Source organism: Myxococcus sp. CA033 (assembly GCF_013336625.1).
GTDB classification, from domain to species: Bacteria; Myxococcota; Myxococcia; order Myxococcales; family Myxococcaceae; genus Myxococcus; species Myxococcus llanfairpwllgwyngyllgogerychwyrndrobwllllantysiliogogogochensis.
Window position 1 is genome coordinate 115344 of sequence record NZ_JABUMU010000019.1, and the last position, 57671, is coordinate 173014.

The 57671-nt window shown below is 68.9% G+C and carries 45 protein-coding genes (1 of these 45 only partly in view); 26 read left to right on the forward strand and 19 right to left on the reverse strand.

Going from position 1 to position 57671, the window contains the following annotated elements:
* Nucleotides 1-818, forward strand: partial view of an acetamidase/formamidase family protein gene (locus tag HUA78_RS33000; RefSeq protein WP_254624023.1) — the 3' portion only. The gene continues 505 nt to the left of window position 1, outside the view; only the last 818 of its 1323 coding nucleotides appear in the window; its start codon lies beyond the left edge, outside the window; its stop codon occupies nt 816-818.
* Nucleotides 819-1043: 225 nt separating this feature from the next.
* Here HUA78_RS33000 and HUA78_RS33005 read toward each other — a convergent pair whose 3' ends face one another.
* The 4 genes from HUA78_RS33005 to HUA78_RS33020 all read right to left on the reverse strand — a co-directional run bounded on the left by HUA78_RS33005 (nt 1044) and on the right by HUA78_RS33020 (nt 6023).
* A complete protein-coding gene (locus tag HUA78_RS33005) occupies nt 1044-3095 on the reverse strand; it encodes a glycoside hydrolase family 71 protein (RefSeq protein WP_174477957.1) in 2052 nt (683 codons plus the stop codon).
* An 83-nt stretch (nt 3096-3178) separates the two neighbouring features.
* Nucleotides 3179-3829 (reverse strand): carbonic anhydrase, encoded by a 651-nt coding sequence (locus tag HUA78_RS33010; protein WP_141642538.1) that lies wholly within the window; start codon nt 3827-3829, stop codon nt 3179-3181.
* 74 nt (nt 3830-3903) lie between these two features.
* Nucleotides 3904-5508 carry a hypothetical protein gene (locus HUA78_RS33015; protein WP_371745709.1) on the reverse strand — a complete coding sequence of 535 codons (1605 nt, stop codon included), beginning with the start codon at nt 5506-5508 and terminating at the stop codon, nt 3904-3906.
* Nucleotides 5505-6023, reverse strand: a complete 519-nt coding sequence (locus tag HUA78_RS33020; protein WP_174457778.1) for an FAD-dependent monooxygenase — start codon at nt 6021-6023, stop codon at nt 5505-5507. The genes HUA78_RS33015 and HUA78_RS33020 overlap by 4 nt, the downstream gene beginning before the upstream one ends.
* Nucleotides 6024-6028: 5 nt before the next feature.
* Between HUA78_RS33020 and HUA78_RS33025 the strand changes: the two genes are divergently transcribed.
* Complete coding sequence (locus HUA78_RS33025) at nt 6029-6283, forward strand: hypothetical protein (RefSeq protein WP_174457777.1); 255 nt, start codon at nt 6029-6031, stop codon at nt 6281-6283.
* A 207-nt stretch (nt 6284-6490) separates the two neighbouring features.
* Complete coding sequence (locus HUA78_RS33030) at nt 6491-8161, forward strand: condensation domain-containing protein (RefSeq protein WP_174477958.1); 1671 nt, start codon at nt 6491-6493, stop codon at nt 8159-8161.
* A 1-nt stretch (nt 8162) separates the two neighbouring features.
* On the opposite strand, the gene HUA78_RS33035 is transcribed toward HUA78_RS33030, so the two are convergent.
* Both HUA78_RS33035 and HUA78_RS33040 read right to left on the reverse strand, forming a co-directional pair.
* Complete coding sequence (locus tag HUA78_RS33035) at nt 8163-10664, reverse strand: ATP-binding protein (RefSeq protein WP_174477959.1); 2502 nt, start codon at nt 10662-10664, stop codon at nt 8163-8165.
* Entirely contained in the window at nt 10661-11464 is an 804-nt protein-coding gene (locus HUA78_RS33040; RefSeq protein ID WP_174468084.1) for an alpha/beta fold hydrolase, read from the reverse strand. The genes HUA78_RS33035 and HUA78_RS33040 overlap by 4 nt, the downstream gene beginning before the upstream one ends.
* Before the next feature lie 325 nt (nt 11465-11789).
* Here HUA78_RS33040 and HUA78_RS33045 point away from each other — a divergent pair, with 325 nt between their 5' ends.
* The gene (locus HUA78_RS33045) at nt 11790-14519 is read left to right on the forward strand and encodes a N,N-dimethylformamidase beta subunit family domain-containing protein (protein ID WP_174477960.1); all 2730 of its coding nucleotides are present in this window, start codon (nt 11790-11792) and stop codon (nt 14517-14519) included.
* A 15-nt stretch (nt 14520-14534) separates the two neighbouring features.
* On the opposite strand, the gene HUA78_RS33050 is transcribed toward HUA78_RS33045, so the two are convergent.
* Nucleotides 14535-15356 (reverse strand): alpha/beta fold hydrolase, encoded by an 822-nt coding sequence (locus HUA78_RS33050; RefSeq protein WP_174457772.1) that lies wholly within the window; start codon nt 15354-15356, stop codon nt 14535-14537.
* 317 nt (nt 15357-15673) lie between these two features.
* Between HUA78_RS33050 and HUA78_RS33055 the strand changes: the two genes are divergently transcribed.
* Genes HUA78_RS33055 through HUA78_RS33090 form a run of 8 tightly spaced genes read left to right on the forward strand, consistent with a single transcriptional unit; the run spans nt 15674 to nt 22655 of the window.
* Nucleotides 15674-16156, forward strand: a complete 483-nt coding sequence (locus HUA78_RS33055; protein WP_174468082.1) for a Na+/H+ antiporter subunit E — start codon at nt 15674-15676, stop codon at nt 16154-16156.
* A complete protein-coding gene (locus HUA78_RS33060) occupies nt 16149-16439 on the forward strand; it encodes a monovalent cation/H+ antiporter complex subunit F (RefSeq protein ID WP_141642529.1) in 291 nt (96 codons plus the stop codon). The genes HUA78_RS33055 and HUA78_RS33060 overlap by 8 nt, the downstream gene beginning before the upstream one ends.
* Nucleotides 16436-16750 (forward strand): monovalent cation/H(+) antiporter subunit G, encoded by a 315-nt coding sequence (gene mnhG, locus HUA78_RS33065; RefSeq protein WP_141642528.1) that lies wholly within the window; start codon nt 16436-16438, stop codon nt 16748-16750. Before HUA78_RS33060 ends, mnhG begins: the two co-directional genes overlap by 4 nt.
* Nucleotides 16747-17679 (forward strand): hydrogen gas-evolving membrane-bound hydrogenase subunit E, encoded by a 933-nt coding sequence (mbhE, locus tag HUA78_RS33070; RefSeq protein ID WP_174457770.1) that lies wholly within the window; start codon nt 16747-16749, stop codon nt 17677-17679. The genes mnhG and mbhE overlap by 4 nt, the downstream gene beginning before the upstream one ends.
* Nucleotides 17676-18005 (forward strand): NADH-quinone oxidoreductase subunit K, encoded by a 330-nt coding sequence (locus HUA78_RS33075; protein WP_174457769.1) that lies wholly within the window; start codon nt 17676-17678, stop codon nt 18003-18005. Before mbhE ends, HUA78_RS33075 begins: the two co-directional genes overlap by 4 nt.
* Nucleotides 18002-19429, forward strand: a complete 1428-nt coding sequence (locus tag HUA78_RS33080; protein ID WP_174477961.1) for a complex I subunit 5 family protein — start codon at nt 18002-18004, stop codon at nt 19427-19429. Before HUA78_RS33075 ends, HUA78_RS33080 begins: the two co-directional genes overlap by 4 nt.
* Nucleotides 19426-20910 (forward strand): monovalent cation/H+ antiporter subunit D family protein, encoded by a 1485-nt coding sequence (locus HUA78_RS33085; protein WP_217440875.1) that lies wholly within the window; start codon nt 19426-19428, stop codon nt 20908-20910. The genes HUA78_RS33080 and HUA78_RS33085 overlap by 4 nt, the downstream gene beginning before the upstream one ends.
* Nucleotides 20907-22655 carry a complex I subunit 5 family protein gene (locus HUA78_RS33090; RefSeq protein ID WP_174477962.1) on the forward strand — a complete coding sequence of 583 codons (1749 nt, stop codon included), beginning with the start codon at nt 20907-20909 and terminating at the stop codon, nt 22653-22655. Before HUA78_RS33085 ends, HUA78_RS33090 begins: the two co-directional genes overlap by 4 nt.
* A 77-nt stretch (nt 22656-22732) precedes the next feature.
* Here HUA78_RS33090 and ileS read toward each other — a convergent pair whose 3' ends face one another.
* From ileS to HUA78_RS33105, 3 genes are all read right to left on the reverse strand, one after another.
* A complete protein-coding gene (ileS, locus tag HUA78_RS33095; RefSeq protein ID WP_174477963.1) occupies nt 22733-26479 on the reverse strand; it encodes an isoleucine--tRNA ligase in 3747 nt (1248 codons plus the stop codon).
* A 60-nt stretch (nt 26480-26539) separates the two neighbouring features.
* Nucleotides 26540-27082, reverse strand: coding sequence for a hypothetical protein (locus tag HUA78_RS33100; protein ID WP_174477964.1), 543 nt, complete (start codon nt 27080-27082; stop codon nt 26540-26542).
* A 140-nt stretch (nt 27083-27222) separates the two neighbouring features.
* The gene (locus HUA78_RS33105) at nt 27223-27825 is read right to left on the reverse strand and encodes a TetR/AcrR family transcriptional regulator (RefSeq protein ID WP_141642521.1); all 603 of its coding nucleotides are present in this window, start codon (nt 27823-27825) and stop codon (nt 27223-27225) included.
* A 61-nt stretch (nt 27826-27886) separates the two neighbouring features.
* Here HUA78_RS33105 and HUA78_RS33110 point away from each other — a divergent pair, with 61 nt between their 5' ends.
* From HUA78_RS33110 to cqsA, 4 genes are all read left to right on the forward strand, one after another.
* Nucleotides 27887-28318: a DUF4345 domain-containing protein gene (locus tag HUA78_RS33110; RefSeq protein ID WP_174463974.1), complete on the forward strand. Its 432-nt coding sequence runs from the start codon at nt 27887-27889 to the stop codon at nt 28316-28318.
* 208 nt (nt 28319-28526) lie between these two features.
* A complete protein-coding gene (locus HUA78_RS33115) occupies nt 28527-29882 on the forward strand; it encodes an AHH domain-containing protein (RefSeq protein WP_174457763.1) in 1356 nt (451 codons plus the stop codon).
* 16 nt (nt 29883-29898) lie between these two features.
* Nucleotides 29899-30465, forward strand: a complete 567-nt coding sequence (locus HUA78_RS33120; protein WP_174457762.1) for an imm11 family protein — start codon at nt 29899-29901, stop codon at nt 30463-30465.
* A 141-nt stretch (nt 30466-30606) separates the two neighbouring features.
* The gene (gene cqsA, locus HUA78_RS33125) at nt 30607-31860 is read left to right on the forward strand and encodes an alpha-hydroxyketone-type quorum-sensing autoinducer synthase (protein ID WP_174457761.1); all 1254 of its coding nucleotides are present in this window, start codon (nt 30607-30609) and stop codon (nt 31858-31860) included.
* Here the strand turns inward: cqsA and HUA78_RS33130 are convergent, their stop codons facing one another.
* The 3 genes from HUA78_RS33130 to HUA78_RS33140 all read right to left on the reverse strand — a co-directional run bounded on the left by HUA78_RS33130 (nt 31861) and on the right by HUA78_RS33140 (nt 34772).
* On the reverse strand, nt 31861-32217 hold the full coding sequence (locus HUA78_RS33130; protein ID WP_174457760.1) for a hypothetical protein: 357 nt from the start codon (nt 32215-32217) through the stop codon (nt 31861-31863).
* 91 nt (nt 32218-32308) lie between these two features.
* Nucleotides 32309-33403: a BamA/TamA family outer membrane protein gene (locus HUA78_RS33135; RefSeq protein WP_174477965.1), complete on the reverse strand. Its 1095-nt coding sequence runs from the start codon at nt 33401-33403 to the stop codon at nt 32309-32311.
* Between the two features lie 7 nt (nt 33404-33410).
* On the reverse strand, nt 33411-34772 hold the full coding sequence (locus HUA78_RS33140) for a S9 family peptidase (protein WP_174463979.1): 1362 nt from the start codon (nt 34770-34772) through the stop codon (nt 33411-33413).
* 107 nt (nt 34773-34879) lie between these two features.
* Here HUA78_RS33140 and HUA78_RS33145 point away from each other — a divergent pair, with 107 nt between their 5' ends.
* The 5 genes from HUA78_RS33145 (at nt 34880) to HUA78_RS33165 (ending at nt 44218) form a co-directional block, all read left to right on the forward strand.
* On the forward strand, nt 34880-35479 hold the full coding sequence (locus tag HUA78_RS33145) for a TetR/AcrR family transcriptional regulator (RefSeq protein ID WP_174463980.1): 600 nt from the start codon (nt 34880-34882) through the stop codon (nt 35477-35479).
* A 253-nt stretch (nt 35480-35732) separates the two neighbouring features.
* Nucleotides 35733-39290: a PepSY domain-containing protein gene (locus HUA78_RS33150; protein WP_174477966.1), complete on the forward strand. Its 3558-nt coding sequence runs from the start codon at nt 35733-35735 to the stop codon at nt 39288-39290.
* A gap of 282 nt (nt 39291-39572) precedes the next feature.
* On the forward strand, nt 39573-40559 hold the full coding sequence (locus HUA78_RS33155) for a methyltransferase (protein WP_174477967.1): 987 nt from the start codon (nt 39573-39575) through the stop codon (nt 40557-40559).
* A 132-nt stretch (nt 40560-40691) separates the two neighbouring features.
* On the forward strand, nt 40692-42374 hold the full coding sequence (locus HUA78_RS33160) for a carbohydrate-binding protein (RefSeq protein WP_174477968.1): 1683 nt from the start codon (nt 40692-40694) through the stop codon (nt 42372-42374).
* A gap of 194 nt (nt 42375-42568) precedes the next feature.
* Complete coding sequence (locus tag HUA78_RS33165) at nt 42569-44218, forward strand: cell wall anchor protein (RefSeq protein WP_254624024.1); 1650 nt, start codon at nt 42569-42571, stop codon at nt 44216-44218.
* 67 nt (nt 44219-44285) lie between these two features.
* Here HUA78_RS33165 and HUA78_RS33170 read toward each other — a convergent pair whose 3' ends face one another.
* From HUA78_RS33170 to HUA78_RS33180, 3 genes are all read right to left on the reverse strand, one after another.
* A complete protein-coding gene (locus tag HUA78_RS33170; RefSeq protein ID WP_254624025.1) occupies nt 44286-45776 on the reverse strand; it encodes a discoidin domain-containing protein in 1491 nt (496 codons plus the stop codon).
* Nucleotides 45777-45921: 145 nt separating this feature from the next.
* Nucleotides 45922-47448: a discoidin domain-containing protein gene (locus HUA78_RS33175; RefSeq protein WP_174463985.1), complete on the reverse strand. Its 1527-nt coding sequence runs from the start codon at nt 47446-47448 to the stop codon at nt 45922-45924.
* A gap of 138 nt (nt 47449-47586) precedes the next feature.
* Entirely contained in the window at nt 47587-48345 is a 759-nt protein-coding gene (locus HUA78_RS33180) for an SDR family NAD(P)-dependent oxidoreductase (protein ID WP_141642507.1), read from the reverse strand.
* A 149-nt stretch (nt 48346-48494) separates the two neighbouring features.
* Here HUA78_RS33180 and HUA78_RS33185 point away from each other — a divergent pair, with 149 nt between their 5' ends.
* A complete protein-coding gene (locus tag HUA78_RS33185; RefSeq protein WP_141642506.1) occupies nt 48495-49433 on the forward strand; it encodes a LysR family transcriptional regulator in 939 nt (312 codons plus the stop codon).
* 150 nt (nt 49434-49583) lie between these two features.
* Here the strand turns inward: HUA78_RS33185 and HUA78_RS33190 are convergent, their stop codons facing one another.
* The gene (locus tag HUA78_RS33190) at nt 49584-50198 is read right to left on the reverse strand and encodes a hypothetical protein (RefSeq protein WP_174477970.1); all 615 of its coding nucleotides are present in this window, start codon (nt 50196-50198) and stop codon (nt 49584-49586) included.
* 109 nt (nt 50199-50307) lie between these two features.
* Between HUA78_RS33190 and HUA78_RS33195 the strand changes: the two genes are divergently transcribed.
* The 3 genes from HUA78_RS33195 (at nt 50308) to HUA78_RS33205 (ending at nt 53620) form a co-directional block, all read left to right on the forward strand.
* A complete protein-coding gene (locus HUA78_RS33195; protein ID WP_174477971.1) occupies nt 50308-51354 on the forward strand; it encodes a serine hydrolase domain-containing protein in 1047 nt (348 codons plus the stop codon).
* 64 nt (nt 51355-51418) lie between these two features.
* Nucleotides 51419-52603: a phage capsid protein gene (locus HUA78_RS33200; RefSeq protein WP_141642503.1), complete on the forward strand. Its 1185-nt coding sequence runs from the start codon at nt 51419-51421 to the stop codon at nt 52601-52603.
* A 120-nt stretch (nt 52604-52723) separates the two neighbouring features.
* Nucleotides 52724-53620, forward strand: coding sequence for a bestrophin family protein (locus HUA78_RS33205; RefSeq protein WP_174477972.1), 897 nt, complete (start codon nt 52724-52726; stop codon nt 53618-53620).
* Nucleotides 53621-53630: 10 nt separating this feature from the next.
* Here the strand turns inward: HUA78_RS33205 and HUA78_RS33210 are convergent, their stop codons facing one another.
* Together HUA78_RS33210 and HUA78_RS33215 are read right to left on the reverse strand one after the other, a co-directional pair.
* On the reverse strand, nt 53631-55412 hold the full coding sequence (locus HUA78_RS33210; RefSeq protein WP_174477973.1) for a DUF6311 domain-containing protein: 1782 nt from the start codon (nt 55410-55412) through the stop codon (nt 53631-53633).
* Between the two features lie 105 nt (nt 55413-55517).
* Nucleotides 55518-56576: a nitronate monooxygenase family protein gene (locus tag HUA78_RS33215; RefSeq protein WP_246137903.1), complete on the reverse strand. Its 1059-nt coding sequence runs from the start codon at nt 56574-56576 to the stop codon at nt 55518-55520.
* A gap of 250 nt (nt 56577-56826) precedes the next feature.
* Between HUA78_RS33215 and HUA78_RS33220 the strand changes: the two genes are divergently transcribed.
* Nucleotides 56827-57381: a GNAT family N-acetyltransferase gene (locus HUA78_RS33220; protein WP_174457847.1), complete on the forward strand. Its 555-nt coding sequence runs from the start codon at nt 56827-56829 to the stop codon at nt 57379-57381.
* Nucleotides 57382-57671 lie beyond the last annotated feature (290 nt).

Genomic DNA, 57671 nt, shown 5'->3' on the forward strand with positions numbered 1-57671 from the left:
GCGTGGATGAGCACGGCGTCACGAAGGCGCTCTTCGGAAATCCCCAGACGGGGCCGTTCTTCATCGGGGATGCGCGGCCTGGGGACACGCTGGTCATCCACCTGAAGCGCGTGCGCTTGAATCGGCGTCACGCGGACAGTCTCGACAGTATCGTCGGAAGGGCGATGACGCCCGCGCTGGCGGCGAAGGCGACGGAGTTGGGCAAGCCCGTGCGCTGGACGCTGGACTGGGAGAAGGGCGTCGCGAGCCCTGAGACGCCGACGGAGCGACTGAAGGACTACACGGTGCCGCTGCGGCCCATGCTGGGAGGACTGGCGGTGGCGCCGGGCTTCGGTCTGCCTGCCTTCTCCACCGGAGACACGGGGCGCTTCGGTGGGAACATGGACTTCAACGAGGTGGTGGAGGGCAACACCGTCTACCTGCCTGTCTTCCAGCCGGGGGCGCTGCTCTATCTGGGTGATGCCCATGCCGCGCAGGGCGACGGTGAGACGTCACAGTACGCGTTGGAGACGTCGATGGAGGTGGAGCTGACCGTGGACGTCGTGCACGGCAAGGCGCCGTCGATGCCCCGGGTGGAGTCTCCCACGCATCTCATGGTGCTCGGGCAGGCGGGCTCGCTGGATGATGCGCTGCGCTCGGCGACCAGCGGCATGACGCAGTGGCTGGAGCAGGACTACGGGCTGTCGTTGTCGGAGAGCGCGCAGGTGTTGGGCACCAGCGTGCAGTACGTCGTCGCAAACCTCGCGGGGCGAAGCGTCGGCGTCGTCGCGAAGCTGGACAAGTCGCGACTGGCGAAGCTCCGCGCCACGGGGAAGTAGCGCGCGGCTCAGAACTTGAAACCGTCGAGCTGCAACTGACACGTGTCCGGGTCGACTCCCGACTGGACCCTGTGCGTGTTCCGCGTCATGGGATTCTCCAGTGCGGTCTGTTTCGCATCGGGCCACTCTCGTGGGTTGTCATGCGAGCGCATCAGGCCGGGCCGGCCGTTGAACATCCACGGCCGACCCTGGTGACGCCGTGACTCACGTCACCCGCGAGCCACGTCAGGGGAAGAAGGGCGAGCGGTCACAGGAGAGGCTTCCTCCCGCGCGGTACAGCATGTCCTGGTAGACGATGGTGTTGTTGATGGGGAAGGCGCTCGTCACGGAGGCCACCGTGGCGCCATTGCGCACCAACCGGAAGCTCGGCGTCCCCTGCTGGAGCGGGACTCGGAGCGACTGGATTCCCGCCGCCACGTTCGTGCGCTGAACGCTGCCCGCCAGCTCGATTTCCAGCGTCGCGGGCGCCGTCAGGAACGCGAGCAGCTCGATTTCGTTCACCGCGGGCGCGCCATTCACCAGCCGGTAGACGGCGCTCTGCTTCGTCAGGTCCGGCGCCGCGCTCGTCGAGTGCCGCCGGTGGAAGTAATACAACCCATCCCGGACGATGGGCGGCTGCACGCCTGTCTTGAACCACGCGGTGTAATACGCCGTCAGGTCGAAGGCGGCCCACTGCGTGCCGGAGGACGGGGAGAACTCCGTCGCCTCCGAATAGTCATTCCACGTGATGAGCTGCACCCAGTCCGCGCCGCCCTGGATGGCCGCGCTCCACAGGGCCCGGAGCGCCTGCGAGTTGTTCGCCTCCGTGTAGACGAGGTCCTTGGGGCGGGAGTCCTGCAAGGCCACCGGTGCCATCCACTGGAGCCCCATGCCGTGCGCCGTGCCGGGGTTGGCCAACTGCCCCGAGGCGCCGGAGAGCGTCCGGCTGCCCCAGGTGGACGTGCCATGCAACGGCACCACCGCCTTGAGTGCGTTCGTCTGCGCCACCCACGGGTTGACGTACACGGGCCACAGCGCCGAGGGGATTCCGCGTGCCTGGAGGGCCTGGACGACGGAGGCCCACCACTGCGGCGTGCGCTTGTCGGCGTAGTACGGCGCGAGCAGCAGGCGCCCATCGTCCAGGTGATACACCGCCGGGTGCGAGGCCACCGATGCGATGGAGTTCACGAACGCCGTCAGCGCCTCCGCGTCGGTGCCCGAGTACGTGGAGGTCAGGTCCGGCATGAGGACGATGCGGAACCCGCTGTCGACGTTGCTCGCGGCCTGCAACAGCTTCAGCAGGCGGTTCCAGTGCGTACCGGTGTGGTTGAGGATGTCGTAGGTGAAGCCGTCCAGGCCCAGCGCCGAGGCGCGGCGCACCTCCAGTTCGAAGTTCGCCAGCTCGTAGTCCACGCCCGCCGCGCGAGGTGCCTGGGGCAGGGGCCGCTGCTTGAGCAGACCGCCGCAGTACGCGAACTTGGAGTTCTCCCCGGTGGGCACCAGGTAGTGGCGCGCGTAGTAGTCAACCGACGGCTCCCGGTTGTCGAGGGAGAGCGGGTAGGGCGAGAAGTAGTGCGCGAAGACCTTCTTCGGTGATGCGCGCAGCGTGCTCAGGGCCGGCAGGTCCAACGGCCAGCACGGCGTGGCGGGCGCGGAGGAGACGTCCGCGGTCAGCTCCAGGTCGAAGCTCAGGTCCGACGAGTTGAGCGTGGACTGGTGCACCTCCACCGCGAGCACGTTGGTGCCCGCGATGAGCGCGGTGACGGGCACGGCGGTGCTGTGCCAGGTCAGCTCGGCGCTGTCGGCGATGACGGTGCTCGCCAGCGTCGACGCCGTCACCGTGCCCGCGGGCAGGTTGCTGCGAAGGACCTCCTGCCCGTTCAGGTAGACGACGGCGCCGTCATCGCGCAGCAGCCGCAGCACCATGTTGCTCACCCGGGAAGGGTCCGCGACGGTGAACGTCCCGCGCAGCCAGGTCGTCACGTAGCGCGACGACGTGCTGGGTCCGTAGGAGACGACCGTCGCCTCGTCGCCGTCGCCATAGCCGAGCTGCGCGGAGCCCTGCTTCCACGCCGTGTCCGTGTAGCCCACCGCCGTCCAGCCCGCGCCCGGGTCCACGCCCGTGTCGCGATATCTCCACACGCTGCCCGGTGCGACGAGCGTGCTGACCTGGAGGCCCGCCTCCGTTGTCGTGGAAGGCGGTGGGGCTTCCTCGGGCCGGGAGGCGGGGCCGCAGGCTCCGAGGAAGGGAAGGAACAACGCAAGGCAGACCGCTCGACGAGGGGGTGTGGAGAGCATGGAGGTGTCGTCTTCCAGGGGGTGTGTAAAAACCGGAAGACTTCCAATCCATTGATAACAAGCAACGCTCTGTCTTGTCCCAGCTAGAAAATCGAGTCCTTGTCGGTGAGGTTGTAGACCTCCTGCACGTCGCGCAGCAGCTTGGGGAAGTCCAGCTCCAGGTCCCTCAACAGGCCGGTGCGCATGTCGAACACCCAGCCGTGCACGGTGGGGAAGCCCTTCTCCACGTAGCTGCGCTGCACGGCGGCCGTCTTGACGATGCTGATGCACTGCTCGGTGACGTTCAGCTCCACGAGCCGCGCGTAGCGGGCCTCGGGGTCCGTGAACGTGTTCAGCTCCGCCTTGTGGAGCCGGTAGACGTCGCGCACGTTGCGCAGCCACGGGTTGAGGATGCCCAAATCCTTGGGCTGCATGGCCGCCTTCACGCCCTGACAGCCGTAGTGGCCGCAGACGATGATGCGCTTCACCGACAGGTGGCGGACCGCGTAGTTGATGACCGACATCACGTTCAGGTCGACGTTGTTGACCAGGTTCGCGACGTTGCGGTGGACGAAGACGTCCCCGGGCTCCACGCCCATGATTTCGTTGGCGGGCACCCGGCTGTCGGAGCAGCCGATGTAGAGGTACTCCGGGTTGTGTTCCGCGGACAGACGCTCGAAGTACTGCGGGTCGTCCTTCGTCTTGTCGGCGGACCAGCGGCGGTTGTTCTCGAAAATCTTTTCGTAGGAGGGCACGGTCCCGGTGCATGCCGCCCCTGCGCCCCCGCGTCAACGGGGACGTGTCATTTCCGGTTCGCGGTGGACACGCCTCAGCGGGCGAGCTGGATGAGCCTGGGCGGTGAAGCCCTCAGCTGGCGCATGTCGACGAGGATGTCGTACGCGCGGGACTCGGGCAGGACGGGACCCGCGGCGAAGCGGTAGAGGCTCCGCGTGTCCTTCTCCTGGGGGAAGCGCTCCCGGACGGCGGTGGCGAGCAGCTCCTTGGCCACCCACTCGGTGTCGACAGACACGGAACCGAACTCGTCCAGATAGCGCTGGGACGCGGCGGAGTCTCCCTGCCGCGCGGTGAGGACGAAGACGCGCGGCTTGCGCGCGGGGACGATGGCGGAGGCCCCCTGCCGCATCAGCGCCAGCTCCCGCTCCTGCGGCACCGCGAACAGCTCCACGGACTGCTGATGCGCGAGCAGGGCGCTCACCGCGACGAACCCGCCCAGCAACGCCACGGCCACGCGAGGTCCCCGCGTGGGAAACCGGTCCCCCAGCTTCACCATCGCGGCGAAGAAGAACACGCTCCACACCCCCGTGAGGGCATAGAGGGTGCGGTACGTGGGCCACCGCTCGCTGGCGAGCAGGCTCGCGCAGTACGCGACGCCCGACAGGCCCACGAGCGCCACCACCCACGTCCCCACGCCGACGCGTCCCGTGCGACGCCCCTCGACGACGAGCCCCAGCGCGAGCACCGTCAGCGTCACGCCCACCATGGGCCAGTACCCCCACGAGGGCGCGGCGTCCGTGTCGTTGAGCGCATTCAGCGCCAGGGCATTGGGCAGCACCTGGGTGACGAACCAGACCGCCTTGGCCACGAAGTGCCGCTCCAGCACCATGCGCGGCGACGGGGTGAACACCCCCAGCGCGAACATCATCCGGGTGACGACATACGCCAGCCCCAGTCCCCCGCCCACGACGAGCACGTGGCTCGCGAGCCAGCGCGCGGACGCGCGCACGTCGTCGAAGCGCCGCGTCACCAGCGCCGCCGCGAGCAGCACCGCGTAGAACGGACCGCTCGCCTGATAGATGAGCGTCGACGCGGCCAGGGCCACTACCCCGCCCACGCACCAGGACACGCTCCGCGCTCCGCCCGTCGAGGTGCCCACGCCTCTTCGCGCCAGGGCGAACGCCCCCACGCTCAAGAGCAGCGCCACCGCCTGGGGCCAGCAGATGCTCCAACTGGCGACCACCTGCGCGGAGGGAATCACGATGAGGAAGGCGGCGAGCAGCGCGGCGGGAGACCTCCGCCACCCCTCGGCCCGGAACAGGAGGTAGAGCGCGAGCGACAGCAGGGCCAGCCCCAGCACGCCCAGGGCCCGCAGGCCGCCCAGCCCATCCACGTCGTCGACTTCACGCGTGGAGCGCTCCAGGAGCCAGCCGTACAGCGGACGGCCCATGGCGCCGCACACCCGCAGAATCTTCCCAGGCTCCTCGCGGGCCTCCCTCAGAATCGCGTAGTCGTCGCGCAGGCCATAGTCCAGGGAGATGGCGCTGCCATAGACGACCCAGGGAAGCAGGAAGAGCAGGGCGGCCGTACCCAGTGCTCGGAAGGCACCTGTCGTGATGCGTGTCTGCAGGGGGAACCTCTGAAGGCTCGCGAGCCTAGCAGAGTCGTATGACGCGTCTCGGTATGCGTGAAGTCTCACGCCAGAGTGAAACGTCCCACAACGACTTCACCGCCCGGCCGCCCAGGCCCATGCGGCGTGTCCCTCTGGACGAAGCAGCAGCCCTTCCAGGCCGTGGAGTGGGGTGGCGTCGTCGGAAATGTCGAGTTCCAGCACCTCCAGCCTCGGTGTCCAGCCTGGCGCGGGCCCCCACCGGGTGGGCGGGTGGGGGCCGCGCTTCGCGTGCAGGGCGGCCCCCGCCCGTCCAACCCGGCAGTGAGGGCAGGGCCCGGTGGGGCGAAGGCACGGGCGCGTCCGGGTAGGCGACATCGAGTCCTCCGAGGTGCTCGGCGAGCGGCGTCACCGGCGAGCAGCACGCGGCCTTGCCGGTACGCCTCCGCCAGCCGCGTCTCGTTGCCGAAGCGCGACAGCCACCGGGGCTCTCGCATCCCGAAGTCGGAGCCCGCCACGCGCGTGAGGCTCGCCCGCAGCTCGTCCAGGGGGGAGCGGCTGCTTGAGGGGCGTGTGCTCGCGCCGGGCGTCCGCGACGATGCCATCCCCCATGGGGACGATGACGGCGTCGCCGTGCGCGTGGGTGAGGGCGAGGCAGGAGGCGGGCCAGGCCACCTTCGCGTTGCTCGATGACGTGCTCGGGTTCACCATCGAGGAGCAGGCCTTCGGTGCTCAGCAGGGCGAGGGCCCTCCAGTGGCCGAGCGGATGCGGGCGCGCGCCACGCCGCGTTTTCCCCAGGTGGCCCGGGCGGTGGACGCGCTGGTGGACTTCCGACTTCGACGCGCGCTTCGCCAGGCACGGTGAGCCGCGCGGGGCCTTCCGCAAGGCATTCGACAGCGACCCTGGACCGTGGAGCACCTGGGCGCGCGTGTATCGGAACGGGAGGGATTGGCAGGTGACGCCCGGTGGCGGGCCGCGTCTGCTCGTGCACGCCTGAATGTCAGACTATTGGAAGCAGTCCTTGACGTCGCCCGGTCACGCACCCACCTCAACTGGAGTGGAAGTGCTTGCGTGAAGAACGAATCCCGGCTGCCTGCTCACAATGTGACCATCGAGGGCTGGGTGGTGGAGTGGCTCGCCCTCTACTGGCAGATGCCCGCGGCCTCCATCGACACGCGGCGTCCCCTGGTGGAGCAGGGGCTCGACTCCATGGGGGCCATCTCCCTGGCGCATGACCTGGAGCAGTGGTTGGGTTTGCCGCTCACCCTGTCCTTCCTCTGGGAGCAGCGCTCCATCGAAGCCCTGGCTCGTGCCCTGGCTTCGCCGGGAGACCTGTTCGCCCAGGCACCTCCGAGCGAGTCCACCGAGTCGACGTGGGCGTCCGGCGGTGCGACTCCCGCGTCCCTGGGCCAGCAGCAGCTCTGGCGACTCAACAAGCTCCAGTCGGGAAGTGCTCGCTTCCATGTCCACCTGGGGCTGCGATTCGACGGTCCGCTGGATGTCGACTCCCTCAGGCTCAGCCTCCAGGAAATCGTGCGACGGCATGAGTCGTTCCGGACGACGTTTCACGAACAGGACGGGCGGCTGACGCAGGTGGTGGCATCACCGTCGCGGCTGGAGATGCCTGTCGTGGACCTGCGCGCGGAGCTGGACGGGGACCTGGGAGGGGCCCTGGGCTCCGCGTCCTTCCGGACACTCCATGAGGCGCAGGGGCGCACGCCCTTCGACCTCCAGGCCGGACCGCTGATTCGCACGGCCCTGGTCGTGCTGGCGGACCAGACCCATGTGTTGTTGGTGACGCAGCATCAGCTCATCACGGATGGGTCCTCGCTCGGCGTGTTCGGTCGGGAACTGGCGTCCCTGTATCGCGTCTTCCATGCGGGGGTGCCGTCGCCGCTGGCCCCACCGTCGCGTCAGGTGGCGGACGTGGCGCGCTGGCAGCATGCGTGGCTCGCCGGAGAGGCAGCGCAGCGGCAGCGTGAGTATTGGCGCGCGCGGCTGGACGGGGTGCCCGCGTTGACGCTCGCGTCGAGGAGCGCCGATGCCGAGGACCCGAGGCTGGGAGGACTGGTCTGTTTCGAGGTTCCCGTGGCCCTGACGTCGGCCTGGAAGGCGCTGGCGAGCAGGGAAGGCGCGACGTTGTTCACCGCCCTCTCGGCCGCCTTCGCCGTGCTGCTGCGCTCGCATGCGGGCCAGGAGGATGTGCTGCTGGGCACCGTGGTGGCGAACCGGGGGCGGCGCGAGCTTCGCGACGTGGTGGGGTATCTCGCCAACACCGTGGCGCTCCGGTGTGACCTGACGGGCAACCCCTCGTTCCGGGAGTTGCTGGCGCGCCACCGCGTCCGCACCACGGAGGACCTGAGTCATCAGGAGCTGCCGTTCGACGAGGTGGTGCGGCACGTCCGCGCTGCCGGGGGCGCGCCGCCGAGGGTGCGGGCCGCATGTGTGTTCGAGAGTCTGGCCACCTTCGAGCTGACCATTCCCGGCCTGTGCTGCACGCTGTTGTCGGACACGCCGGATGCGTCCGTGCCCGGCACGGCCCGCCATGAGCTGACGTTGCTGTTGCGCGAGGACGAGGGAGGCCTGCGGGGCGCCTTCGAGTACGCCGCTGACGTGTTCAAGCCCGTGGAGGTCGAACAGCTCGCGGAGCGCTTCCGCCACCTGCTGGGCCGCGTCGTGGAGACGCCCGATGCGCGGCTCGATGACCTGCTGCCTCCCGGGGTCGCCGCGCCGTTCGGGTGACTCAAGCGCTGGAGTCCGAAGGCGGTGTCCCCACGGGACAGGCCTCGGGCACGGCCTCCATCAAGGCCTGGCGGGCCTCCTCGAAGTCGCGCAGGGCGGAGTCCACTTGCGCGCTCAGGTGCTCCGGCGGCTCCTGCTGTGAGCGGGCCTCCAGCTCCTCGCAGGTCCGCGAGAGGCGCGCCGCGCCGAACAGGGCCGCGCTGGAGCGCAGGCTGTGCGCGTGCCGGGTCAGCGCGGCCGCGTCGTTCTCCTCCAGGGCGAGACGGAACGCTGACAGGTGCTTGTCGGCGTTGCGCAGGAAGTCGCGCACCAGCGTGGCAAGTTCGCTCCGGTCCGGGCCGGTGAGCAGCTCCAGTCGTTGGAAGGCGGCCGGGTCGAACGCGACGGCGGGGGGCGCGGGAGGCGGTGCGAAGCGAGGTGCCTCCGCCGCGTTCTCCAGCGCCGCCACCAGCACCGACGCCTCCACGGGCTTGGTCACGAAGTCGTTCATCCCCGCCTGGAGACACAGCTCCTGGTCTCCCTGGATGACACTCGCCGTCATCGCGATGATGCGAGGGTTTCCATAGCGCCGCGCGTCCGCGCGGATGCGCCGGGTGGCCTCCAGGCCATCCATCTGGGGCATGTGGACGTCCATGAAGACGACGTCATATGGCTCGCGCTCCAGCGCGCCGAGCGACTCCTCGCCATTGCCCGCGACGTCGGCCTCGTAGCCCAGCTTCTTGAACAGGCGCAGGCCGACCTTCTGGTTGATGGGGTTGTCCTCCACCAACAGGATGCGCAGCGGCAGGCGCTTGCCCAGGGTGCCGTCCAGCTCGACGGTGGGTCGCGTGGGGACCACCTGTCCTTCCTTGAGGACGACTTCGAGCGTGAAGATGGAGCCCACGCCCACGGTGCTCTGGACGCGGATGGTGCCGCCCATCATCTCCGCCAGCCGCAGGCTGATGGCGAGCCCCAGGCCCGTGCCGCCGTAGTGGCGGCTCGTCGACGCATCCACCTGGCTGAACGAGCGGAAGAGCCGATTCATTCGCTCGGTGGGGATGCCGATGCCCGTGTCCTGGATGGTGATGCGCAACGGCCAGCTCTTCGCTTCGGCGTCGGGGGGCGCCTCTCCCTTCGAGACGTGGACGGAGACGCCGCCCTCGTGGGTGAACTTGAGCGCGTTGCCCACCAGGTTGACGATGACCTGCCGCAGTCGCGTCTTGTCGCCAAGCAATGCGTCGTGCACGTCCTCGTCCACCGAGTGCCGCAGGTAGAGCCCCCGGGTGGACGCCTGGGGGCTCAGCAGTCCCATGCACTCCTTGAGGCCCTGGCGCAGCGAGAAGGACTGACTGTCGAGTTCGAAGGCGCCGGCTTCAATCTTGGAGAAGTCGAGCAGGTCGTTGATGAGGCGCAGCAGCGCGTCGCCGCTGGTGTGGATGACGTCGACGCACTCCTGCTGCTCCTCGGTGAGCGACGTGTCGCGCAGGAGCTGGGCCATGCCGAGCACGCCATTCATGGGCGTGCGAATCTCGTGGCTCATGTTGGCCAGGAAGCTGGACTTGGCGGCATTGGCCGCGTCGGCCTCCGCGCGCGCCGCGTCCAGGGCCACGTTCTTCTCGCCCATCGCGGAGAGGGCGTCCTGGGCCTCGGTGACGTCGAGGAAGGCCCACAGCCGGCCGCGCGCGGAGCCTCGGCGCGCGGGGACGCAGGAGACGGACAGCGTCTGGTGCGGTGACTCGAAGTGCCAGAGCATGTTGCGCAGCTCCGGCTCGCTGCCGTCGAACATGCGCGCCATCCGCTCCTCGATTCGCGCGCGGTTCGTCGCGCGCTCACGCAGGGTGGCCATGGCGCGGGACATGAGGTGGGCGGCCACCTGTCCCTCCGGAAGGCCGAGCAGCGTGGCACCCGGCTTGTTCACCCACGTCTCCACGCGGTTCTGCTCCAGGAAGACGAGCCCGCAGGGCACCGCGTCGGTGATGGAGTCCACGCGCGCGCGCAGCGTCTCCGTCGCGCCTTCCAAATCGCACTCGCGCGCGGCGGTGAGCAGGAGCCCGGACAAGGCCCGGAGGGCTTGCTGCTCGGTGGACGTGAAGGGCGAGGTGTCCTGGCGAAGCAGGACGAGGCCCCCCTTGCGGTCATCGACGGACTGCCACGGCAGCACGGCCATGGTCCCGCGCAGGGGTGCCGGAAGCGCCAGGTCCGTGGGGCTCGGCTCGAAGAAGCGCCACTCCGCTTCGCCCAGCACCCCTCGGAAGAGCAGCTCTCCCAGGTGGGCCAGCCGGGGGCGCGTGGCGGGGGTGCCCGCCAGCTCGAAGACGGTGACAGCGTCGATGCGGCGCAGGCTGACGGCCACGTCCGCGCGACAGGCCTGGCGCACCACCTCCAGCACCCTCGCGAGCTGACCGCCATCCCGGAGGGACAGGGCCTTCACCGAGGCCACCATCAGCTCCGTCACCGAGGGGTCCACGCTCGGTGGTCCCGGGGGCTCACCCGGGTCGGAGGCATCCTTCCGCGACAGACTCACGAGGCGGCGAGTGCCTTGGCGATGAGCGTGTTGACCTCGTGGGGCGCGGTCAGGTGCGGCAGGTGTCCCTGATTGGGGACGTGGTGAAGCTGCCCCTGGGGCAGGCTCTTCGCCAGGTATTCGCCCACGCTGTTCGGGACGGCGAAGTCGTTGAGCGGCTGGACGACCCAGGCCGGAATGGTGAGTCGGGCGACCTGCTCGCGGAAGTCGGACTCGAAGATGATGCGAATCACGCCGATGGCGATGTCGGGTCGCAGCGCGACGAGGGACTCGGAGAAGGCCCGGACCATCTCGGGTGTCGCGGAGGGGCCCACGGCGGCCTGCGCGAAGCCGCTGGCCCAGGCGTCGAAGTGTTTCTCGATGGTCTCGTACAGCGCGTCGATGTCCGGCCGCTCGAAGCCGCCCAGGTAGTTGGGGGCGTTCATGTAGCGCGGCGACGCGCTGATGAAGAGCATGGAGCGGAAGAGCTCCGGACGGACCAGCCCCGCCAGCAGGCCAATCATCCCGCTCATGGAGTGGCCCACGTAGAAGACATCGCGCGCCTGGACGGCCTCCAGCACCTCAATCAAGTCCAGCGAGTAGCTCTCCAGGCTCGCGTAGCGATGCGGACTGTAGGCCTCCAAATCCGAGCCCAGGGCGCCCACATGGTCGAACAGGACGATGCGGTGCGTATCCTCGAAGGCACGCACCTGGTTGTGCCACGCTTTCTGATTGTTGCCGAAGCCGTGGGCGAGCACGAGCACGTCGTCGCCCCTGCCGACGACCTGCACATTGTTTCGAGTGAGGACCGTCTTGGACATGGCTGGCGCAGTCTAAGCCAGGCACCACGTCAGCGCCGACCAGCCCCGCATGCCCACGGGTCGACCAATCAACGAAGTGTCGCGCTGACCCACCCGACCTCGTGGAAACCCCTGAGCCCGCATTGGGTCGGGAAACGTGGGTGTCATTGACGCCAGGGCAAGCGCGCGCGACGCGAGGCCCGTGCCCGGTCGGCCATGTCAGACATTCGTCCCGTCAGCCCCGGCACAGAGTGAGGCGCCATTGTTGGCGGCCGCCCATTCGAGGGCAGGACGGATTGAGAGGGATTTGGTCGGCGATGACAACGGGCGCGGGAGGGGTGCGCGCATGGGGTTGGCAATCGTCTTGATGATGGTGGGCATGATGTCGGTCACTCCGGAAGGCCCAGAGGCACGTCGTCCCGGCACGACGGAGTGGAGGCTGAGCCAGACCGCCACGGGCGCCCAGTTGGAGGGATACGCCGGAGCGACCAGCGTGCAGCGGGGCGAGTCCATTGACATCCACGTCCGCACGGACGGCGCGCGCCCCGTGAGCTGGGAACTCTTCCGCATGGGCTATTACGGGGGCACCGGCTCCCGGAAGATGGCGTCCGGCGGCCCCATCACCATCGGCTCCCAGCCCACGCCCGTGGCGGACCGGACGACGGGACTGGTCGAGTGCCGCTGGCCCACCAGCTTCACCGTCCCCACGCAGGCGAGCTGGCCCAGCGGCGTCTACCTGCTCAAGCTGCGGCGCGACGACGGGCCCCAGTCCTACGTCATCTTCGTCGTCCGCGCGGACGAGCGGAAGAACACGGGCGTCCTGCAGATTCCGTTCACCACCTTCCAGGCCTACAACGCCTGGGGCGGCGAGAGCCTCTACAGCGACTCACTGGGGCTGTCGGGAGGCCACGCCAAGGTCGTCTCGTTCGACCGGCCCTATGTGGATGGCAATGGCGCGGGTGAGTACTTCTACGCCACGCACAACTTCGTGTTGTGGGCCGAGTCGAAAGGCTACGAGCTGTCCTACGTCACCAATGTCGACGTGGACAGGGACCCCTCCCTGCTGCTGGGGCAGCGGCTGTTCCTTTCGGTGGGGCATGACGAGTACTGGTCCCGCCCGGCCCGGACGGCGGTGGACGCGGCGCTCGCGTCAGGTGTGAACCTGGCGTTCCTCGGCAGTGACACGAGCTGCTGGCTCATCCGCCTGGAGTCCTCGACCGCGGGCGCGTCGCGGCGCAAGCAGGTTTGCTACAAGGACGAGGCCCGCGCGGAGGACCCGCTCGCGGGCACGCCGCTCGTCACCGTCCGCTGGCGCAACGCGCTGCTCGGTGAACCGGAGAACGGGCTCGTGGGGGTGATGTCCGACGCGTGGGGAATCATTCCCCAGCCCTACGTCGTGCGCACGCCCGGAGCCTGGCCCTTCGCGGGTACGGGGCTCGCGCAGGGTGACTCCATCCCCGCCGTCGTCGGCTACGAAATCGACCGCGCGTGGACGAACGGCGCTTCTCCCCCGGGCTTCATCCCGCTGGCGCAGTCCCCGGCCATCAGCAACAAGGGTGAGCCCAACTGGCACACCTCCGGCCTCTACACCGCGCCCTCCGGCGCGTTCGTCTTCTCCAGTGGCGGCATCTCCTGGTCTCAAGGTTTGTCCCATCCCCACTTCGCCGACCTCCGCGTGCAGCGCATCACCGACAACGTGATGCGCAAGGCAGGCCTGGTGCCCACGCTCGACGGGGACACCTTCGGCGCGCAGAACCCCCGGCCCGTGGACCGCACGGGCCAGTCCGCCGGGGTCTCCACGTTCGCCGGGAGCGCGTTCCAGGAAGGCTTCGTGAATGGCCCGGCGTCACAGGCGCGCTTCCGCAGGCCCGTGGGTGTGGCCGTGGATGGAACGGGCACGGTGTTCGTGGCGGACACGGGCAACCACGCGGTGCGACGCATCGCCAATGACGAGGCTCGCACCGTCACCACCATCGCAGGCACGGGGACGTCGGGTGTGGGAGAGGGGCCGGGCGCGACGACGGCGCTGCGCTCGCCGGAGTCCATCGCCATCGCCCCGGATGGCACCCTCTACGTGGCGGACACGGGCAATCACCGCATCGTCCGAATCGCTCGGGATGGACGCTGGACGGTGAGCACCTTCGCGGGCTCGAAGGACGGACGACAGGGCAAGAGCGATGGCGTGGGCACCGCCGCGCGCTTCCAGACGCCTGGCAGCGTGACGTTCGCGGGCGCGGACCTGTACGTGACGGACACCTTCAACCATCGGCTCGCGCGCATCTCTCCGGAAGGGAAGGTCACCACGGTGATTGGCGCCCGGGGCTCGGGCAGCACCAACGGCCCCGCGGCGCAGGCCCGCTTCCATCGGCCGACGGCGGTGGCCTTTGGCGGCGGCGCGCTGTGGGTGGTGGACACGGGCAACCGGCTCATCCGGCGGGTGGCGATGGATGCCAGTTTCACCACCTCCACCGTGGCCGGAGCCGTCACAGGGGGCTTCGCGGATGGCGCGGGAGGCGCGGCGCTGTTCCTGCCCATGCTGGGCGCGGCGTATGTCGACGGGCGATTGCTGCTGACGGACACCGGCAACGAGCGCATCCGCGCGCTCGTCGGTGGACAGGTGCGCACCTATGCGGGGACGGGGGCGCATGGCGCGCGGGACGGCGCCGCCGAGCAGGCGACCTTCAGTCTGCCCACGGGCGTCGCGGGACTGCCGAACGGAGACGTGCTCGTCGTGGACCAGGGCGCGTCGACGATTCGCAAGCTGCTCGCGCCATCGAGCGGCGGAGGCCCGCGTCCGGTGCCACGAATCACCGGAGGTCCCTTCTCCGGCGCCTCCGCGCCGCTGGACGTGTTCCTCGATGCGACGACGAGCACGACGACGGACCCAGGGGGCTGGCTTCAGCGCTTCCGGTGGGACCTGGGCGACGGCACGACGTCCGACGCGGCCTACCTGGAGCACCGTTACACCCAGGTGGGCCGCTACACCGTCACGCTCACCGCGACGGATGGCAGGGGCGTGAGTGCTTCCACCACCCAGGTCATTCGCGTGGGCGTGACCGGGGAGGGCACGCCCTGAGTCGTGGCGAAGACGTCAGGACTTCGCGAAGGCGAGCAGGTCCGAGTGGAACTGCTCCCGGTGCGTCACGGAGAGACCGTGCGGCGCGCCGGCGTAGACCTTCAGCGTGGAGTTCTTGATGAGCTTGGACGACAGGTGCGCCGACGCGCCGATGGGGACGATCTGGTCGTCGTCGCCATGGATGATGAGCGTGGGGACGTCGAACTTCTTGAGGTCCTCGGTGAGGTCCGTCTCGGAGAACGCCTTGATGCAGTCGTAGGCCGGCTTGAGGCCACACTGCATGCCCGCGAGCCAGAACGCGTCCCGCGCGCCCTGGGAGACCTTCGAGCCCGGGCGGTTGGCGCCGTAGAAGGGCGTGGTGAGGTCCTTGAAGAACTGCGAGCGGTCGGCGAGCACTCCGGCGCGGATGCCGTCGAAGGCCTCGATGGGCAGTCCGCCGGGGTTGGCGGCCGACTTCAGCATGAGCGGAGGCACCGCGCCCACGAGCACCGCCTTGGCCACGCGCTTCGTCCCATGCCGTCCGATGTAGCGGGCCACCTCGCCGCCTCCAGTGGAGAAGCCGACGAGGATGGCGTTCTTCACGTCCAGGGTGTCGAGCAGCGCCGCGAGGTCGTCGGCGTAGGTGTCCATGTCGTTGCCATCCCACGTCTGCGTGGAGCGGCCATGGCCACGGCGGTCATGCGCGATGCAGCGAAAGCCATTGGAGCCGAGGAAGTAGAGCTGCTCGTCCCAGCTGTCGGAGCTCAGCGGCCAGCCATGGCTGAAGACGATGGGCTGACCCTTGCCCCAGTCCTTGTAATAGATGCGCGCTCCGTCCTTCGTCGTGATGATGCTCATGGGCGTGACTCCGAGGGGATGACTGCGATGGAGTCACGCTAGCCGTCGACGCCAGGGCTCCCCACCCCCGGGCGGGGCGGAGCGCGGTCCCCCTGTCGGGGGATGGCGGCTTCACAGCGCGACAGTCGTCTCGAAGTCCCTGCGTCCGGTAAGCGTCCGGTGACGAACGCGGAGGCTGACTCGGTCCGACGTGGGCCGTGGGGCTGGCACTAGGGTCCTGACCTGTGGACCCAGGGGATGCAGGCAAGACACGGAGGAACACGGGGGGGCTCCAGAAGGTGGGGTCCTGGTTCCGTGCGGGCGCCTGGAAGAGCGCGGTGGCACGCGTCGTCTTCGTGGGCATGGCGTGGTGGGCCCTATGTGACGGAGACCCGAGCAGCTTCATCTTCGGCGTGCCCGTCGTCGCGACGGTGTCGGTGGTGAGCTTCCTGCTGAGTCCGCCCCGAAGCTACGGGTGGCGACTCACGGAGGTGGTGCGCTTCGCCGGCTACTTCCTCGCGGGCTCCGTCCACGGCGGCTTCGATGTGGCGCGCCGCGCGCTCGCGCCGAGCATGCCCATCTCTCCCGTGTTCGTCCGATATCGGATGAGCCTGCCCGGAGGCGCGCCCCAGATGGTGTTCAGAATCACCCTCAGCCTGATGCCGGGCACGTTGAACGCGGACGTCCTCGGGGACGAGCTGGTGGTGCATTCGCTCGTGGACCGGGGCGAGGGCATCCAGCACGAGTTGAAGAACCTGGAGTGGCGCGTGTCGCGACTCTTCGGACTGGGGCTGCCTCCGCCGGAGCCCGCGCATGCATGAGCTGCGCACGGGCCTGGCCTTCTTCCTGCTCCTGAACATCCTCGCGGGGATGGTGCGAGTCATTCGCGGGCCCACCGTCACCGACCGCTTCATCGTGGCGCAGCTCTTCGGGACGACGGGCGTGGGCGTCCTCATCCTGCTCGCGGCGGATGCGGGCAGGGATGCCTTGCGTGACGTCGCCCTGGTCTTCGCCCTGCTGGCGCCCGTCACCGTCGTGGCCTTCGTACGCTTCGCGGTGGGGAGCGATGCAGCCCCTGGCTCGGACAAGGAGCCGAGGCCATGAGCCCCCTGGACTTCCTCTCCGCGGCGTTCCTCTTCGGCGGCGGCGCCTTCTGTCTGGCGGGCACGGTGGGCGTGCTGCGCTTCCCGGATGTGTATTGCCGGCTGCATGCGCTCACCAAGGTCGACAACCTGGGCCTGGGGCTGGTGGTGGTGGGGCTGGCGCTCCAGTCGGGCTCGTGGGCGACGGCGCTCAAGCTGCTCCTCGTCTGGTTCTTCGTCCTCATCTCCAGCGCCTTCACCTGCCAGCTCATCGCCCGCGCGGCGCTCCGTGGCAGGGGCGCGGCGCCCTGGGGAGGACGGCGGGAGCCATGATGGATGTGCTGCTCGATGGGGTCCTCGCGCTGTGCCTCCCCTTGCTGGCGTGGCTGGTGTTGCGGACCGAGTCGCTGTCCCAGGCGGTGGTGCTCTTCGTCGCGTTCGGACTGCTGTCCGCGTTGGGCTGGGCGAGGCTGGAGGCCCCGGACATCGCGCTGGTGGAGGCCGCGGTGGGCACGGGCCTCACCGGCGCGCTGCTGATGCACACGTTGAGCTGGACGGAGGAGACGCCGCCCGACATTCGCGCGCGGGGCCGGCGCAGGCCCTGGGCCCTGCTGGCGGTCGCCGCGTCCACGCTCATGCTCGGGTGGGCCGTGCTCGCGCTTCCCGCCGACAGCCCGGGGCTGGGGCCGCTGGTGGAGGCGCGGCGGGAGGAAAGCGGGGTGAAGCACCCCGTCACGGCGGTGCTGCTGAACTTCCGGGGCTACGACACGCTGCTGGAAATCGCGGTGTTGCTGGTGGCCGCGCTGGGGGCGCGGGCGGTGAATCCGCGCAGCGAGCGGCCCACCCCGGACGCTGGAGATGACCCGCTCACCGGAGAGTTGTTCCGGATGATGATACCGGCCCTGCTGCTGGTGGCGGGCTACCTGGTGTGGGTGGGGGACCATGGACCAGGAGGGGCGTTCCAGGCGGGCGCCATCCTCGCGGGAGGCGGCGTCGTGGCCCTCCTCACGATGCGGATGGGGCCGCCCCGGATGTCCTCCTGGCAGGTGAGGTGGGCGCTGCTCACCGGGCCCATGCTCTTCATCGGCGTGGCGGTGGCGCCGCTGTTCACCGGGAGGAGTCTGCTGGAACTCCCGAGGCTATACGCGGGCACGCTCATCTTCGTCGTGGAGCTGGCGCTGACGGTCACCATCGCCATGGTGCTGCTGATGTTCTTCCCAGGCACGCGTCCCCCCAGAGCGGGAGCGGAGGGCGAGCCATGAACCCGTGGGCCGTCTACGCGCTGTCGGGCGTGGCGATGTTCAGCGTGGGGCTGGTGGGACTCTTCTCCCATCAGCACGTGGTGAAGCGCATCCTCGCCTCGAACATCGCGGGCTCCGGGGTGTTGATTGTCCTGGTCGCCCTGGCACGGCGCGCGCCGTCGGGCGTGCCGGACCCCGTGCCCCACGCGCTGGTGCTCACGGGCATCGTCGTGTCGGTGAGCTCGACGGCGCTGGGCGTGGCCCTGGCTCGACGCATGGCCCGGCTCCGCGCCCAGGAGGCACGGGCTTCCGAGCGACCGCCAGGCCCCGGCGGAGAAGGTCCATGATGGCGGGCACGGCCTTGATGGCGTGGCCCGTCGCGCTTCCGCTGATGGGTGCGGTGCTGGCGCTGCTGGTGGGGCGCGCGGGGGTGCGCCTGGTCGCGGGCGTGGCCTCCGTGGCCACGCTCATCGCGTCGTCGCTGGTGGCCTGGGAGGTCTCCACGCAGGGAGTGCTTCGCCAGCAATTGGGAGGGTGGGGCGCACCGCTGGGCATCGAGTGGCGCGCGGACGGGCTCGCCGCCCTGATGCTGCTGACCATCGCGGTGGTGGGGCCGCTCATCAGCGTCCACGCCTTGGACCACCTGGGGGACCGAGAGGACCGGGAGTTCCTCCCGCTGTGGCTGTTCATCTGGTGCGCGCTCAACGCGCTGGTGTTGTCGGCGGATGCCTTCAACCTCTACGTCACGCTGGAGCTGACGACGCTGGGCGCGGTGTCTCTCATCGTGGTGCGCAGGGATTTGCCAGGGCTCGACGCGGGCCTGCGCTACCTGCTCTTCGCGATGCCGGGCTCGCTTTGCTACCTGCTGGGCATCGCGCTCCTGTACGGCGCCTATGCGACGCTGGATGTGGGGATGCTCGCCCAGCGCGTGCAGGCGGGGCCGGTGACGTGGGTGGCCGCGGGGTTGGTGACGGTGGGGCTGTGTCTCAAGACGCCCCTGTTTCCGCTCCACATCTGGTTGCCACCGACGTACACGGGCGCGCCCACGCCCGTCACCGCGCTCCTGTCGGCGCTCATCTCGAAGGGCTCCTTCTACGTCCTCTTGCGGCTGTGGCTGGAGGTCTTCGCGCCCGTCCTGGACGCGGAGGTGGGGCAGATGTTGGGCCTGCTCGGAGCGGTGGCGGTGCTGTGGGGCTCGGTCCTGGCGCTGAGCCAGACGCAGCTCAAGCGGGTGGTCTCCTATTCGAGCGTCGCGCAGATTGGCTACATGTTCCTCGTCTTCCCCATGGCGACCAGTGGGGCCCGCGCGGGGGTCATCTATCTGGTCGTCTCCCACGCGGCCGCCAAGGCATCCATGTTCGTGGCGGTGGGCAACATCCATCAGGCGGTGGGCATCACCTCGATGGGGGGCGTCCAGGGCCTGGCCTACCGGATGCCCTTCACGTTCCTGGCGATGGCGTTGGGTGGCATCAGCCTGATTGGCATTCCGCCCAGTGGAGGGTTCATCGCGAAGTGGCTCCTGTTGAATGAGTCCATCGGCACACAGCAGTGGTGGTGGGCGCTGGTGCTGCTGGGAGGCAGTCTGCTGACGGCGGCGTATGTCTTTCGCATCCTCCGGGGCTCGTTCCTGCCGCTGCCTCCGGGGGTCACCGTGCGCTCCATTCCCCTGGGGAACGAGCTGGCGCCGCTCGCGCTCGCGCTCATCGCGCTGGTGCTGGGACTGGTGCCCTGGTTCCCGTTGGACCTGCTGGCCGTCGGTGCGTCGAGATGATGAACACCTGGCTGCCGCTGTCCGTGCTGCTCAGCTCGCTGTTGCCGGGGCTCATCATCTTCCTGCTCGCCGAGGAGCAGCGGCGCACGCGCACGGTGCTCAACCTGCTCGCGGCGGTGACCAAGCTGCTGCTCACCGCGGTCATGGCCTGGGGCGTGTTCCAGGGGCGCCAGTACGAGACGCGGCTGCCCTTCTTTCCCAAGGCGGACCTGGTGCTGAGGGCGGACTCCTTCAGCCTGCTCTTCATCACCCTTTCCGCGGTGCTCTGGTTCGTGACGACCATCTACGCGGTGGGTTACCTGGAGGGGACGGACCACCGCAGCCGGTTCTTCGGCTTCTTCTCGCTGTGTGTCGCGTCGACGATGGGCATCGCGCTCGCGGGCAACCTGCTCACCTTCTTCCTGTTCTACGAGATGCTCACGCTGTCGACGTACCCGCTGGTCATCCACCGGGGAACGCCCGAGGCGCTCCGCGCGGGCAACGTCTACCTGCGCTACACGCTGAGCGGGGCCACGCTGCTGCTTGCGGGCGTGGTGCTGCTCTACTCGCTCACGGGCTCGGTGGAGTTCACCGAGCGAGGCGCGCTGGGCGCCGTCGCGTCACACCGCACCGAGCTGGTGGTGGCCTTCGTGCTGCTGATAGCCGGGCTCGGGGTGAAGACGGCGCTGGTGCCGCTCCATGGTTGGCTGCCGGTGGCGATGGTGGCGCCCGCTCCGGTCAGCGCGCTGCTGCATGCCGTCGCGGTAGTGAAGGCGGGGGCCTTCGGCATCACCCGCATCATCTACGACGTGTATGGCGTCTACCTGGTGCATGACCTGGGGGTGATGCAGCCGCTGGCCATCGTCGCCGCCATCACCATCCTCTACGGCTCGGTGCGGGCGCTCCAGCAGGGGGACTTGAAGAAGCGGCTGGCCTACTCCACGGTGAGCCAGGTCGCGTACATCGTGCTGGGCATCTCCATCTTCGGGACGGCGTCCACCATTGGTGGGCTGGTGCACCTGGTGCATCAGGGGGTGATGAAAATCACCCTGTTCTTCTGCGCGGGGAACTTCGCCGAGGAGCTGCACGTGCACCGGGTGAGTGAGCTGCGCGGGGTAGGGCGGCGGATGCCGCTCACCACGGGGGCCTTCACCATCGCCGCGCTGGGGATGATTGGCATTCCCCCCGTCGCCGGGTTCATCTCGAAGTGGTACCTGGGCATCGGCGCGCTGGAGGCGCATCAGCCCTGGCTGGTGGTGGTGCTGCTGACGAGCAGCCTGCTCAACGCGGGCTACTTCCTACCCATCGTCTACTCCGCGTGGTTCCAGGCCCCGCGCGAGGAATGGAAGCCGAGCACCCGGGGGTGGGAGATTGGGTTGCTCCTGTTGCTGCCCACGGTGGCCACGGCGGTGTTGTCGCTCGCAGCGGGACTCTTCGCCGGAGCGGAGCTCAGCCCGCTGGGTTGGACGCGGCTCATCACCGAGCGGGAGTTCCGTCCGTGAGTGGCCATGACCTCGCCTCGCTCGCCGTCATCGCGGCCCTGTGCGTGCCGTTGGTGCTCACGGTGGCGGTGATGATTCCCGCGCTTCGGGGCGTCGGCATGGCGCTGGCGCCGTGGGCCGCGCTCCCGGCGCTCGGGCTGGGCCTGGGGACGGAGGCGTCCGTCCACTGGAAGCCGGTGCTGCTGGGGATGCGGCTGTATGCGCCGGACGAGGTGACGCGGACGTACCTGCTCTTCACCGGGATTCTGTGGCTCTTCTCCGGCCTCTTCGCGCGAGGGTATCTGCGCGACGACTCGCACCGGGCCTCGTTCTGGGGCTTCTTCCTGGCGACGCTCGCGGGGAACGTGGGCGCGGTGCTCGCGCAGGACGTGGCGAGCTTCTATCTGTTCTTCGCGATGATGACGTTCTGTGCGTACGGACTCGTCGTCCACGAGCGCACCGAGGCGGCGGCGCGGGCGGGCCGCGTCTACATCATCATGGCCCTGCTGGGCGAGGTGTCGCTGCTCGCGGCCTTCTTCCTCACGGTGGGCACGCGCATCAACCTGCCGCTCGCCGAGGTGCCGCGCGTGGTGGCGGAGTCGTCCTCCCGCGAGGTCATCTGCGTGCTGATTCTGGGCGGCTTTGGCGTCAAGGTGGGCGCTCTCCTGCTGCACATGTGGCTGCCCCTGGCGCATCCCGTCGCGCCCGCCCCGGGCAGCGCCGTGCTCAGCGGCACCATCATCAAGGTCGGCGTGCTGGGCTGGCTGCGCTTCCTGCCGCTGGGGCATGCGAGCCTCCCCACGCTGGGCACCGTGTGCGTGGCGGCGGGGCTGACGGCCGCGTTCTACGGTGTCGCGGTGGGCCTCACGCAGCGCGAGGCGAAGACGGTGCTGGCCTACTCCAGCATCAGCCAGATGGGCTTCCTCACGCTGGCGGTGGGGCTCGCGCTGGGGGCCCCGGAGGCGGCTCCCGTGCTCATCGGCGCGGTGCTCGTCTATGCGGTGCATCACTCCCTGGCGAAGGGGTTGTTGTTCCTGGGCACGGGCCTGCTGCCCGCGACGGGCCGCAAGGGCTGGAGGGGTGTGCTGGTGTTGGTGGGGCTGACCTGGTCCGCGCTGGAAATCGCGGGCGCGCCGCTGACGAGCGGGGCCCTGGCGAAGCTCGCGCTGAAGTCCGCGGAGGCCGCCGCGCACGCGTCGGAGGCCCTGCCGACGCTGCTCTCCCTGGCGGCCGTGGGCAGCACGCTCATCATGGCGCGCTTCCTGGAACGCACCGTCCCCAAGGCCCCCGAGCAGGGTTCACCCGGGGCGGGAGGGATGTTGCTCGCGTGGGTCCTGCTGCTCGTCGTCGACACGGCGCTGCTCCTCTGGCCACCCGTGGGGCGCAAGGAGCTGCCGCACCTGCTCGAGTCGAAGAGCCTCGTCTCGGCGGCGTGGCCCGTCGTCGCCGGCGTGCTGTTGACGGGGCTGGTGTGGCGCTCGCGTCGGTGGCGCTCCTGGCGCGTGCCGGAGATTCCGCCCGGCGACGTGCTCTGGCCGGTGGCGCGGGTGCTGCTTCCGGGCTGGCGGCGGCTGACGGCGGGCGCGGACCGCGCGCCGCCCGAGCAGGAACACGTCGGTGAAGGCCCGCCGAGCCGGTTCGCGCGGTTCCGGCGAGCTTCGCTCGACGACTTTGAGAACGCCGAGGAGGGCCTGAGTCAGCTGAGCCATGTGGGCCTCGCGCTGCTGCTGTTCCTGGGCGTGTTCCTGCTGCTGCTGGTCCGGTGAGACGACGCCAGGGATTGCTTCAACCCCTGGCGTCCCTCCTGCTCAGTCGGTGGTCGACCGGGCGGGGATGAGCGACCTCAGGCGCGCTCCACGCGCAGTCGCGCGGGCAGGCCGTTGAGGTTGACCTCTTCTTCCTGTCCCGTGAGGCCCTCGGGCCCCACGTTGATGGAGTCGGCCAGCGTCTCCCGGGCAATCAGCTCGCGGCCTTCTTCCGTGACGCGCTTCACCCGCGCGTCACCGTCCACCCAGAGGCGGATGCGGTCCGTGTAGCCCAGCTCCATGTCCTTGCGAGCGCCCTGCACGCGCGCCAGCAGCTCGCGCACGAGGCCCTCATCGACGAGCGCCTCCGTCAGCTCGGTGTGGAGCACCACCACGCCCGCGCCCGTGCCCGCCGCCGCGAAGCCGGGGTTGGCCTCCACCAGCGTCTCCAGGTCCTCGCCGGAGAACACCAGCGTTTCGCCCGCGAGCTGGATGGCCACCTGCCCCGTCTGGAGCAGCTCCCGGTGCAGCGCGCGGCCGTCTCCGGTGTCGAACGCCTTGCGCACCGGCGCCAGCTTGGCGCCGAGCCGTCCGCCCACCGCGCGCAGGTTGGGGCGCACGCGGAAGCGCACCACGTCCGCGTCCGGGCTGCCCTGCTCCACGAAGCGCACCTCGTGGACGTTCAGCTCCTCGGCGAGCAAGTCTTTGTAGACGGCCAGCCGGTCCGTCATCTCCTTGCGCGCGAGGATGATGTCCGCGCGGGCCAGCGGCTGACGCACCTTGAGCTTGTTGTCCGTGCGGACCTTGAGCCCCGGGGACACCAGCTCGCGCAGGGCGGCCATGTCCACCGCCAGCTCGTCGTCGATGAGGCTGGCGTCGGCGCGCGGGAAGGAGGCCAGGTGCACGCTCTCCGGCTGCGTCTGGGGCCAGGCCTTGCGCACCAGGTTGCCCCACATCTCGTCGGAGAAGAACGGGACGAAGGGCGCGGCCAGGGCGGTGATGGTGGTGAGCGCTTCGTAGAGGGTGAAGTACGCGTCGCGCTTGTCCTGCTCGAAGCCCGGCTTCCAGAAGCGCTCGCGGCTGCGGCGCAGGTACCAGTTGGACAGCGCGTCCACCAGCGCCACCATGCGCTGGGCCGCGTCGTACACCTGATAGGTGTCCAGGCACTTCTCCACGTGGCGCAGCGCCAGCTGGACTTCCGACAGAATCCAGCGGTCCAGCAGCGGCCGGGCCTTCACCTCGCGCCAGCCGTGGCTCTTGCGCACGGCCTCCCACGGAGCCTCTGTCGCGTCCGGGTTGCCTTGCGCCGGATTGAAGCCGTCGATGTTCGCGTAGATGGTGAAGAACGAGTAGACGTTGCGCAGCTTGACCTGGAAGTCCTTCTGCAACAGCCGCACGTTCGCCAGGGAGTGGCGCGTGTTGGACCAGGTGGGGCTCGCCGCGTAGAAGAACCAGCGGAACGCATCCGCGCCGGGAGCCTTGGCGGCGGGGTCCTTCACCGTCACGCGCTCGGAAGGCGCCAGGCGAGGCACCTCCACTGGCATGACGCCCGCGCCCTTCGCGGACGGCGCCACGCCGAGCGCCTGCAGCTCCGAGGGCGCCAGCAGCACCACGCGGCGCTTGAGCTTCTTGTGCGCCTTCACCGTCGCGGAGATGGAGACGTCCGGCCTGTCCGGGCGGAACAACTGCACCTTGGCGCCTTCCTGCAGGTCCAGGCCCTCCAGGTCCTCACGCGCGATGAGCGCCACGCCCGCCTCCGCCGGCGCGCCCGCCTCCGTGGCGGACAGCACCGCGAAGTCCATGCGCACTTCGTCGAGGATGATTTCGGGCGGCGTGTAGTTGCCCTTGGACTTGGACTCCTTGCGGCCCTCCTTGTCGGAGACGTGGCCCAGCACGATGCAGCTCTTGTACGGGTGCGGCCATTCGCGCTGGGGCGTCAATCCCAGACGGGCCTGCGTCTCCTCGTCGAAGACGAGCGTGCTCACCATGAGCAGCGAGTAGAACCAGCCACGCGTCTGGTCGATGGCCTCGGAGATGAAGTCGGCGGGGAAGGCGCGGTTGAACAGCTCGTGCGAGCCGGGCGCGTGAGGAAAGCCCCACTGCGCGAAGGGCATGCAGCCGGAGTCGAACCACACGTCCACGACTTCGGGCACGCGGTTGAAGCGGCCCGGGGAGCCCGGCTTCTCGTACGTCACCTTGTCGATCCACGGCTTGTGGACGATGAGGTGCTTCGCGTTGGCCTCGTGCGGCTTGCCGGCGAGGAACGCCGCCAGCTCCGCCTCCACGGCGGCCAGGTTGCTGCCGGGCTTGTCACGCAGGGCCTGGAGGGAAGGCACGGCCTCCACCTCGCCCGTCTCCGAGTGAATCCAGAGCGGCAGCGCGGTGCCCCAGTAGCGCTCGCGCGACAGGGCCCAGTCCACGTTGTTGGCCAGGAAGTCGCCGAAGCGGCCTTCCTTGATGTGCTCGGGCACCCAGTTGACGGCGCGGTTGTTCTCGATGGCGCGGTCCTTCACCGCGGTGGTTCGGATGTACCAGGCGGGGCGGGCGTACTGGATGAGCGGGTCGTCGTCCGCGCGCCAGCAGAAGGGGTACTCGTGCTTGTACTGCTCGGTGACGAGCAAGAGCCCGCGCTCCTTGAGGTTGCGCTGGATGTCCTTGTCCGCGTCCTTCACGAAGCGCCCGGCGACGAGCGGGACTTCCTCGGAGAAGGTGCCGTCCGGCTTGACGGCGCAGAACAGCTCCATCGCCTCCGGCTGGAGGAATCGCGCGCGGTCCTTGCGGAACGCGTCGTAGTCGTCCTCGCCGAAGGCGGGGGCGATGTGGACGATGCCCGTGCCCGTGTTGAGCGTCACGAAGTCCGCGCCCAGCACGCGCCAGGCGCGGGTGTCGTCTCCGCCGTCGCGCAGCTTCAGGCGCGTGTCACCTTCGCTGGCGAAGTACGTGTCGAAGGGCGGCAGGTAGCGCTGGCCCACCAGCGCGCTGCCCGGCTGGGTGGCGAGGATGGGCAGGTCCTTCTTGAGCTTCTTGGCCAGCTCCTCGCGCAGACCAGCGGCGATGATGAGCTTGCGGTCGCCGGCGTCCACGGTGACGTAGTCCACGCCCGGGTTGACGGCCGCGTACATGTTGGACGGCAGCGTCCACGGGGTGGTCGTCCACACGAGCAGCGAGGTGTCCGGCGCGTCGCGCAGGGGGAAGGTGACGTAGACGCTCGGGTCGTCCACCGTCTTGTAGCCCAGGCCTACCTCGGCGGAGCTGAGCGCGGTGCCGCCCTGGGGCCACCACCACACCACTTTGTGGCCCTGGTAGAGCAGGCCCTTCTTGTGCAGTTCGGCGAGCGCCCACCACACGCTCTCCACGAAGCCCCGGTGGTAGGTGACATAGGCCTGGTTCAGGTCCACCCAGAAGCCGATGCGCTCGGTGAGCCGCTCCCATTCGGAGGTGTAGCGAAAGACGGACTCGATGCAGCGCTCGGTGAAGGGCTCCACGCCGTAGCGCTCGATTTCCGCCTTGCCGTGGATGCGCAGCTCCTTCTCCACCTCCACTTCCACGGGCAGGCCGTGGGTGTCCCAGCCGGCCTTGCGGGGGACGTAGTGGCCGCGCATCGTCTGGTAGCGGGGGAACAGGTCCTTGATGACGCGGGTGAGGACGTGGCCGTTGTGGGGCAGGCCGTTGGCGGTGGGCGGGCCCTCGTAGAAGACGAAGCTCTTGGCGCCTTCGCGTGCCTCGAGCGAGCGCTCGAAGATGCGGCGGTCCTTCCAGAAGGCGAGGATGCGGCGCTCCTCGGCCGGGAAGTCCATCTCCGCGGGCACGGCGTCGAACAGGGGGGCGGGCGCTGTCTCAGGCATGGTGCCGTGCTTGATAGCACCGCGAGCCTGGGAGGGAAGGGCCCCCGAGGGGGGAGGGGCCTAGTCCCAGGGGAACATGGGCTCCAGGGTGCCCTTCGAGGTCCACTTCGCCGGAATCTTGGCTGTCAGGACGAGTCCCACCTCACGGCCGTGCCGGGTGCGTCCGGGCAGGCCGGGGCCGGCGGCGCCTGGCTCGGAGAGGGGGATGCCGAAGCGCACGCCCACCGAGCCGAAGACGAACGTCACGAAGGGCGCGATGTGCAGGCCGGTGGTGGGCAGGTGCTCGCGGGTGCCCGTCTCGTGCATCACCCCGAGCTCGACGCCACCGAAGACCAGGGTGCCCTGGATGCCCGCGCCGAGGCTGGCGTGGCCCTCCGTCATCCACTGGGCCTGGCCGAAGACGCCCAGGGCGGTGATTCCGTCCAGGACGTTGAAGGTGGTCTCCACGCCCAGGCCCAGCTTGGGCTTGCTCGAAAGCGGTGTCGCGCTGAGCAGCGGGCCAATGGTGAACCAGCGCTCGTTGTTGGGGAGGTAGGGATCGGCCCGCGCGGACAAGGGGGCCCCGAGAAACACCAGGACGAGAAGGGAGAGGCGCGTGGACATGGACTCGCGGGATTGCAACCGGTGTACCTCGCGCTCCCCGCCTGCGGACCGTGGGAGGGAGGCGTGCAATGGATTGCACAGCGCGCAGCGGGTGGCGCGGGTGAGCAGCGGGTCGTGGTGCGTGCGGCCCTGGCCGCGGCTCAGGTGGCGGAGCGTGGGGCGCGGACCAGGAGGCGCCGCGCGGTGCGCAGCAGCAGGTCCTTGTAGCGTGGCTGTGCGTAGCCGCGCTCGAGGGTGAGGTGCTCCCAGTTCCGTACCGACAGCAGCGTCCAGAGCAGGTCGGTGGCCTCGCCCGGTGTGAAGTCGGGTGAGAGGGTGCCATCGGCGCGGAGCGCGGCGACGGCGGCGGCGCAGCCTTCGCGCATGTCCTCCATGCGCTTGCGCCACGCCGCGGCGGCCTCTTCGTCGGTGTCGCTCATGGCCATCAGCGCCTTGGCCACGCCGCGAATCTCCGGGATGTAGTCGGCCCAGGCTCCGACATAGGCGTCCAGGCGCTCGACGCCGCTTCGGGCGGTGCGGCTGGGGACAAGGCGCGCCCGCACGTCCTTGAGTTCGTCCAGATAGAGCGTGGTGGCGATCAGCAGGGCCGCCCGCGTGCCGAAATGCAGATAGACGGCCTGCCGGCTGAGCCCGGCCTTCCGAGCGATGTCACTCATCCGGACCGCCTGGCCCTGGCCGGTCTCCAACAGGTGCAGCGCGGCCGCGAGGATGCGGGTCCGCGTCTCGGGTGATTCACTTGACATGATGTAAAGTCGCGAATAATCACTGTCGAGTCAATTGACACGGTGTCAAGCGAGGACGGCGATGCGGAACAGAGTGACGAAGACGGTGCTCCTGGTCGCGGGCGTCAGTGGGAGTCTGATTGGCACGCCCCTGTTGTTCATCCCCAAGGTCTTCCATGGCTGGAGTGGCATCGACCTTGGCGGCCAGGTCAGCTTGCTGAGCGAGGTGCGTGCTCCGGGCGGGGCGTTGCTGGCCTGCGGACTGTTGATCATGGCCGGGGCCCTCTGGCCTCGAATGACCTTCACCTCGCTGGTGGTGTCGACGACGCTCTACTTGTCCTATGGCGTGTCGCGAGTCCTAAGCCTGGTGTTGGATGGCGCGCCCGCGCCCGAGCTGGTGGCGGCGATGGCCGCCGAGCTGTTGATTGGCACTCTTTGCGCGGCGCTGCTGCTGGGACGCGAGCGCGCGAACCCGCGCCCCCTGACGCCTCCGGAAGCGGTTCCGAGCGTCTAGGAAGGACAGGCGCCCTGGAGGGAGCCTGCCGTCGCGAATCGGATGCTCTTGGCGGGTGCAATGGTTTGCACCGCGCGCGCAGCGGGTCGTTGTCGCCCAAGGGGTGGGGTGGACTCCGTTGTCCGCCTTGAGTGCTACGCTTCATCGCCGTTGCCCCCGTGTACTTGTTTGTGTCCGGAGCCCGGGGCCTCTGCGGGGAGCGTGTCAGATGAGGCTGCCTTGCGCTGTCGTGTTGTTGCTCGTGTCGCTGCTGACGGGGTGTGCCACGACGCGTGGTGTGCGCTTGGAGACGGGGAGCGGCGAGGTCATCGCATTCACTCCACGCGCCGCTGACTCCGCGCCTGTCGCGTTGGACGAAGACGAGTTCATGCGGGCCATGGGTCTTGAGGGGCGAGGAGTTCGTCTTCCCGTGAAGGCCCAGGAGGCGGCGCGCCGCCTTTTCGAGATGGGTGCGCGAGGAGGTGAGTACCGATTCGATGCGCGCACCCGTCGCGTGACGCCGCTGGAGTCGGGTGCGCACCTGGAGGTGGAGGCCACCGAGACGGAGCGGGCCATGACGCGCGCCTATCTGGAGTGGTGCGAGCGGACAGGGAGGCGTGGCGACTGTCTCCAGGCGTTGGTGGATGGCACGCGGCTGGAAGGGGATGGCCGCTACGCGCTGGCCATGGCGCTCGCGCATGGGGCGGTGCTCGAAGAGATGTTGGAGGCGTTCCAGGACATGGCCGACCCGAGCGCGATGGTGGCGGCGGCGATGTGGACGGGGACGATGTACCTGATTCTCTGGACGGTGCCGGAGCCAGTGAGCAAGGGGCTGGCGGCGGTGATGACGGCGACGCTCATTGCCTACCTGGGCGTGGACACGTTCTGGAGCCTGACGACGGGCTTCACGCGGTTGATGGAGGAGGCGGACCGGGCTCGGACGTTCGATGAGCTGCGGGTGGTTGGCGAGCGGTACGGCAAGGTGATGGGCCGGGATGCGGCGCGAGCCTTCGCGTTGCTCGCGACGGTGGCCATCGGGAACACAGCGGCGGGCTTCGCGGGGAAGGTGCCGATGCTGCCCGGCTCGGCGCAAGCGTCCGTGCAGGCTGCATCCCAGGCGGGAGTCGTCCTGTCGGCCGTGGGGGAAGTGCGGGCCGTGGCGGTGGTGGGCGAGGTCGTCACCCTGGCGGTTGCCGCCGACGCGGTGTCCGCGACGGCGCAGGGGCTGGGTGGAGCGGTCGTGGGCCCGGTGGATGCGAAGGGGCACGACCACCACATCGCCACGGACAAGTGGTGGGAGGCGACCTACAACGACGGGCCCTGGTCGCCCAAGTTTCAAGAAGTCTTCGACCAGGCGGGGATGTCGCTGAACGACCCCGCCAACATCGTGCGGGTCGCTGGGCACAAGGGCCCTCATCCCGAGGAATACCACCAACGGATTCTTGACCGGCTCCAGGGTGCGATGCGGGGGTGCGGAACGATGCTGCGATGCCGCGATGCCCTGACCGAGGAGCTCAAGAGGCTGGCACGGCAGATCGGCACACCAGGTACTCGCTTGAACGCGCTGGTGACTCGGCGAGAATGACGCAAGGTTCATCACGATGCTCAAGAGATACTTCCGGTTGACCGACGACGTTGCCGTGCCAGGGCGCTGGCATCTCCGGAGTCCCACCGATTCGAGCGGGCAGGAAGTGGACCCCTGGCGCTTCACGAATGGGACACCCATTCCCGCGCCGGGCCGTCTGCAACTCCCCGTGGCGCGCGCTGGGAAGGCGCTCGACTTCACCTTGACGGGCCTTGCCATCCCCGTGGTTCACATCCGGGTCGCTTCTGTCTTCCTGGAGCTGGCCCCATCGGCTGTCCAGGTCTTCCCGGTGGAGATAGAGGGGCAGCCCGACCAGTACTGCATCCTGGTCGCAACCCAGACGATACAGTGCATCGACGACAAGGCATCGCGGGAGGTGGAGCTCTGGCTCCCGGAAGATGGACGACCTGAGAAGACCGGGGAGTATCGCGACGTGGATGGGCTGCGAATCAACATCGCGAAAGTCGATGACGCCCATGTGTTTCGTACCTGGGGATGGACCGTTGCGCTCATCGTTTCCGACACCATCAAGGAGGCACTGGAGCGCGGCGGAGCCACCGGAGTGTCGTTCACGGAAGTTTAAGGGCGCCCCCCTCGGCTGGCAGCGGACAGGGGCGGAACATCCCAGCGAGTGCTCCACTCCTCGCTCCGCGCGCGTTCGCGGAAGTGAGTGTCCTCGGGCTGTCTGCGTCACATCGCCAGAGTCGAACCTCTCTCCGGTGCCATGACAGACCATGCACCCGAGGCGAAGGCGACGGAAGGCGTCAGCCCTCCAGTTCCTGGCTTCTTGCAGCGCAAGCTCCACGACTTCGAGAAGCGGATTCAGCGCTGGGAGTCACCGCGACACATCCTCGACGGTCTGTCCCCCGGGCCAGGAGCCATCCTGCTCAACGGCAATGACTATCTCTCCCTCTCGAAACACCCCCGGCTCGCCCAGGCGGCGATGGAGGCCGTGTCCCGGGAAGGGCTGGGCGCGATGATGTCGGGTGTGTTCCAGCGTGGGGAGCACCCTCGGCACACCTTGGAGCAGCGGCTCGCCGCGTTGCTTCGCGCGGAGTCAGGCATCCTGTGCCAGTCCGGTTACTGTGCGAATGTGGGCCTGCTGGAGTGTCTGGCGGACGAGCAGGTGCCTGTCTACATCGACCGGATGGCGCACGTGTCTCTCTGGAGAGGAATCCGGAGCGCTGGCGCCACCGCCGTGCCCTTTCGTCACAACGACGTCGATGACCTGCGACGGCGCATCACGCGCTTGGGCCCCGGTGTCATCGCGGTGGACTCGGTCTACAGCACGAACGGTTCCGTCTGCCCGCTCGCGGACGTGGCGGAGCTCGCCTCACGGCACGGCTGCGTGTTGCTGGTGGATGAATCCCACTCCTTGGGCACGCACGGGCCCCGTGGCGCGGGGATGGTGGTGGGGCAGGGGCTGCTGGAGCACGTCCACTTCCGGACCGCGAGCCTGTCAAAGGCCTTCGTCGGACGTGCTGGCTTCGTCGCCTGCATGCGCGGCTTCGAGCGCTACTTCGAGATGACCTCGGGCCCCGCCGTCTTCAGCTCCGCCGTACTGCCACACGACATCGCGGCGTTGCTGGCGGCGCTGGACCTCATCCGCGACGCGGACGCACGTCGTCAGCGGCTGCACCTGAATGCCGCGTCCCTGCGCGCGCGTCTGGAAGAACTGGGCTACGACCTGGACGGTGGCACGGCGCAGATTCTCGCCCTGCAATCCGGTCTGGAGGCTCGAACACTGCGCCTCAAGGACGCGCTGGAAGCGCGGGGCATCTTCGGCTCGGTGTTCTGCGACCCGGCCACGCCCGTGAAGCACTCGCTCGTGCGCCTCTCCGTTCACAGCGAGCTGAGCCAGGACGACCTCGACCACGTCGTCGACGCGTGCCGGGAAATCCGGGACGAAGTGGGCCTGTCGAGTTGGGCCTCCACCCGGCGCCACGCGGACGTCTCGTCAGCGGCACTCCCAGCGTAGTCAGGGAATGGGTCGGTCCAGGACGGCCTGGTCAAACCACACGTCATCAACCTCGCCATCGGTCAGGAAGCGCCACCCAGGTGGAAGGGCAAGGTAGGGCAACACCAGAGGACACCACTCCTCCAGGTGCTCGACGTGCAGCGCCTGGAAGTAGTCCACATCGGTACTGAGCTCCCCTTCTCCCGCCCAGAAGAACCAGCCGACACCGCCCGGCTGGGTGCTGTACCGCACGCCGTATATCGGCATGGCCCCGGACCGCAGGTTTCGTGCGATGGCCACTCGCGTGCCGGCTGGGATGGGCGAGAACTCGGCCCCTGCTCGATGACAGATGCTCTGCTGTGCTTCGTTCAGCGTCATGGGAGGACGGCGTCGTGAACCTGCGTGATACCCGCACTCATAGGTTCCGACGCGTCGCCGCGCAAGCAAGGGAGCAGGGGACGAACGACGCTCAGAACGCCTCGCCGATGTTCAGATAGAAGCTCGGCTCCGAGCCATAGGCCACATCGAGCCGGATGTTCACCGGGACATCCGAGAGCGGAGCGAAGCGCAATCCCACGCCGCCCGCGGGCTTGATGTCTCCCGTGTCCAGGTCCTTCAGGCTCCGCGCCACTGTCGCCGCCGAAGCGAAGGCCACGCCTCCCAGTCGCCAGAACAGGGGCGCCCGGTATTCCACCTGCGCCCCCAGATGCTGGCGCTCGCGGAACCGCCCCTCCAGATAACCCCGGCTCAGCTCCATGCCGCCCAGCCTCCCCGTGTCATAGAAGGGCGGCTCGCCGTCTCTCAGCTCCACCAGTCCTTGAAACGCGAGCACGTGCCGCTGTCCCCACGGCAGTGACACATAGCGCCGGGCATCCAGGCGCAAGAGTCCGAACGTGTAATCCGAACCCCACGACCCGCTCGCCCGGCGCAGGTTCAGCCGTCCCAGGAAGCCCGTGGTGGGATTCAGCGTGTTGTCCCGCGAGTCATACAGCGCAGTGAGCCCCAACTGGAGCGTGTCTCCGCCCTCGGCGCCCGGCATGTTCCGGACCGCGCCGTCCTCGGCCCGCTTCGTGATTCGCACGTGCTGCGCGCGCAGCGTGGGCCCGACATACAGCCGGGGCGCGATTCGCCACTTCGGACTCAGCTCCAGCTCGAAGAAGACGGGCGTGAAGTCCTCCTCGTCGGCGACTCGTGTGTTCGCCCCCATGCCGTAGAACCGGTCCGGAAAGCGCGCGGCGCTGAGCGTCGCCGTCAGGTTGAGCCGGTCCTCCAGGAAGTACACATCCGGTTGGAGCAGCACGGTGAACTGTCCCCGCACGCTCGCCGCCGCGGCCAGGAGCACCTGGGACTCCCTGCGGCCACTGCCCTCCGGAGGTTGGTACACGAGCGAGCCCGCGCCCCCGAGCAGGAAGCTCGTCTCCGGTTGATACGCGGGCAGGACGAAGGGGACGACGCTGAACTTCCCGCGCCCATCCAGGGGCGCCTGGGGCGGAGTCTCCGGTACGACCTCGGGCGTGGAGGCGAGCAGGACGCCGAGCACTGTCACGAGTGAGAACGGTGTCATGGGACGCTCACACGTTCTCGTCGAGCCAGTCGAACATCCGCTCTTCCGCGATTGCGGTGGAGGCCGCCTGACAGTGCAGGGGCGCGGCGTCGGCCTGGGTGAAGTTCATCAGGTGCTTGGGTCCGCGAAGCGCGTCGTACAGCTTGCGCGACTGCCCCGGCGACACGTCCTCCGCCTCGCCCTCCATGATGAGCACCGGGCAGCGGATGCGCTCGACGATGGCCTCGTTGGTGAACTCCTCCAGCTTGCGGAACAGCTCCGATGGAGTCTTCGCCCCATGCTTCCAGAAGACGTCCTTCAACCAGTAGCTCGCCGTGGGCCAGCGTGAAGCGAGCCCGAGAATCGCCTCGTCGAACGCCTCCGGGTGCGACTTCAATAACGCCAGCGACCCGGGCAGGAAGCGATTGAAGTGCGCGGCATGCGACTCCCACCAGCTCAGCACTCCGGGGTTCGCGATACACAGGGCCAGCCGAGGCTCGAACGCCGCCGCCCGGGGCGCCAGCGCTCCACCAAACGACAAACCCATCAGGAGGATGCGGCGCGGGTCCACGCCGCTGATGCGCTCGGCCGCGTCCACCACGGGGCTCACCGCCTTCTCCCAGTCCGGCCGGAAGCTCAGGCCCTTCTCGCGCAGCGCGCGCCCTTGCCCCGGCCCATGGAACATCAGCACATGGTAGCCCCGCTTTCGCGCCCCCTCCCAGACCCACTTCGTCTCCTCCGGCCACGCATGCAGGCCCTGGTGCAGCAGCAGAACAGGCGCGCTGGGCTTCGCGTGAGGCGAGCGGACGAAGTACGCCGGAAGGCTCGTGCCCTCGTAGGGAATCTCGAGCGGCTGGATGTCGAAGTCGAGCAACGCGTTGGACTTCTCGAACGTGGCCGCCGAGGTCCGCGTGACTTCGAGCAGCCTCGGGTCCGCCGTGTCCGTGTAGTGCATCGTCGCCGCGCGGTAGTAGTTCGCCGCCCGCGCATACGCCTGTCCCGCGCTCAGCCGGTGACCCTTGGACTCCGCGGTGGTGGCGAGCCCATGCACCCGCGTCGCCGTCTGGAGCCACGCCTCGAACCAACTGCGCTCGTCCCCGGGCCGCATCCGCTTGGCCGTCTCCATCACATCCGACACGTCCGCCTGTCCGTGCGTCGCATGCCCCAGGAACCAGAGCAGCTGATTGTCCATCAGCCCGTCCCCCGACAAGCGCAGGTCGTACCAGGCGTCGCTCCGGGGATTCAGGCCGACGACGTCCGTGGACTCGGGCTCCATCAGCCGGCGAGAGCCCGTGGTGACGGCGGCCCCGCCCACGAACAACCCCGTCCCCACCAGCACGCCTCGTCGGGAGAGTCCGCCTGCGCTACTGTCGCGTCCTGGGTTGTTCATGGGATTCAATCTCCGGAATCAATCAGTTGATTGAATCGATAGATTGAATCGGGCTCCGGCGTCAAGCGCGGGGCTCAATGTCCCGTTGTTTCAAGGGTTTGGCGCACATGGGAACCAAGGAGCAGGACGCCCGGGAGCGCATCCTCCGGGCGACCATCGTCTGCCTGGAGCGGGACGGTCTGGACGCCACGGGCATCCGGGAAATCGCGCGTGAGGCGCAGGTGAACAGCGCGGCCATCAGCTACTACTTCCGCAGCAAGGAGAAGCTGATTGCCCAGGCGCTGGAGGCGACGCTGGAGCAGGCCTTCGGCCACGTGCTGGTGGACTTCGACCGGCTGCGCGCCGAGGGGCTGGCAATCCGCGAGGCCTTCGAGACGCTGTTGGAGGACGTCATCGGCAACGTGGGGCGCTACCCGCGAATCGCCCACGCGCACCTCCACGACGCGCTCGTGCATCAGCGCTACGACGGCGCGGCCATCCGGGAGCTCAACGCGTTCCTGGAGGCGCTGTCGGGCAAGCTCGCGCCGGACACCTCTCACCTGACGGAGGAGCGGCGCCGGCTGGCGCTCACGCAAATCTGGTCCTCGGTGTCGCTGATGTCGATGATGCCGCGCGTGTTCGACCAGCTCATCCTCCTGGACTTCCGCACGCTGGAGACGCGGCGCGCGTGGGTGAAACAGTCCTCACGTCTGCTCTTCCCGGCCTGAGCGGAGCGCGTCAAACGCGGCGCGGAGCGTCAACTCCAGTGCAATGGATGATTTCGCGCCCACCTAGATACGTCAGACTGGAAGTCCTGGTGACTGTTCAGCCGTGGGCTGTCTAGCTCCGCGTGGCAATTGATGTTCTGGCTGGTCCGACACTTCTCGAAAGTAGCGATTTCCTCGTCACAACGCACGGGCTCGACTGAGCGGGTGCTCCCAGGGGGGAGTGTCTGTCATTCGTGACTCGCGGGAGGACCGCATGCGTCTCGTGTCGAAGTGGCTAGCCTGTCTCGTGCTGTGTAGCAGCGCGTTGGCGTGGGCACTCCAGCCCGCACAACCCAGCTCATTGGCGAGCCAGGCGTTTTTCAAGCCGGAGCTCTACCTGCCGATCTCCAACATCTCCCTGGAGGACGCCCGCTCGAAGTTGAAGGGCGCGGGGCCGGGCGTCTGGGAGGACTTCTTCGCGCGCAACGGGCGGGACTTCCACGTGTACCTGGACCCGCTGACGGGCTCGCCCACCGCCATCCAGGGCGCCATTCCGCTCATCCCCGGCAAGGGCGTGGGCAACACGGTGAGCCTGTCCACGCTCCAGCAGCAGCTCGGCCGCTCCACGGGGGAGGTGGATGCCGCCGTCGTCGCGGACATCCTCTTCAAGTTCCTCAACGACAACCAGGCCGCGCTGGGCGTGGACCTGTTGCAGTTGGACGAGCCGAAAGTCACGCGAGTCACCGACGTGCTCTGGCACGTGCGGGTGCCGCAGCAGGTGGATGGCATCCCCGTGCGTCACGGCCAGCTGGTGGCCACCATCAACCACGGCAACCTCGTCCTGTTGGGCACCGAGGCGTGGAGCAACGTCACCGCGTCCACGCGGCCCACGCTGAGCCCCGAGCAGGCGCTGACGGCGGGCGGTGAGCGCTTCGGCCTCCTGGAGACGCCGGGCACGCTGTGGCAGGCGCCCACGCTGGAGATGGCCCCGCTGGCTCGCGCGGACGCGGGCTTTGGCGAGGGCTACCGCCACCAGCTCGTCTGGACGTATGGCTTCCAGAACCCCGGGGAGACGGAGCGCTGGAAGGTGACGGTGGACGCACACTCCGGCGAGGTGCTCGCCCTGGAGGATGACAACCACTACCTGGATGCCACCATCAAGGGCGGCATCTACCCGCTGAGCAACACGGAAATCTGCCCGTCCAACACGACGTGCGGGACGATGCAGGTCGACTCGCCGATGCCCTGGGCGAACACGGGCCTTGCCGCGCCCAACAACTTCACGGACAGCGCCGGCGTCCTCAACTACAGCTCCGGCAGCGTCACCACGACGCTGGCCGGCAAATACGTGCGCGTCAGCGACACCTGCGGCTCGCCGAGCACCACCTCGGCCACCGGCAACATCCAGCTGGGTGGCACCAACGGCCAGCATGACTGCGCCACGGGCGGCGGCGGCGCGGGCAACACGCCGGCTTCGCGCTCGGCCTTCTACGAGCTGAACCGCATCGCGGAGCTGGGGCGCGGCTGGCTGCCGGGCAACACATGGCTGCAGGGGCAGCTCACCGCGAACGTCAACATCAACAGCACGTGCAACGCCTTCTGGAACGGCTCCACGGTCAACTTCTACCGCAGCGGCGGAGGCTGCCGGAACACGGGTGAAATCGCCGCCGTGTTCGACCACGAGTGGGGCCACGGCATGGACGACTTCGACTCCGGCGGCGCGCTCTCCAACTCCAGCGAGGCGTACGCGGACATCGCGTCCATCTACCGGCTGCAGGCCTCGTGCGTGGGCTACGGCTTCTTCGCCACCACGGACCTGGGCTGCGGCAAGACGCCGGACGGCACGGGCTACAACCAGAACGAGGCGCAGGCGGGCGGGACGTGGTGCAACGCGCGCTGCTCGGGTGTGCGCGACGCGGACTACCTGGCGCACGTCAACCAGACGCCTGCCACGCCGCAGAACTTCGTGTGCTCGCGCTGCTCCTCCGGGACGGGGCCCTGCGGTCGGCAGGTGCACTGCGCCGCGGCGCCGGTGCGTCAGGCCGCGTGGGACCTGGTCGCTCGCGATTTGCAGGCCGCGCCGTTCAACTACGACTCCAACACCGCCTTCATCATCGGCAACAAGATTTTCTACCAGGGCAGCGGCAACGTGGGCTCGTGGCACGCCTGCAACTGCACGGCGGGCACGTCCGACGGCTGCGGCGCGAGCCATGGCTACATGCAGTGGCTGGCGGCGGATGACGACAACGGCAACCTGAACGACGGCACGCCGCACATGACGGCCATCCACGCGGCCTTCAACCGTCACGGCATCGCCTGCTCCACGCCCGCCCCCACCAACGGCGGCTGCGCGACGGGCCCGAAGACGGCGCCCACCGCGACGGCGAGCCCCAGCGACGGCCAGGTGGCGCTGAGCTGGAACTCGGTGCCCAGCGCGAGCGAGTACTGGGTGATGAAGACGGACGGCTACGCCGGCTGTGACTTCGGCAAGGTGCGCGTCGCCACCGTCTCCGGCACCACGTACACGGATGCCGAGGTCGCCAACGGGCGGCAGTACTGCTACTCCGTCGTCCCCGCCAGCTCCACCGCCTGCTACGGCCCCGCCGCCGCGTGTGTCTGCGCGACGGCCGGAGGCCCCTGCACGCCGCCGGGCACCGCCACGCTCTCCACGCCGGCGGATGGCGCGGCGAACGTCGCGCTGGCCCCCGTGCTCGACTGGGCGGACGTGTCGGGCGCCACCACGTACGAGGTGCAGGTGGCCACGGACGCTGGGTTCGGCACCGTGGTGCGCTCCGCCACCTCGCTCACCAGCAGCACGTGGACGGTGACCCCCGCGCTGACGGCCAACACGCCGTACTTCTGGCGCGTTCGCGCGGTGAGCGGCTGCGGCACCAGCGCGTACAGCACGGCCTTCCGCTTCACCACTGCGGACACCACGTGTCAGCCGGCGGCGGCGCCTACGCTGTCCACCCCGGCCAACGGGGCGGCCAACGTCGCGCTGGCCCCGGCGCTCGACTGGAGCGATGTCACGGGCGCCACCGCGTACGAGGTGCAGGTGGCGTCTGACGCGGGCTTCTCCAACGTGGTGCGTTCGGCCACGGCGCTCACCAGCAGCACCTGGAGCGTCACGCCCGCGCTCACCGCCAACACGCAGTACTTCTGGCGGGCCCGCGCGGTGGATGCCTGTGGCGCTGGCAACTACAGCACCGGCTTCAGCTTCACCACCCAGGCGGGTGGTGGCACCTGCACCTCTCCGGCGCTGGCCACGTATGACGCCTCGCTCGGCACGCCCGCATGCGGGACGGGCTGCGGGTGTGACACCGGCACGCTCGTCAACAGCCGGGGCAGCCAGTTCCTGGCGGCCGAGCCCAACACGCCCAACACGCTCGACGGTTGCCCGGACGGCCCCTTCGGCTTCTACCACTTCGACGAGAGCATCGACCGCGTCGTGCTCAAGAGCGTGGACGGTGGACCCATCACCCCGGGCAAGCAGGTCAAGGTGGACGTGACGGTGTGGTGCTACGACGCCACGGACCGGCTGAACCTGTACACCGCCCCGGTGTCGGGCTTCCCCTTGTGGACGCAGCTCGTCGCCGGCCTGACGTGCACGGGCAGCGGCGCGCGGACGTTCAGCCACACCTTCACGGTGGGCAGCACCGTGGGCCAGCACGCCCTCCGGGCGCAATTCGTGGAGGCCTCCAGCCCGGCGTCGAGCTGCACCTTCGGCCTCTACGACGACAATGACGACGTCGTCTTCGGCGTGGCGGCGGCCGTCGCATCCGGCCCGGCCAGCCCCAAGGCCACCCAGGGACGCACGCGCGCCACGCGCTAATCCCTCCCGTCCAAGGCCGCCAGCCCTGACGCCCCGCGCGCCAGGGCTGGCGGTGTTGTCATTCCCCACCCAGCCCTCCAGGGTCATGCCCTCCAGGGCGAGAGTTCCACCGTCCTTCGTCGCGCCACGGCCAGGTGCGTCACGTCAGGCTTTGGACTGTATGGCTACAGCAGCTGTGTTCAATTGAAGGCAAGGCGGTATGCGGGGGTGTCTGCTTCGTTCCAGGGTCCAGCTAGAATTTCACTTTGCAGGCAATTCAAGCCCTGCTGACCAGGAGCGCGCATGCAACAGCTTCCAGCCCCGGCGTTCATCTTCAATCTCAGCACTGGATATTTCGCCCCACGGTGTCTGCATCTCATCGCGCAGCTGGGAGTCGCGGATGTCCTGGGCAATACACCGATGACCAGCGAGGAGCTGGCGCGGGCGACGGGGGCGCACGCCGACTCGCTCCACCGGATGATGCGGCTGTTGGCGGCGCACGGAGTGTTCGAGCGGCGCGGGGGGGGCTGGGTCCACACCGAGTACTCCGAGCACCTGAAGGCCAGTCACTCCCACTCGTTGAAGTCCCTGGTGCTGATGTTCGGAGACGACATCAACTGGCGCTCGGCTGGAGCGTTGGGCGTGTCCTCGCGGACGGGCCAGACGGCCTGCGAGGCCGTGACGCCGGGCGGGCTCTGGCCCTACCTGCGGGCCCACCCGGAGGACGCCCGTGTCTTCGACGCGGCGATGACGGGCAAGTCGCACATGGCCATCGCGGCGGTGCTCCAGGCGATGGAGTTCCACCGCTACGAGCACATCGCGGACATCGCCGGCGGCCGGGGCCACATCCTGGCGGCGGTGCTCGACGCCACGCCTCGCTCCCAGGGCACGTTGTTCGACCTGCCGGACGTGGTGCAGAACTCCCAGCCGCACCCCCGCATGAAGACGCAGGCGGGAGACTTCTTCGTGGGGCCGCTGCCCCGCGCCGACGCCTACATCCTGAGCAACATCATCCACGACTGGGCGGACCCGCAGGCCATCTCCATCCTCCGCCAGATTCGCCAGGTGGCTCCGCCCCACGCGGAGGTGCTGGTGATGGAGATGATGTTGCCCGAGGGCCCGGAGCTGCACCCGGCCATGGTGATGGACCTGGTCATGCTGTCGCTGGCCGGCGGGCGCGAGCGCACGCAGGTCCAATACGATGCCCTGTTCGCCGAGGGGGGCTTCAAGCTGGACCGCATCATCCCCACCCACAGCCCCTACTCCATCCTGGTGGGCAAGGTGGCCTGAACCTAAACCCGCTATTTCGTTGAAGATGTTACTGGGTAACAAGAGTGGGGCGGGAGGTCCGCGTGCGGGGTGCGCGGACCGCTCGCGGAATCGGGCTAGGCTTGGCGGCTCCTTCCCCTCGGGAGCCGCACCATGATTCGGAGCCTCTGCGTCCTGTGTCTGATGGTCTGCCTCACCTCGGCGTGCTCGGGCGACTCACCCGGGGATGAGGGGCCCGACCTCCAGGCGGACGCGGGACCGACGGATGGTGGCTCCACGCAGGGGGATGGTGGCGTCGCCGGTGCGTGCGAGCCCTTTGGCCGCTTCGGTGCGCCCGGCACCACGCTCACGCTGCCCGGGCCTTCCGCGAACGGAGAGATGTACATCCCGGATGTGCAGGCCCGCTTCCCGTCCACGAACTGGAGCACGCTGGACCGGCTCTACATCCCCGCGGGGAACTACACGCTCATCAACCTGGGCAACCTGCCCCACCGTCAGGCGAGCCGCCCGCTGGTCATCACCAACACGGGGGGCCAGGTGGTCATCCGCCCCAATCCAGGGTCCTCGCAGGGCTACATCTGGGCCATGAGTGGCGGCTCGAACTGGGTGCTCACCGGCCGCTATGACGCGGACTCGGGCACGGGCCACGCGGACTTTCCGGGGCACCGCTGTGGCGCATATGCGACGTCGCGGGAGCGCTACGGCATCCTCAGCGACGACATCTTCCTGGGCGACGGCCACATGGGGCTGGGCATCGGTGGGGCGCACAGCTTCGAGCTGGAGTATCTGGAAATCACCCGCGCGGGCTTCGCGGGCCTGCGCATCCTCCGCGAGAAGAACAGCGACGGCACGGTGTCGCCGCTCAACGACATCAAACTGCACGACCTCTACATCCACGACACCGCCAGCGAGGCCATCTACTTCGGCTCCACGCAGGGCGCGCCCACGCCGCTGGGCTCCAACCTGAAGGTCTACAACAACCGGCTGGTGCGCACCGGGACGGAGTCCCTCCAGATTCAGAACCTGGGCGACGGCACGGAGGTCCACCACAACGTGTTCGCCTACGGCGCCATCGACTGGCGCGCGGCCTTCGCGAACTACCAGGACAACAACTCCCAGGCCCAGGTGCGCGGCGGCACCATCCGCTTCCACCACAACGTCTTCGTGGGCGGCGCCGGCGCGCTGCTCAACTTCTTCGCGCAGCCGGAGACTGGAGACGTGCCGCTCAACGTCGAGTTCACCGACAACTACTTCGCGGACACGCTGTCGCTGGGCATCTGGTTCGGCGGCACGGTCGGCGCGGGGGCCCGGTTCAACTGGGAGCGCAATGCCTTCCGGGGGCTCGAGTTCGGCTACCAGGGCGTCTACCCGACCGCCACGGACCCGGGCGTCGTGCTCAGCAAGGCGGGGACGATTACCGCCCCCATCACCCTGAAGGAGAACCGCTGGGAGGGCAGCCGCCGGTTCATCTCCGGCCTGACGGGTGGCAGCGGGACGGTGGGCTCGGTGACGGCCACCGGCAACGTGAATGGGGCCGTCACCGCGCTGACGTTCGTCGACACGGGCCTTCCGGCTGGCACCACGACGCGCCAGTTGGAGCGCTGGACGGACAAGGCCACCCTGGCGCCCGGCTCACCCGAGATGACGTACGCGGCGGGCGCGCTGGTGATGCATGACGGGCAGCTGTACCGGGCGCGTGTCCAGAACACCAACAAGCCCCCGCCGGCCAACTCCGCGCAGTGGGAGCACCTGCCCGTGCCCGTGGATGACCTGCGCACCGCGCCCGGCACCGAGTGGGCCCAGCGTGGCGTGGGCCTCCTGGACGTCGCGCCGTAGGGTGAAACGAACCATCCGGGCGGAATCAGATACCTCCGCTCGGATGGTTGCCGTGGAAGTTTTCAGCAATGGCTGACATGTGCTGTTGAGACTTCTGTTTTTCTCAACGTGTCTCTCCCATCTTTTCCCATTTCCTGAGATAGCGGGGCTCGATAGCGAGGCGGCATCGCCGAGCTGCTCTTCGGGAGATTGGAATGACATTGAAGGTCTTCAGTCAGGGTGTTTCACGGTGGTTTGTATCAGTCTCAGTGCTGACGTTGGGGGCCTGCGGGCCGCTGGAGTCCGAGTCCGCGCCGAGCAGTTCGGAGGAGGCTCCGGCGTCGGTGGGGGCCGCGCGGCAGGCGGTGTCCTCGGTGAGCCACCGGGCGAGCACGACGGCCTGGGGCAAGACTGTCACCTCGCTGACGCTCACCAAGCCGGCGGGAACCGTCGCGGGTGACGTGCTGCTGGTGCGCCTCAGCAACCGCAACAACGTGGCGGCGGTGGCGACGGCGCCCGCGGGCTGGACATTCCTTCGCTCGGACCAGAGCGCGTCGCAGATAAAGGCGTGGGTCTTCTACAAGGTCGCCGGGGCTTCGGAGCCGGCGAGCTACGCGTTCACCTTCGACGCCGCCTACTACGTCGCCGGCAGCATCTCCGCGTTCTCCGGCGCGAACCCCACCAACCCCATCGACGCGCAGAGCGGCCAGAAGAACGGCAACCTGGCGACCATGGACAGCCCGGCCATCACCACGACCTCGGCGAACGGGCTGGCGGTGTGGTTCGGCTCGCAGCTGTGGGCGGGCGCCACGTGCCCCGTTGACCCGTTGACGCCTCCCACGGGGTTCACCGAGGCCTTCGAGGCGTGCCTGCAGTCCTCGGACCGGGGCATCCTCTTCGACATGGCGTGGAAGGAGCTGGGGGCGGCGGGCGTGCAGCCCGCGTTCAACGGCGTGTCGACGCTGCCCAACACCAACATCGCGCAGGTCGTCGCGCTCCGGGCCGCGGACGCGCCCACGTGCACCGTGGGTGACACCTTCGCCACGACGTGGACGCTGATGGGCAACGTGTCCGCGCCGCTCATCGTCGAGCCGTCGGGCCTGGCCGCCAGCCGCGTCACCCCGGGCGCCATCTACGTCCACAACGAGGACGTCAACGACATCGTCGCCATCAGCACCACCACCGCGGCCACGCTGGGCTCCTTCAAGGTGGCGGGCGTGACGCCGCAGGACTGGGAAGACGTGGCCACCGGGCCGTGCCCCACGGGCTTCTGCATCTACATGGGAGACATTGGCCGCTCGAGCGCGAGCCTGCCCATCCCTCCGAACACGTTCTACGTCTACCGCATCCCCGAGCCGAACATCGGCGCGGGCCAGACGAGCGGGGATTTGACGGCGCAGCAGTTCCCCTTCGTGTACCCGGATGGCGGCAAGGACGCCGAGGCCATCATGGTCCACCCCGTCACCGCGGACATCTACATCATCACCAAGTCCGGCTCGGGGTTGAGCAAGGTGTACAAGATGCCCAATCCGTTGCCGGCGCCGGGTGTGCAGTCCACGCTCATCTTCGTGTCCAACCTCCAGCTGCCCGTGGTTCCGGACCAGCCGAACTGGTCCTACACCACGTCCGCGGCCATCCACCCGTGCTCCAACCGCTTCATCCTGCGCACGTACAAGACCGTGTATGAGTTCCGCGCGGCGCCGGGAGCGGCCTTCGAGACGGCCTTCGCGGCGGCGCCCGTCACCCTCACGGACACCGTGGAAGGGCAGGGCGAGGCCATCGAGTACGACCCGAGCGGCGCGAGCTATTACACGATGAGCGAGAGCCCCTCGCCCTTCAAGCTCAAGCGCGTCCTGCGTCAGTAGCGGGTTGAACCCAGGTGTCCCCGGAGCGTGCTTCGTCCGGGGACACTCGGGGCGGCAGTCGACGAGGTCAGGGGGCCCTGCGCACCTGGCTCACGAGCCAGTTCTGCGCGTCGGAGCGGCTCCAGAAGATGTCCCAGCCACTGTGTCCACCCGTCGGATTCACGGTGACCTGGAACTCTCCCGTGTAGCCCGGGCAGGCGCGGACGCGCGGCTGGACGCCATCCCAGGGGTTGGTCCAGTTCCACGCGCCGAACGTGCCGTCGTCCTCGTTGCCCGCGGCCCAGATGGGGAAGGCCTCCATCAAGCAGATGGGCGACGTGAACGGCGGAAAGTACGCCTGAGGCATGGCGCCGGCATACGTGCTCCGGTACGTGGCAATCTGGTCATTCACGCCCGCGGCGCCGGACGACAGGCCCGTCATCGTCACGCGCTCCGGGTCGGCGCCGTAGAGGGTGATGGCCTCCAGCACCAGTGCGTGGACGCCGGGGGCGTGCCACCAGGTGTCGATGGCCTCTTTGATCTTCGGTCCGTTGGGCGCGACGACGATGCCTGGGAAGGTGTCGACCAACGCCTTGCCTGGGATGAGCTGTCGGATGAAGCCCTCCGGGTTGCTCCCCACCTGCGTGTGGTTCTCGTCCAACGTGGTGCCGCCCCGGCCGTGCAGGGAGAGCACGAGCGGGTACTTCTTGCCGGGCACGGTGCCGTAGTCCTTGGGCAGGAAGACGGCCGAGTCGTAGCTGTTGCCCCGAGACCAGACGTGGAGCTTGCCCGCGCGAGGGTCCGCGGAGGGGGTCGCCGGCTGCACCGTGACGCTCACCGTGTCCGAGCCCGTGGCTCCGCCGTTGTCCGTGGCGGTGAGCCTGAACACATAGGCTCCTTGCGAGAGGCCACTGGCGCTCGGGGACTGCGCGGTGGGTGATGACAGCGTGGCCGTCGTCGGGCCGGAGACCTGCGTCCAGGCGTAACCGGTGACGGTGCCGTCCGAGTCGCTGGCCGAGCCCTGGAGCTGCGCGGTGCTGACGGGCAGGGTGATGGAGACGTCATTGCCCGCGAAGGCGGACGGAGGCTGGTTGCCCTGCAGGGCGCCGAAGACCAGGAACTCGCGCACGCGGCAGTAGTTGTCGTCCGCTCCCAGCTTGCACTGCACTCGCAGATAACGCGCGTCCAGGGGCTGGGTGAAGGTGAAGGTCCGGCCCGGCAGGGTGTTGCCGGTGATGGAGCCTCCTGGCACCAACTGGTAGTCGGCGGTGTTGCTCGCCCGGTAGAGGATGTCGAAGTCCACCATCCGGCCAAACGTGTCGTCCTTGCCGAAGTAGAGGGTGAGGCTGTCCACGCGGTGCAGCGCCTGGAGGTCCACCTCCAACCACTCCGGATTCGAGGGCAGCGGATTGACGCCCGAGCACCAGCGGTCATCCGGGCTGTTGAAGACGCCGTTGAACGCCTTGGCGTGCCCGAAGGTGTCGGGATAACCGATGGGATGTACGGACGACGCGGAGGCCGGCTTGCCGAGCGCCACGTTGGTGGACTGCGCGAGGGCGGCGGGGGACAGGGGAAGCAAGAGGACACACAGCGCTGTGGCGAGACTCCGGGGGTGCCAGGGCATGCGGACGCCTTTCGGGGGTGGGGGAACAGATGTGATGCGAGGGCAGAAGCAGGCGTGATGCCGGAAGGCACCTCCACCCGCTTCCGCCCCGTCGTGAAGCTCAGGGCGTCTGGCGCACCTGGCTCACGAGCCAGTTCTGCGCGTCGGAGCGGCTCCAGAATTCATCCCAGCCGCTGTGCGTGGTTCCCGGCATCACGGTGACCTGGAATTCGCCGGTGTAGCCGGGGCACTGCCGGACCTGGGTCAGCAGGCCGTCGGTGGGGTTGGTCCACTTCCAGGCGTTGAACGTCCCATCGCCCACGTTGCCCGCCGCCCAGAGGGGGAAGTCCTCGAGGATGCAGACCGGGTTGGCCAGGGGCGTGGTGTAGGCCACCGGCATGCCGCCGGCGTAGGTGCTCCGGTACGAGAGCATCTGCTCATTCACACCCCCGCCGCCGAAGGAGAGGCCCGTCATCGTCACGCGGTCCGGGTCGATGTTGTAGAGACTGATGGCCTGCAGCACCAGGGTGTGGGTGCGGGCCGAGTCCCACCAGGTGTCATGGGCCCCCCCGATGTTGGGCCCATTGGGCGCGATGACGACGGCGGGGTAGGTGTTGACGACGGGCTTGCCGGGGATGAGCTGCCGGATGAATCCCTCCGGGTTGCCGAGCACCTGGGTGTGGTTCGCGGTGAGAGTGGTGCCGCCCCGGCCGTGCAGCGAGAGGACCAGGGGATACTTCTTCGCTGGAAGCGCGCCGTACTCGATGGGGAGGAAGACGGCGGTGTCGTAGATGCCGCCGCGAGACCAGACGTGAAGCTTGCCCGCGCGCGGGTCCACCGGCGCGGTGCTCGGATGCACCGTGACGCTCACGGTGTCGGATGAGGTGGAGCCGCCGTTGTCGGTGGCGGTGAAGCGGAAGATGTACGTCCCGCTCGTCAGCCCGCTGGCGCTCACAGTCGACGTTGTTGCTCCCGTCAGCGTGGCCGGCGTGGGGCCGAAGACCTGCTGCCAGAGGTAACTGGCGATGGTGCCATCGCCATCAGTGGCCGTTCCCGGGAGTTGCACCGTGCTGACTGGCAGGACGACGGCCGTGTCGTGGCCCGCGAAGGCGGTGGGCGGCTGGTTGGCGAGGCGGACACCCAGCACCTCCAGTTCCCGCACCCGGCACAGGCCGTCGCCTGATGCGCGCTTGCACAGGAGGCGCACGTAGCGCGTCTCCACGGGTTGGGCGAGTTGGAACGTCCAGGTGGGCAGCGTGTTGTTGGTGACGGAGGCGCCGGCAATGGGCTGGAAGCTGTCCGTGGCGGCGAACCGATGCTGGACGTCGAAGTCGAGCATCTGCAGTCCCACCGTGGTGTCTCGGCCGGAGTGCAGCCTGAGCCCGTCGATGCGATGCACCGCCTGGAGGTCCACCTCCAGCCACTCCGGGGTCGACGCCGCGGGCGGCGTGGCGGAGGCCCACCGGTCCTCGGTGTTGAGGATGCCGTTGAACGCCTTGGCATGCCCATACAGCAAGGGGGCTCCATTGGCATGCACCGAGGACGCCGAAGAGGCCTTTCCTTGCGCGACATTCGCCGACTGCGCCCATGCGGGCAGGGCGAGCAGGGACAGGACCGCGGCGAGGAGACGTCGGGGTTTCCAGGTCATGGGAGGCCTTTCGGGAAAGGACTCACATGATTGGGTTGGTTGAACGCGGTGTTAAGGGGAATCTCCAATGCCTTGTTTTTGCAAGAGATTGATGTGCCACTTTGTTGCAAATGTACCCACGGGGCATAAGCCTGGAGCTCAGGCGTTGAAGCCGCCGTCCACGTCGAGGGTAGCGCCGGTGACGAAAGAGGCCTGCGGGCTGGCGAGGAATGCGACGGCGGCGGCGATCTCCTCGGGCTGGCCGTAGCGTCCGAGCGCGGTGCCGGCGCGCTGCACCGGGGCGCTGGCGCCGGTGGCGGGATTCATGTCGGTGTCGATGGGGCCGGGCTGGATGAGATTGACGGTGATGCCTCGGGGGCCCAGGTCGCGAGCCCAGCCTCGGGTGTACGCGGCGATGGCGGCCTTGGTGGCGGCGTAGTCTCCGAGCCCCGCGAAGGGCGTGTGGCTGGCGATGCCGGAGCCGATGGAGATGATGCGCCCGCCTTCGCGCAGCAGGGGCACGGCGGAGCGGACGGCGGCGACGACCCCGTGGACGTTGACGGAGAACTGGTGCTCGAGCGCCTCGAGGTCGCTGGCGGGGTCTCCGACGACGGCGGTGTGGAAGATGCCCGCGTTGTTGACGAGCACGTCGAGGCGGCCGAAGCGCCGCGCGACCTCGTTGACCAGGGCCTCCACCTGCTGGGGTGAGGCCTGGTCGGCCTTCAACGCTGCGGCGCGGACTCCCCGTGTCTTCAGCTCCTCGACGAGCGCCTGGGCCTTTGTCTCGGAGGAGGCGTAGCTGATGGCGACGTCCGCGCCTTCATCCGCCAGGGCCCGGGCGATGGCCGCGCCCAGGCCGCGCGAGCCACCGGTGATGAGGGCCACCCTGCCTTCGAGGTTCTTGCGTGTCTTCGTCATGGCGTGTCTCCGGTGTGGGGTTTCGATGAGGCAAGGGTAGGGGCCTCGCCTCGCGGGAGAAACGCCGGGCCTGGGACAGGACTGTTTCCATTCGAGTAATAATCGCCGGAGCCCGGGACTTCCCTTCGGGCCGCTTCGAGGACGACTCCATGGATCAGCTCACCGCGATGCGGGTGTTCGCCCGCGTGGTCGAGGCCGGCACCTTCACCCGGGCCGCGGACACGTTGAAGATGCCCAAGCCCTCGGTGACGAAGCTGGTCCAGGGGCTGGAGGAGCACCTTCAAGTCAAGCTGCTCCAGCGCACCACCCGCCGCGTGACGGTGACGCCCGAGGGCGCGGCGTACTACGAGCGCACGGCGAGGCTCCTGGCGGACCTGGAGGACATCGAAGCGGACGTGTCGAACGCGCGGACGCGTCCTCGGGGACGGCTGCGGGTGGACGCGGGGTCCTCGGTGTCCAACTTCCTGCTCATCCCCGCGCTGCCGGCGTTCCGGGCGAAGTACCCGGACATCCAGTTGGAGCTGGGGGTGAGTGACCGCTCGGTGGACCTGGTGGGCGACGGCGTGGACTGCGTGATTCGCGGAGGTGTGCTGCCGGACCAGTCGCTGGTGGCGCGGCGCATCGGAGAGCTGGAGTTCCTGTCGTGCGCCACGCCCGAGTACCTGAAGCGCAAGGGCAAGCCCGTGCATCCCTCGGACCTCCAGGAGGGCCACGACATCGTGAGCTACTTCTCCACGAGGACGGGACGGCTCGTGCCGTTGTCCTTCATCCCACGGGAAGGCGAGCGCATCGATGTGATGGGGCGCTCCAGCGTGGCCGTCAACGAGAGCACCGCGCACTTGTCGGCGGTGCTGGCGGGGCTGGGCGTGACGCAGCTTCCCGCCTTCGTGGCCCGGCCTCATCTGGACAGCGGGGCGCTGGTTCAAATCCTGGGTGAGTGGCAGGGGCCGCCGTTCCCTCTCTTCATCGTCTATCCGCAGAACCGGCACGTGAGCGCCAAGCTCCGCGCGTTCGTGGACTGGGCGGTGGAGCTGTTCGCGCCGTTCAGGCCTCGGCGTGAGGTCACGGAGCTCGCGGCCCGGCGGTGAAGAAGGACCGGTGCGGCGCCCTTTATCGACGGGAGGCAGAGCGCTTCGTCGAGGCGTAGGGCGCTCTGTCCTGTCGCTATCAGCTCAAGGCGATTCCTGGAGGGCGTCGTGCTGGACCTCAGGCGTCATCGCCGGGCTGGACGTCAGGCGTCAGCGCCTGGCTGGCGTCTTCCGCGTTGAGGACTTCTTCGCCGCGGGCTTTCGCGTGGACGGCTTCTTCGCCGCTGGCTTTCGCGCGGAAGGCTTCTTCGCCGCGCTCTTCTTCGCCACCGTCTTCCTCGTGGAGGTCTTCTTCGCCGCGCTCTTCGTCACCGCCGTCTTCCGCGTGGAGGTCTTCTTCGCGGAGGCGGAATTCGCCGCGACCTTCGTCGTGGTCGCCGAGGCTTCGCCGGTCAGGGCCTTCGTCCATCGCTGGATGTAGTCAGCGCGAGTCGTCGCGTCGGGGAGTCCTTCCGCATGCAGGGCGACGGTGTGGCCGCGTGCCGCGGGGAGGACACGGAGCTGCGCGGTCCTCGGTCGTGGCCAGTCGATGCGATTCAGTCGGATGCGGAGCAGGGTTGGAGGCCTCGCCCGAATCACGACGACGTCCGTCCCGTCCTTGAGGGTGGTCAGGTCTCCCTCCTTGAACGAGGCCCGTGCGGGTGAGAGCCATCGCCCCAGGCCTTTCGCCTCCGCCCAGTTCCGCCACGCCTCTTCGGCCGTCATGTCGAAGGTGTGTCGGGCTCCGGCCCCATACGTCCCATCCGCTGCAAGTCCGGTCGGCATTTGCTTCCTCCTGGGGTGCTGACCATGGAGAGGGCAGCGCGTCCAGGCAACCACGAACTGGCGACACGTCTCCGCACAGCCCGCGTCCGCCATGGTGTAGACAATCTCCGTGAGCTCCCCTCCGTCCCTCGCCACGCTGCTTCAGGATGAGACCCGTCGCTACGCGCGGAGCTATCGCTCGGCTTCGCTGTGCGCGGGCCTGACCTCACGCGGCGAGCACCACGTCCAGGCCTTCCGAGGGAAGGGCACACCGCCTCCCGACAACGCCTTGTTCTCCCTGGGCGGACTCACCCAGGTCTTCACCGGCGCCCTGCTGGGCCTCCTGATGGAGCAGGGCAAGGCACGACTCGACATGCCGCTCGCCGAGGTGATTCCCCGCTCGCTCCTCCCCGATGCGGACGCGGGCCGAATCACCCTGGAGCAGCTCGCCACGCACACCTCTGGCATGCCCCACCTGCCGCCCAATCTCGATGCGGCACCTCGCAATCCCGAAGACCCGTTCGGCCACTATTCCGCCAACCTCTTCGGAGACTTCCTCCGGACCTACCACCCCCAACTCCCCCCTCCACGCCCCGTCTCCGAGTCCCTGCTCGGCATGGGCGTCCTGGGCCACGCGCTCTCCCGACGCGCGGGACTCAACTACGGGCACGCGCTGCGCGACCTGCTCTTCACACCCCTGAAGCTCAGCGACACCTCGGCACGCGTGACGGACGAACTGGCGCCTCGCCTGCTCCCCGGCCACACCGCGCGCGGCCGGCCCGTGCCCGCCTGGACCTTCCCAGCACTGCCGGGTGCGGGTGCGCTCCACTCCACCGTGCCGGACCTGCTGCGCTTCCTCGACGCGAGCCTCGGCCGCGCCGACGAGTCCCTCTCACGCCCCCTGAAGATGTCTCTGCTTCCGCGCACCGAAGGCGGCGCCGTGCGCATGGGACTCGGCTGGTCCATCTCCCAGCTTCGTGGCCACACCGTGGCGTGGTGCTCGTCGGTGATGGGCGGGTATGTCGGCTTCATCGGCCTGGCGCCCTCCGTGGACGCGGGCGTCGTCCTGCTCTCGAACCACGGCTGGTCCCTGCTCGCCGCGCTTCGAGGTCGCGTCCCCCTGGAGGCCCCTGGCTTCGCGCTCCTCTCCCGACTCCTCGCGGAGACGACAACTTAGCATTTCAGGAAAATCGGCTTTATGGGCTTGAGCAGATAAAACACGAACGGGCACGCTGGAGCGCATGACACCTGCTCCCGTGCTGCGGACTGGCCGCTGTTCTGATTCGCGTCCCCTGGCTGTGCTCGTCCTGGTGGCGGCGCTCGCCGCGTGTGGACCCGAAGCGCCTCGCGATGAAACCGAGCCGCTGGAGCGAAGAGAGGACGCACTGCCCGCGGGCGGTTGGCGGACGCTGATGGCGAGCGGCGGCGCGCCCATCCGGAACATCACCCGCCGCTCGGATGGACTGCTGATTGGCGGCGCGAGCGCGGGGACGCGCGTCGACGTCTGGACGAGCGGCAACGGTGGTGCGAGTTGGTCGCTCCACGGCTCCGTCGCGAACAACCCCGCGGTGCAGTTCGGCGACGTGACGATGCGAGCCATTCCGGGGACACGCACCATCTTCTGTGCGTTCCGCGAGTACGCCGGCGGCCAGTACCGCATCACCATCACCCGGAGCGACAACGACGGAGACCACTGGGTCTACGACAGCACCGTCATCGGCCCCGTCACCCGCTTCGTCGGAGCGCCCTTCCTCTTCCAGCGCGCGAATGGAGACCTGCAAGTCTATTACGACTCCGAGCCGCTCGCCGCGCAGCGCGGCTATCCGGGCCACCAGTGGATTGCCATGCAGGGACGCGCGGGAATCTCGGGGCCGTGGACCGCGTATGGCGTCGTCGCCGTGGCGTGGGACAAGCGCGCTGGAGCGCTGAACCGCGAGGGCATGCCCACCGTCGTGCAACTCGGAGGAGACCGGTTGATGGTCGTCGTGGAGGGCGTGGAGGCCTTCGCCACCGGTGGCGCGCGCGCCAATGTCATCAACGCCGTGCAGTCGTGGGACGGCGGCAGGACATGGGACGAGTCCCTGCGGCGCACCGTCTATCGCTCCCGTGTCGACCCGGGCTCCGGGCGTCGCTACAACGCCTACGTCCCGTATGCCATCCGCGTGGGCAATGGCCCCGTCGGCGTCGCCTTCTGCACAGACGAGGACAAGGTGGGAGCGCCCGACCTGTCGAGCGCCCCCGTGGACCAGCGCAACTGCCACGTCGGCTACGTCAGCACCACGGTCAACTTCGAGACGTGGTCGGCCCCGAGCCCCGTGTGGACCGCGACGTCCCGCAACTACACGCCGGGTCTCTACGAGCGCGCTCCCAACGACGTCATCGCGGTGATTGACGCGCTCGGCGGAAACCGAGTGCTCCAGCCGTAGTCACGAGGCCCGAGGCCAGCCCTTGCTCGTGGAAGAGAGGGCTGGACACACCAGCAGCCCCTGGACGAAAAGGTTGCGGCACCGTTTCAATCGCCGTGGCAGCCTACGCCCTCGAATCCCATGGTTGAGTACGATCCGCATCGTTGGTGGAGTTACTTCCACTATCTCAAGGGCTCGATGGTCCGCGAAATCGTGGCCCGAGTCATGGTCTGCGTCCTGTGGGCGCTGGGCGTCACCATCTTCCATTCCCATGTCCGCTCGGTGGCGATTCCCTCCACGGTCCACACGCTGGCGGGAATCTCCCTGAGCCTCCTGCTCGTCTTCCGCACCAACTCCTCCTATGACCGCTTCTGGGAGGGGCGGAAGCTGTGGGGCGGCATCGTCAACGAGACGCGCAACCTGGCGCGCGCCGCGGGCGTCTTCCTCCAGTCCGAGCCCGCCCTCTACGCCGCGCTGCTGCGGTGGACGGCCGCCTTCCCCTTCGCGTCCGCGTCGTTCCTGCGCACCAAGGCGGAGCTGGGGCCCCTGGCCCAGGAGCTGCCTCCGGACGAGGTGGCGGAGGTGATGCGCGCGCAGCACGTGCCGTTCGCGGTGGCGCGGAAGATGAGCGCGCTGCTCGATGCCGGCCGGCGCCAGGGCCTCTATTCCGAGTACGTGCAGATGCAGCTGGACCAGGACGTCCACCTGCTCGTCGACTACATCGGCGGCTGTGAGCGCATCCGCAAGACGCCCATCCCCTTCGCGTATGTGATGCACCTGCGCCGGGCGCTGCTCGTCTTCTGCTACACGCTGCCCTTCGCGCTGGTGGAGTCCTTCGGTGGGCTGACCGTGCTCGCCACGTTCGTCGTTGCGTACATCTTCTTCGGCATCGAGGAGATCGGCGTCGAAATCGAAGACCCCTTCGGCCACGACGACAACGACCTGCCGCTGGACTCCATCTGCAACACCATCCACGCCAACCTGAACGCGCTCATGCCCGTCGAGCCGCCAGCGCGTCAGGCCCCCCCGGCCGCCTGAGCCGGGGGTTTCAGCGACCGGACACGGAGGACGCGGGCGGCTCGTTGTAGACGCACAGCCACAGCCCGTCCTCCGGCGTGCAGTGCGCGCCCGGAATCTTCTGGAGCCAGCGCACCCTCACGGGGATGACCAGGTAGACCGTCTCGGGGTCCAGCTTGCCCGCGGCGATTTCGGCGTCCATGCCCAGGCAGTACGTCTGCGCCTTGGCGTCGTCGATTCGCGCGACATAGCCGCTGTTGAAGGTGAGGCCCAGCCGGTACGCGCGGTAGGCCCAGCGGTGGAAGTCCATGGGGCCCGCGCGGCAGCCCCGGCCGGAGCCGTCATGCATCTGCGGCGGATACAGCGCCAGGTGCTTGCGGCCCTTCGCCGCCTCGGAGAGCGCGGGGGACGGGAGCGTGTTCCAACGGCCGCCTCCTCCGTGGGCCCTGCGCCCTTCGCCCAGGTTGAGGTCCAGGCCCTGGATGAGCAGCAGCAGCCCCGCCAGCGTGGGCGCGAGCGACGGGCGCACCAGCCGAGGCAGCGCGAGCGCGGCCCCCACGAGCAGCAGGTAGTGCAGCGGCCAGATGAAGCGGCCCGAGGAGCGGAACGCCTCCACCCACTTGAGCACGGGGCGATAGAGCGCGGACACGTCGGCCACCTGCACGCCCTGGAAGGTGATGCGCCACGAGAGGGCGAAGAAGGCCAGTCCCAGGGCGACGACGGTGAGGGGCACCCAGCGCCGCCACAGCGACAGGATGCGCCGGGGCTCGCGGGCCATGAGCCCGAGCACGATGACGAGCGCGACGAGGCCCCCCATGCCCAGGTAGCCGAAGCCCTCGTTCTGGCTGCCGTTCCTGGGCAGCGGGGGCAGGAAGCGGGACCAGCGAATCTCGCCGTGGCCAATGCTGTTGAACAGCGTGGTCAGGTCCGAGGAGTAGTCACCGAACTCCGTGGCGCTCACGGGGATGCCGGTGCCCAGGTAGCCGAAGGCGAAGAAGAGGCCCAGCACGGACGCGAAGCAGGCCACCGCCGCGAGCGCGGGCCAGGTGAAGGGAAACTTCCGCTCCAGCGCCGTTCGCGCGCACAGCGACAGCGCGAGCGGCAACGTCATGGCGGCGATGACGGGGTGGACGCCCGCGGCGAAGACACAGAGCGACAGGCCCATCCCCAGCGCCTGCTTCGCGTCACGCGCGTCGCGCTGGGGAATCAGGTGGAGCCCCACCAGCAGCACCAGCAGCCAGTGCGCGCACAGGGCCTCGTGCGCGAAGGTCATCCGCGAGAGCAGCACGGGCGACAGCACCAGCAGTCCACCCACGCACCACTGGTGCTGCGTGGAGGCGCCCATGCGCCGCGCCACCCACGCCGCGGACGCGCCTTGCAGCATGAGGCACAAACACATCCACGGGCCGATGTACTGGAAGTCCGTGGGCAGCGCGAAGGAGAAGGGCCGCAGCAGCAAGCCCACCCAGGGAATCGAGTCCGTGTACCCGAGCGAGGTCCCCAGCGGATGGAGGTAGTTGGGCGTGGCGCCCAGCGGCAGGCCGAGCGGCGTCTGGCGGAAGAAGAGCCACCCCAACAGGTGCTGACTGAAGTCGTCCCGGATGAGCCAGCCGAGTCGCCAGGGTGCGAGCGCGCCCGGTCCGAAGGTCGCCAGGAACGTGAGCAGCCCGACGAGCGCCGCTCCCAGCGGGCCCGCCTGGGCCTTGCCCCACCGGGTGAGGGCGTCCCACGCGTGATGCAGGCGCTCCCACGGGGGGAGCGGCGCCGACGGTGTCTCGGGTGGGGCGGGAAGGAGGGCGCTTGGGTCCGACATTCGTCGGTGCTTGAGCACGGGACTTCCCGCGCCGTCAAGGCACCGCGAGGGCTTGGAGGGAGGGCGTGCGGCGCGAGCGCCTCCTGGACCGACGCCTCGCGCGGCTCAGAGTCCCGCGAGCCGCGCCAGCACGCGGGTGGTGTCCTTCTCCAGGAAGTCGACCAGCTCCGGCGCGCGCGAGTGCCGGATGAGGGGCGCGTTCTGTCCCGCCCACAGCGACAGGAGGTCTTCGCGCCCCTGACGGGCCGCCGCCTGCCGCAGCGGCTGGGTGAACCAGTTCTGCACGGGGTAGGGCGGGACGTCGTGTTCGTGAGGCGTCATCTCCCGCAGGAAGCGGTTCTTGATGCCGCGCGCATAGCGTCCGGAGAAGACGCGCGTCAGCACCGTGGCGCGCGCGGACTCCTGGCGCAGCGCCTTGCGATAGACGTCACTGGCGTTGGACTCCTCGCATGCGAGGAAGGCCGTGCCCACCTGGACGCCCTCGGCTCCCAGCGCCAGGGCCGTGGCCACCGACCTGCCGTCGGCGATGCCACCCGAGGCGATGACGGGCGTGCGCACCCGGTCCACCAACTGAGGCACCAGCGCCGTCGTCGCGGGAGACTCGTCCGCGGGCCTGAGGAACGAGGCCCGGTGTCCACCCGCCTCGCTGCCCGACGCGACGATGAGGTCCACCCCCGCGCGCTCCAGCGCGAGCCCCTCGTCCACGTTCGTCGCCGTCCCCACCGTGAGGATTCCGGAGGCCCGGCACGCCTCCAGGATGCGCGCCGAGGGGATGCCGAAGATGAAGCTGAACACCGGCGGCTTGAGCGCGAGCACCGCGTCAAGCTGCGCGTCGTAGTCCTGGGAGAAGGCGCTGGGGTAAGTGGGCGCGGGCAGGCCCAGCTCGTCGTACCAGGGCTTCAGCCGGGCGACGTTCGCCTGGAACTCCTCCGGCGTGGGGCGCAGCTCCCGCTCCCCTTCCAGCGGGACCCACAGGTTGATGGCGAACGGCCGCGAGGTGAGCCCCCGCAGCTCCCGGACGGTGTCCTCGATGTGCGACGCGCTCAAGTGGTGCGCGCCGAACGAGCCCAGCCCTCCCGCCTCGGACACCGCCGCCGCCAGCCGCGTCGACGACATGCCTCCGCCAAACGGCCCCTGGATGAGGGGGAGCCGGGTTCCAAGCATCCGTGCCACTCGTGTCTCGGTCCACATGGGAAGGCCCTCGCGCCGTCGTGTGCGCCGCTGTCCTAGCGACGAGGGGCCTGCCCCGCGACCCGATGTCCGGACAGGCGGGCGCTCGGGGTCTTTTCCGGATAACCGCGAGGAGAAGCCGCGCTTGTGGCGAGGGCGCCTGCCACGGGGCAACGAGCGCTTGCCCCGGCGGGGGGCGGGTGCAACCCTGCCGCGCCGCTCGATTCTCCAAAGGAACTTGATGATGCAAGCACCGGGACCGACGCTTGAAACCGCGCGCCTCATCCTGCGCCCGACGGCACGGGAGGACTTCGAGGGCTTCGTGGCCCTGATGGCCGACCCCGACTCCTCGCGCCACATCGGTGGCCTCCAGCCCCGCTCCGTCGTCTGGCGGGCCATGAGCTCCATGGCGGGGAGCTGGGCGCTCCAGGGCTTTGGCATGTTCTCCGTGCTGGAGCGCTCCACGGGCAGGTGGGTGGGCCGGGTGGGCCCCTGGCAGCCGGAAGGGTGGCCGGGCACGGAGGTCGGCTGGGCCCTGCTGCGGGAGACCTGGGGCAGGGGCTACGCCACCGAGGCCGCCTCGGCCGCCATGGACTGGGCCTTCGACCACCTGGGCTGGACGGACATCATCCACTCCATCGCCCCGGACAACACCGGCTCCCAGCAGGTGGCCCGCCGCCTGGGCTCGAGCCTGCGCGGCCCCGGCAAGCTCCCCGCCCCCATGGAGAGCTCCCTCGTGGAACTCTGGGGCCAGGGCCGGGACGCGTGGCGGGCCCGCCGCGCTTCGTCCAATGGCTGACCCAGGGTGGGATTCCGGGGCAAGGAAGGGGCCCTGGTGTTATGTCCGCCGGTGGGCTAGTCCTCGCCCCTGGGACGTGTCTTCCCGCTTGCTCCCTTTCTCACGGGGCAAGGGGGCGATTAGATTCGAAGTGTCGCACGGAGAGGCCGCACCGTGCGCGAGTGTCAGAGGGGCGGGCCGCCCGCCGTACGCATCGACCCACCCCATGCCGTAACTCAGTGACCTGCCCACCCTTGGGGCAGCAGGTCCTTCCACCCTTTCGCAGGAGCGTCACATTCTTCGTGATCAAA

What these genes read in the sequence shown, in the direction of transcription:
- HUA78_RS33020 (WP_174457778.1), bottom strand. Translation starts at nt 6,023, where the DNA reads ATGGCATCGTCGCGGACGCCCGGCGCGAGCACACGCCCCTCAAGCAGC.
- HUA78_RS33210 (WP_174477973.1), bottom strand. Translation starts at nt 55,412, where the DNA reads ATGTCGGACCCAAGCGCCCTCCTTCCCGCCCCACCCGAGACACCGTCG.
- HUA78_RS33215 (WP_246137903.1), bottom strand. Translation starts at nt 56,576, where the DNA reads ATGCTTGGAACCCGGCTCCCCCTCATCCAGGGGCCGTTTGGCGGAGGC.
- ileS (WP_174477963.1), bottom strand. Translation starts at nt 26,479, where the DNA reads ATGCCTGAGACAGCGCCCGCCCCCCTGTTCGACGCCGTGCCCGCGGAG.
- HUA78_RS33040 (WP_174468084.1), bottom strand. Translation starts at nt 11,464, where the DNA reads ATGTCCAAGACGGTCCTCACTCGAAACAATGTGCAGGTCGTCGGCAGG.
- HUA78_RS33025 (WP_174457777.1), top strand. Translation starts at nt 6,029, where the DNA reads ATGGGGACGATGACGGCGTCGCCGTGCGCGTGGGTGAGGGCGAGGCAG.
- HUA78_RS33075 (WP_174457769.1), top strand. Translation starts at nt 17,676, where the DNA reads ATGAACCCGTGGGCCGTCTACGCGCTGTCGGGCGTGGCGATGTTCAGC.
- HUA78_RS33045 (WP_174477960.1), top strand. Translation starts at nt 11,790, where the DNA reads ATGGGGTTGGCAATCGTCTTGATGATGGTGGGCATGATGTCGGTCACT.
- HUA78_RS33155 (WP_174477967.1), top strand. Translation starts at nt 39,573, where the DNA reads ATGCAACAGCTTCCAGCCCCGGCGTTCATCTTCAATCTCAGCACTGGA.
- HUA78_RS33165 (WP_254624024.1), top strand. Translation starts at nt 42,569, where the DNA reads ATGACATTGAAGGTCTTCAGTCAGGGTGTTTCACGGTGGTTTGTATCA.
- HUA78_RS33185 (WP_141642506.1), top strand. Translation starts at nt 48,495, where the DNA reads ATGGATCAGCTCACCGCGATGCGGGTGTTCGCCCGCGTGGTCGAGGCC.
- mnhG (WP_141642528.1), top strand. Translation starts at nt 16,436, where the DNA reads ATGAGCCCCCTGGACTTCCTCTCCGCGGCGTTCCTCTTCGGCGGCGGC.
- HUA78_RS33115 (WP_174457763.1), top strand. Translation starts at nt 28,527, where the DNA reads ATGAGGCTGCCTTGCGCTGTCGTGTTGTTGCTCGTGTCGCTGCTGACG.
- HUA78_RS33100 (WP_174477964.1), bottom strand. Translation starts at nt 27,082, where the DNA reads ATGTCCACGCGCCTCTCCCTTCTCGTCCTGGTGTTTCTCGGGGCCCCC.
- HUA78_RS33110 (WP_174463974.1), top strand. Translation starts at nt 27,887, where the DNA reads ATGCGGAACAGAGTGACGAAGACGGTGCTCCTGGTCGCGGGCGTCAGT.
- HUA78_RS33160 (WP_174477968.1), top strand. Translation starts at nt 40,692, where the DNA reads ATGATTCGGAGCCTCTGCGTCCTGTGTCTGATGGTCTGCCTCACCTCG.
- HUA78_RS33180 (WP_141642507.1), bottom strand. Translation starts at nt 48,345, where the DNA reads ATGACGAAGACACGCAAGAACCTCGAAGGCAGGGTGGCCCTCATCACC.
- HUA78_RS33140 (WP_174463979.1), bottom strand. Translation starts at nt 34,772, where the DNA reads ATGAACAACCCAGGACGCGACAGTAGCGCAGGCGGACTCTCCCGACGA.
- HUA78_RS33130 (WP_174457760.1), bottom strand. Translation starts at nt 32,217, where the DNA reads ATGACGCTGAACGAAGCACAGCAGAGCATCTGTCATCGAGCAGGGGCC.
- HUA78_RS33120 (WP_174457762.1), top strand. Translation starts at nt 29,899, where the DNA reads ATGCTCAAGAGATACTTCCGGTTGACCGACGACGTTGCCGTGCCAGGG.
- HUA78_RS33080 (WP_174477961.1), top strand. Translation starts at nt 18,002, where the DNA reads ATGATGGCGGGCACGGCCTTGATGGCGTGGCCCGTCGCGCTTCCGCTG.
- HUA78_RS33190 (WP_174477970.1), bottom strand. Translation starts at nt 50,198, where the DNA reads ATGCCGACCGGACTTGCAGCGGATGGGACGTATGGGGCCGGAGCCCGA.
- HUA78_RS33150 (WP_174477966.1), top strand. Translation starts at nt 35,733, where the DNA reads ATGCGTCTCGTGTCGAAGTGGCTAGCCTGTCTCGTGCTGTGTAGCAGC.
- HUA78_RS33135 (WP_174477965.1), bottom strand. Translation starts at nt 33,403, where the DNA reads ATGACACCGTTCTCACTCGTGACAGTGCTCGGCGTCCTGCTCGCCTCC.
- HUA78_RS33105 (WP_141642521.1), bottom strand. Translation starts at nt 27,825, where the DNA reads ATGTCAAGTGAATCACCCGAGACGCGGACCCGCATCCTCGCGGCCGCG.
- HUA78_RS33200 (WP_141642503.1), top strand. Translation starts at nt 51,419, where the DNA reads ATGACACCTGCTCCCGTGCTGCGGACTGGCCGCTGTTCTGATTCGCGT.
- HUA78_RS33220 (WP_174457847.1), top strand. Translation starts at nt 56,827, where the DNA reads ATGCAAGCACCGGGACCGACGCTTGAAACCGCGCGCCTCATCCTGCGC.
- HUA78_RS33205 (WP_174477972.1), top strand. Translation starts at nt 52,724, where the DNA reads ATGGTTGAGTACGATCCGCATCGTTGGTGGAGTTACTTCCACTATCTC.
- HUA78_RS33145 (WP_174463980.1), top strand. Translation starts at nt 34,880, where the DNA reads ATGGGAACCAAGGAGCAGGACGCCCGGGAGCGCATCCTCCGGGCGACC.
- HUA78_RS33005 (WP_174477957.1), bottom strand. Translation starts at nt 3,095, where the DNA reads ATGCTCTCCACACCCCCTCGTCGAGCGGTCTGCCTTGCGTTGTTCCTT.
- mbhE (WP_174457770.1), top strand. Translation starts at nt 16,747, where the DNA reads ATGATGGATGTGCTGCTCGATGGGGTCCTCGCGCTGTGCCTCCCCTTG.
- cqsA (WP_174457761.1), top strand. Translation starts at nt 30,607, where the DNA reads ATGACAGACCATGCACCCGAGGCGAAGGCGACGGAAGGCGTCAGCCCT.
- HUA78_RS33085 (WP_217440875.1), top strand. Translation starts at nt 19,426, where the DNA reads ATGATGAACACCTGGCTGCCGCTGTCCGTGCTGCTCAGCTCGCTGTTG.
- HUA78_RS33050 (WP_174457772.1), bottom strand. Translation starts at nt 15,356, where the DNA reads ATGAGCATCATCACGACGAAGGACGGAGCGCGCATCTATTACAAGGAC.
- HUA78_RS33060 (WP_141642529.1), top strand. Translation starts at nt 16,149, where the DNA reads ATGCATGAGCTGCGCACGGGCCTGGCCTTCTTCCTGCTCCTGAACATC.
- HUA78_RS33175 (WP_174463985.1), bottom strand. Translation starts at nt 47,448, where the DNA reads ATGACCTGGAAACCCCGACGTCTCCTCGCCGCGGTCCTGTCCCTGCTC.